Source organism: Paenibacillus lautus, assembly GCF_050482385.1.
GTDB classification, from domain to species: Bacteria; Bacillota; Bacilli; order Paenibacillales; family Paenibacillaceae; genus Paenibacillus_AQ; species Paenibacillus_AQ lautus_B.
In genome coordinates, this window is record NZ_JBCNHV010000004.1 from 1 (window position 1) to 57671 (window position 57671).

Below are 57671 nucleotides of genomic sequence, written 5' to 3' on the forward strand. Positions count from 1 at the left end.
TCAAAGATCAACTTCTTCGTTACCGGCGAATCTCGTTCGCACCAGCAACTCTTATAATATATCACACTCTCAATTATTTAGCAAGCTTTTTTTGAAAACTTTTATTTCATTGAAAGCTGCGATATATATCCGCTCAGAAGCGGCAAGAAATAATATATCACAGCATTCCTATGTAGGTCAACCCTTTTTTGAAAATCAATAAATGACTTCTTCTATATAGAGTTGGCGCTGCTGCATCAAGTTAATGATCTCCCCCTGAACGGAAACCATCGGTCTCGTTGGATGCTGGGCGTCCGTAAATACGATTTCTCCCGAAGTGCCATTGCTCAACCGCACTCGAGTACCTGAATGCAAGGCGGTTACCTTTTGGATGAAAGTCCGAACGATCTTTGGATCCAGCTTGCCAAAGGCCTCCAGTTGGATTTGTTCCAACACAACATAAGGCGATTGGGCATTTCGATAGAACTTATCCAGTGTCATCGCATGAAAGATATCGGTAACAGCAACGATCTTGGCATAGATATGAATCTTGTTCCCCTCCAGCCGCAGTGGATACCCCGAGCCATCTACTTTCTCATGATGCTGGAGAGCTGCGAGCCGAACTCCTTCATTCACCGCCGCAACATTCTTGAGAATCTGATAACCGTAAGTCGTGTGCTGACGTACTTCTTCGTTCTCTTCGTCGGTTAGTTTGGAAGGCTTGTTCAACACAATCGGATCAATCTTAGCATTTCCGATATCATGCAGCAGTCCTGCAAAGGCTACCTGCATCCAATCTTTCTGCGGGAGCCCCACCCATTGTGCCAGCTTATAGGAGGAAAGGGCACACAGTACTGCACTGTGATAGCGATAATCATGGCGATTGGTCATGCGTGGAATAAATTTAAGAATATGATACTCATGTTGGTGTTTTAATAAGTTGTCCATTTGATTACGAACTTCATACATTCGCAGCTCGCCCGTTATGGCGGATTGGTAACAGTTTTTGACCAGGGTCATGGTCTTGTCGTATTCCTCATGCAAGGCCAAGTCTTTTCGGACAGGTGCATCTTCGTTCCCGCTGCCCTGTTGACTTCCCGTAAAAATCAGCGACGGCTTCTGTCCGGCGGATTTTACGGTCGGTATTCTAGTGCTGTCTGCTTCAACGGATTCCACAATAACATGATCCACCATGAAAGCTTTCAAAACCTCTAGATCCCGAGGAAGCAAGACCTTCCCTTTTTGAAGCAAAAGGCCTCCCAGAGGCGTATACACATCTTTGGCCAGCTTTACTCCAGCCACCACTTCATTCACGGCTTTGATCGTCATGATCAACCTCTCCATCTATTAAGCTGCGTCATAGCAGCAAACTTCACCTTATATTATACATATTATAGTTCGTCTTTCGCGGCCTGTACAATACCAATTCCCTGAATTTGTAATCCGATAAGACAAAAAAGAGCATGAATGCAAATCTGCATCCATGCCCGATACTTTCGTTTATTCTTCCGTCGGCTCAAGCGGCTCCGTGCCATCTTGACCTTCTTCTTCCTCTTCGTCCGCTTCAGGCTCGTCGCTCTTATCCGCACGGCACACGGTACCTACGGAATCATCCTCACGGATGTTGATCAACTTCACGCCCTGAGCATAACGGCCCATGGTAGAGATGCCCTCCATGCTCGTACGGATGATGGTGCCGCTAGACGTAATAATCATGAGATCCTCTTCCGATTTCACGACCTTAAGTGCCACAACCGGTCCATTTTTCTCCGTAATATTGATGGTCTTGATCCCTTTACCGCCACGGGTCTGGCTGCGGTAGTCGCTTGCAGGCGTCCGTTTGCCGTAACCTTTGGTCGTTACAATAAGGATATCAAGTTCCTGGTCCACCACATCCATGCCAATGACTTCATCATGGTCATCCAGGGTAATTCCTTTAACCCCCGTCGCGCTTCTTCCCATCGAGCGAACATCGCTCTCCTTGAAGCGGATGGACATTCCCTGTGCCGTACCCATGATGATCTCCTGCTGACCGTCTGTCAGCTTAACCTCGATCAGGGAATCATCCTCGCGCAGGTTGATCGCAATCAGACCGCCCTTGCGGATATTGACATAATCCTCAAGTGGGGTTTTCTTAACGACACCCTGGCGCGTTGCAAAGAACAGGAAATTATCGCTATCAAAGTTCTCCACCGGGATCACGGCATTGATCGACTCGCCCTGTTCAATCTGAATCAGGTTGATGATCGGCGTTCCGCGGGCGGTACGGCTAAGCTCTGGGATCTCATAAGCTTTCAACCGGTACGCCTTCCCTTTGTCCGTGAAGAACATCAGATAGTGGTGGGAATTCGTGACGAAGAGATGCTCGACAAAGTCCTCACTCTTCGTATCCATCCCCACAACACCGCGGCCGCCCCGCTTCTGGCTGCGATAGGTGTTCGCAGGCAGACGCTTGATGTAACCGGTATGCGTAATGGTGATGATCACTTCTTCCCGTGGAATCAGATCCTCATCCAGGATGCTGTCTTCCCCGACCGTAATTTCGGTACGGCGTTCATCAGAGAAGCGCTCCTTAATCTCTTGGAGCTCATCATTGATAATCTGAAGTACAAGATGCTCATTAGCCAAGATCTCGCGCAGTTCCGCGATTCTGGCCAGCAATTCTTGGTACTCGTTCTCAATCTTCTCGCGTTCGAGTCCAGTCAGGCGCTGCAAACGCATATCCAGAATAGCCTGCGCCTGCTCATGACTGAGACCAAAACGCTCCATCAAGCCTTCGCGAGCAGCCTCTGTGGTCTGCGACGCGCGAATGAGGGCAATAACCTCATCCAGATGATCCAGCGCAATCCGCAAACCTTCGAGAATATGAGCGCGAGCTTCCGCCTTCCTCAGTTCAAACTCGGTCCGGCGACGGATAACGATGACCTGATGCTCCAAATAGTAGAACAGGACGTCACGAAGGTTCAAAATTTTCGGCTCATTGTTTACGATGGCCAGCATGTTAATACCGAAATTAGACTGCATGGCCGTATGCTTATACAGGTTATTCAAAACGACATTCGGGTTGACGTCCCGGCGCAGCTCAATAACAATCCGCATGCCGTTACGATCAGACTCGTCGCGGAGATCGGTAATCCCGTCAATCCGCTTATCGCGAACCAATTCCGCAATCTTCTCAACCAGACGAGCCTTGTTCACCTGATACGGAATCTCGTGAACGACAATGCGCGCCTTGTTGTTATTCTCTTCAATGGTCGCCTTCGCCCGCATCGTAACGGACCCTCGACCCGTGCGGTAGGCTTGACGAATTCCTTCACGTCCCAGAATATATCCCGCAGTCGGGAAATCCGGTCCTTGAATATATTCCATCAGCTCCATCGGCGTGATGTCAGGGTTTCGAATCATCGCCTGAACGCCATCGATCACTTCACCAAGATTATGAGGCGGAATATTGGTAGCCATACCTACTGCGATCCCCGATACGCCGTTGACCAGCAAGTTAGGATAACGCGCAGGAAGAACGACCGGCTCCTGTTCCTCACCATCATAGTTAGGAGCAAAGTCTATCGTCTCTTTATTAATATCACGCAGCATTTCCATAGCAATTTTCGATAAACGAGCCTCGGTATAACGCATAGCCGCTGCCATATCACCGTCAATGGAACCGAAGTTTCCGTGTCCATCAACGAGCATATAACGCATGGAGAAGTCCTGCGCCATCCGAACCATGGATTCATAAACTGCGGAATCACCATGAGGATGGTACTTACCGATAACCTCGCCAACAATTCTTGCCGATTTCTTATGCGGTTTATCCGGGGCCATTCCGAGTTCAGACATCGCATATAAAATACGACGGTGTACTGGCTTCATTCCGTCCCGTACATCCGGCAAAGCCCGGCTGACAATGATGCTCATCGCGTAATCCATAAAGGACTCGCGCATCTCGGTACCAATGTCCCGATCTTTGATTTGGGAGAAATTCTCTTCCGCCATGCTGGACCTCCTTCATTTTCCTATCAACCATGCCTTGATCTATGTGAAAAAAGCAGAATAGTGATCAGAAACCTAGAAACGCACTAACCTTTATTATATTACTTTCACAAACCGTGCACAATTAAACACGGGATGGATCAAGTGAAAGAATGATTTTTGCCCGAAAACCGGGATATACGCCCTGTCCTCCGTTCCCCTCTTCACATACAATGCATTGCAAAGCACTTTACGAATCATCACATCTTTATATTATACCACTGATTGTCATACTTGTCCTATGTTTTCCGGGCGCACCTCTCTTGCTGGGAGACACCCTGATTCTTTCAAATCGACTCGGAGCGCATGACTTTTGCCACAGGACAGGTGTAATGCTGTCACACACATCATATGGCTGGAAAGGATGAAGATGGTTGACTATACAACGCGTTGCAAGCAAATGGGCGAAAACGAAAATACTGTTGCAAAATAAAGGTCTCGCCTCTTATGTTCCCTCTACCCGCCAATATTCTTTGGAGGCTCTTGAAGACATGCTGGGTACACATAAACTTGTGTATATTAAGCCTGATCGGGGGACCTACGGCATCGGCGTCATGTCAGTTGAGCAGCTCAATTCCCAAAATGCTGATGCTAACGCAGACACGACTGCTTCCTACAAACTTCGCTATGAACAGAAGAACGAAATGTTTAGCTCCCTTGAGAGTCTGCATAAAACGCTGAGCACTCTGTTTCAGGGCCAGGAGTATCTGATTCAGCAAGGCATCCATCTGCTTCGCCATGAGGGCCGGCCCTTTGATCTTCGAGTACTTACTCAGAAGAGTCCCTCGGGTCAGTGGGTTAGCACAGGAATAATTGGCCGGGTGGCGGCCAAAAATAAAATCATTACCAACCACCACAGCGGCGGCGTGGTCAACCACTATAAACCGCTGATGACCGAGCATATGACGGCAGAAGAGGCAGAGAACATCCGAAAAGAGCTGAAAGTGCTTGGGACGAATGTCGCAGCCCAACTGCAGAAATCCTATCCCAACCTGAAAGAAATCGGCCTGGATGTTGCCATTGATGGTCGCTGGAACATATGGATCTTGGAGGTAAATACCAAACCTGCTCTGTTCCCGTTCAAGAAATATTTCAAAAATCCGAGCATCTATAAACAGGTTAAAAAATATGCCGCCGCTTATGGGCGTAAATTATCCAGCAAGAAAAAAGCCAAAAAGACTGGTTAGCATACGATATATGAATTAATCCCCCAAATTTAGGTTATATGGCGATTAGGTTATTTGACGAGCACCCACATCCACATCCATCGTAAAAATAAAGGGGCAACCCTGAGGCCTTCACAGACCTTGGGATGCCCCTTTTTGAAATTAAAATCTTATACGTCCAAATTACGGACCGACTTCGCATGCTCCTGAATGAAATCCCGTCGCGGTTCAACATTATCGCCCATCAGGGTATCAAACAACGTATCGGCCAGGATCGCATCTTCGATGGTCACCTGAAGCATGGTACGGCTCTCCGGATCCATCGTCGTCTCCCACAGCTGTCCGGCGTTCATCTCGCCGAGACCTTTGTAGCGCTGTACGTTAATTTTGACGTTCTCACCGAATTCCTTAATGATCTGGTCGCGTTCTTTCTCACTGCCGGCATAACGGATCACCTTATTGCGCTCGATCTTGAAGAGCGGCGGTTGGGCGATATAGATATATCCCGCTTCTACCAGCTTACGCATGTAACGGTAGAAGAACGTCAGCAGCAAGGTACGAATATGCGCACCGTCGACGTCGGCATCGGTCATAATAATGATTTTGTGGTAACGAGCCTTGGACAGATCGAAATCTTCCGCAATCCCTGTGCCCAGCGCCGTAATGATCGCCCGGATCTCCGCATTGGAGAGGATACGGTCAAGCCGCGCCTTTTCCACGTTGAGAATTTTACCCCGAAGCGGCAAAATGGCTTGGAAATGTCGATCACGTCCCTGCTTGGCGGATCCGCCGGCAGAGTCACCTTCGACGATGTACAGCTCACTGATGGAGGCATCCTTGGAAGAGCAGTCTGCCAGTTTACCTGGCAATGCGCTGACTTCAAGCGCACTCTTACGGCGGGTCATCTCGCGGGCTTTACGCGCCGCTTCACGAGCACGTGATGCCTGGAGCGCCTTCTCCAAGATCCGACGGGAAACCGACGGATTCTCCTGCAGGAACTCCTGCAGCTTCTCAGCAAACAAGGATTCCACAATACCGCGCACTTCACTGTTGCCGAGCTTGGTTTTGGTTTGCCCTTCGAACTGCGGCTCCGGCACTTTGACCGAGATGATTGCCGTCAATCCTTCACGCACATCGTCACCCGACAGGTTGTTGGTGTTATCTTTGATCAATCCCGTTTTGCGGGCATAGTCATTGATGATTCGCGTGAGCGCACTCTTAAAGCCGGATTCATGCGTTCCGCCTTCGTGCGTGTTGATATTATTTGCAAAAGAATAAATATTCTCGGTATAGCTGTCGTTATACTGAAGCGATACTTCGACCTGAATATTATCCCGTGAGCCCTCAACATAGATAGGGTCTTCGTGCAGCGCTTCCTTCTTCTCATTCAGGAACTTGACGTATTCAATGATGCCGCCTTCGTATTTGAAATAGTCGGAGGCACCCGTACGTTCGTCCGTCAGCGTAAGCGCAATGCCCTTGTTCAGGAACGCCAACTCACGAATCCGTGTCAGCAGCGTGTTGTAATCATATTCCGTTGTTTCCGTAAAAATCTCGGAATCCGGCAGGAAGGTCACGGTTGTCCCGTGATCGTCGGAATCCCCGATGACCTTGATATCATATTGAGGAACGCCGCGATGATACTCCTGTTGGTAGATATGCCCGTCACGTTTGACCTGAACCACGACTTTCGAAGACAGTGCATTCACAACTGAGACACCAACACCATGCAGACCGCCGGATACTTTATATCCGCCGCCGCCGAATTTACCGCCGGCATGAAGGACGGTCATAACGACTTCCAGCGTGGACTTCTTCAGTTTGGCGTTCTCGCCGACCGGAATCCCGCGCCCGTTATCGACAACGGTAACACTGTTATCCTCATGGACAATGATTTCGATATGGTCGCATATTCCCGCCATCGCTTCGTCAATACTATTGTCCACAACTTCCCATACCAAATGATGCAAACCCTTGGCACTGGTAGACCCGATGTACATCCCCGGACGTTTACGAACGGCTTCCAATCCTTCCAGTACCTGAATCTGATTCTCATCATATGTCGGTTGATTCATAGACATGCCTTCACCTACTTCTACAGATTCTGTTATGCCTGAGCTACAAAATGATTGGCTCTCTTCTTAAGCGTTGCAGAGGAGATCGGAGAGTAATAGACGATCGATTTCGTCACCACAATGGATTTCGGATCTTCTTCGCCAATCATCTCCACGACTTTATGCTGCTGGGCATGCGTGACGAACTGCTTGGAGATTTTTGAAGATTTCTCTATCGAGATATCAAAAATTCCAACCAGCTCCGACGAACGGATGATCTTCTCTCCGCCCAAATGAATATACATATGGAATCACTCCTTAAGAGCCCACCTGTCCGTCATGGACATGAAAAATGCTGGCACCCTTCAATTTGTCGGTATTCAAACTCTCAATGCCCGTCGCCGTGATGAATGTCTGCACTTTGCTCTGGAATGTCTCGATCAATTGTGTCTGCCGGTACGGATCCAATTCAGAAAGCACATCATCCAGAAGCAGCACCGGATATTCACCGATCTCTTCCTGTATCAGCTCGATTTCAGCCAGTTTCAAAGATAGCGCCGTCGTCCGCTGCTGACCTTGAGATCCATACGTTTGGACTTCTTTGCCATTAATATAAAAAGCCAGATCATCTCGATGAGGACCTGCCAATGTCATACCACGCCGTATTTCTTGCTCTTTCATTTGTGATAATTTTATCATAAATGTCTCAAATAAGACAGCTTCATCTTCTTCCTCCGCGTCAGCAAAGGACGGAAGGTAGTGTAAAGAGAGCTCTTCCAGGCCGTTTGTGATCCCCTGATGGATGCTTTCAGCCCACTTTTGCAGCTTTTTTATAAATTGTTTCCTCTTCTTGACGATTTTAACACCATGTTCCGCCAATTGGCTGTTCCAAATGTCCAGCATCGCTTGCTCGGCGCTGCCCTTTCCCCATAATTGCTTCAGCAGATTGTTGCGCTGCACGAGCACCTTCTGGTATTGCTGCAGATGAAACAAGTAGCTTGGTGCCACCTGGCCGATCTCCATGTCAAGAAACCGGCGGCGAACCCCCGGCGTGCCTTTGACAATCTCCAGATCCTCGGGTGCAAACATCACGACATTGAGCGAGCCGATAAAATCGCTAAGCTTTCGCTGCTCAAGTCCATTGATTTTTGCTTTCTTCCCCTGCTGGGATAAGCTCAGCTCCAGCTTCAAAGCTCCGTACTTGCGGTCAATCTCGGCTGATATATGGGCACTGGATTGCTCGAATCCAATCAATTCGCGATCCTTGGAGGTACGGTGGCTCTTCGTTAAAGCAAGCACAAAGAGCGCCTCCATCAAATTCGTCTTTCCCTGAGCATTGCGTCCGATAATCAAATTAACGTCACCAAACGCCTCAAGCTGCAGCTTCTCGTAGTTTCGATAATGCTGCAGGCTGACATTTTTGACAAACAAGCTTATCCTCTCCCTCGTCTTCCGCGCTTAGCGCCAAAGCGGCTGCGGGAGGCTGTCTATTGTGCTGCCACCTGAAACGTTCCGCAATCCTCCACCTTGACGATGTCGCCAGGAACCAGTTTGCGTCCGCGCCGCTCTTCCTTTTCGTCGTTGACCAGAACTGCTCCTTCCTGCAGCAGTGCCTTCGCCATCCCACCTGTGGATACGCAATCTGAAAGCTTCAAGAACTGATCCAGCTTGATATATTTACTGTGGATAAATATTTGTTTCATGACTTCGTCCTTTCATCCCTATCAACATGGGGATAACTTTAATTGGCCGTACGGTACGGCAGAATAATATATTGGCTCTTGCTGTCGTCGAGCGGTTTAAGAATGATCGGGCTCATAACCCCCATGAAAGCGATCATCAGCTGTTCACTTTCAACCACCTTTAGCACGTCCAGCATATATTTGGAGTTGAACGAGATGCGCAGCGGCTCCCCTTTGAAATCGACCAGATCCAATTCTTCACGCACTTTACCAAGCTCGGAGGAGCTGGAAGAGATCTCGATGCCGCCATGTTCCATCGTTTGCAAGAGAACAATGTTCGTTTTCTCCTCTTTGGAGAGCAGGTAAGCGCGGTCGATCGACTCACTTAATTTTTTTGTGTCCAAAACGAGTTCTGTTTTATGCGATGTTGGAATAATTCTAGAAGTATCGGGATAAATGCCGTCCAGTATACGGGAATAGAACAGAACACGGTCAATTTTAAATAATACCTGATTATCGGCCACAACGATATCCACTAGCGTATTTTGGTCCGGAATGATTTTGCTCAGCTCATTCAGCGTCTTACCCGCAATAACGACATTGTTGAACGAAATGTCCTGCACATTATCCAGCTGTGCGGAGCGAGTTGCCAATCTGTGACGGTCTGTAGCGGTAAATTTCAGCTCATTGTCGTTCAGACTCCATAATACCCCAGTCAAAATAGGCGTTGTTTCATGGGTGGAAATGGAGAATACCGTTTGCTTGATCATATTTTTCAGCAGATCTCCAGGCAAAGAAACGGTTTGGCTGCCTTCAATGTTGGGTAATACCGGGAATTCTTCCGGGTCCAAGCCCACCATCTGAATTTCCGTAGCTCCCGAAGAAATAAAGGTGTGGAAGTTCTCTTTTACCTCCATCTGGATTTCTTGGGAAGGGAGTTTCTTGATGATTTCAACAAAAAATTTGGCTGGCAGCACAACACTACCAGGCTGCTCTACCTGGACGATGGTATGCTTCTCATCTTCCGCAGGAATAAACGATTGAATGGAAATATCAGTATCGCTAGCAGTTAGTGTGACACCTGAATAGGTGACGTCCAGTTTAATGCCGCTGAGGATCGGAATCGTGGTTCGGCTGGAAATCGCCTTGGATACGTGTTGAATGGATTCGTTTAATACATTTTTTAATATGCTGATTTTCATCAATTTCACTCCTTACGGAAAAATGAGAGGGGTTTTTTCACTTGGCGAATGCCAAGAGGATTCCCCTCTTTATGGTTAAATTATTTATTAATTATTATTAGTAATAGTAATAGGGGCACTGAATATGTGGATAAGCCCCAGAAAAGGCATAAAATTAAGCCTATCCACATGTGTATAGATTGTGCATAGGCTTTGAACTTGTTCAGGTTGGATTTTTGATTTTCTCCGTAATATTATTGACCACTTTGAACAGCTCTTGGTCATTTTTCAGAGATTGGGTAATCTTCTCATGGGCATGTATGACAGTGGTATGATCCCGGCCTCCGAATGCTTCTCCGATCTTGGGAAGGGAATAGTCGGTTAATTCGCGGGACAGGTACATGGCAATTTGCCGCGGAAATGCGACGGCTTTGGTACGTTTGCGGGCTTTGAAGTCCTCCAGCCTCAGGTTGTAATACTCGCCGACCTTTTGCTGGATGTCCTGAATCGTAATCATTCGCGGCCGACTGGACGGAATAATATCCTTCAGGGCTTCGGCTGCCAGATGCGTGGTTACGTCCTGATTGGTTAGGGAGGAATAGGCAACGACACGGATCAGGGCACCTTCGAGCTCACGAATGTTCGTATCGATCTGATTGGCGATATACATCATGGCTTCGTTCGGAATATCCAGATTCTCGGCCTTCGCTTTCTTGCGAAGAATAGCGATCCGTGTCTCCAGATCCGGTGGTTGAATATCGGTGATCAATCCCCATTCGAACCGGGAACGGAGCCGTTCTTCCAGCGTCGGTATCTCCTTAGGCGGACGGTCACTGGATATGATAATCTGCTTCCGCTCTTCGTGCAGGGCGTTAAACGTGTGGAAAAATTCCTCCTGCGTCGATTCTTTACCTGCCAAGAACTGAATATCGTCAATGAGCAGAATATCGACGCTACGGTACTTGTTGCGGAAGCTTTCAGCGCGGTTGTCCCGAATGGAGTTGATGAACTCGTTGGTGAATTTCTCGGAGGAAATATACACGACTCTACTGCTGGGATTGTGTTCCAAAATATAGTGGCCGATGGCATGCATCAAGTGCGTTTTTCCAAGACCAACTCCACCATATAGGAATAATGGGTTATACGCCTTAGCCGGAGCTTCGGCAACAGCGAGCGAGGCAGCATGCGCGAACCGGTTGCCAGAACCGATGACAAAGGTATCAAACGTATACTTCGGATTCAGCATATGAGACTGAATTTCTTCTCCGGATATTTCAAGCGGCGGCGAGGGCTGCTGCGGCACAGGTTCGTGTCCTTTAGCCTCTTCAATGACAAAGCGGACATCCACCTGTTTGCCCACCACCTCCAGTACGGTTGCACTAACCAGCTTGGTGTATCGGCTCTCCAGCCATTCCACAGCAAACGTTGTCGGTGCTGAAATGACGACGGAGTGATCGTTAATGGTCAATGCCTTGGTCGCTTTAAACCAAGTGTCAAAACTCGGTTTACTCAGCTTGGTTTGTATGATCGATAATATTTCTTGCCATAATTCGGAAGTATGGCTTTCCAAAACTGTCACTCCTTTAAATCTTCCAAATGTGGCTAGAGCCATGTGTGGAATTGTCGAAAGAAAATGAATGATGTCTAATTATCCCCAGAACTAACTCCTGTGGAAACAAAAAAATATGGATAAATTGAAATTGTTCACAACTTTATCCACAGCCTGTTGATAATATTATAGCTTCATTCACATATTCACAACCAAAAGTAATATCATCATAGCAAAAGAAGGCCTTATTTTCAATGTATGTCGCTAATTTATCCACAAATTCAATACGTTGTGCATAATTTTTATTCACACCACTATATATTGTTTATAATTTGTTTAGCCTTCGACATCATTGGCCTAAATGCGAAAAAAATTATTCACAGGTTGTCCGATTCGCAAGCAGAATTTTCTTCTCTCACCATCTGTTCATAACTTATGGTTGAATGTTCTAGCAGCCAATAAATCGACCAAGGGTGAAAAATGACTGTGGATAGTCTTCAAATGGAATCGATAGATTTCCATTTGAGGGCTTTTTTTTATAGAAATATCGTGCTTAATCTGTAACCGTGAGCCTTTGAAGGGCCCCTTATCTAAGGTTTAAAGCGCGATGGGTGTCGTATAACGGCGGTTAATCTGAGGGACTCAAGTTGGAAATAGACAGACAACACGTTCGCTTTGCAACCTTTTTGCGCTGGGACCGTATGATTTAGAAAAAATCGGAACGGAGGTCCAGGATGCGGACGGAAGGGAAGGCCTTGAATTGGAGAAAAATAGGGTTTCTACTCGCTCTGGCGGCCGCACTGGTTCTAATTACCGTGTGGGCCCAGGGCTATTATTCGAAGAAAGTGTTTCATATGGAAGGACTAAAGTACGCCAAATATACCGATTTGGGAAGCGGGAGCATCGAATATAGGGCTTCATTTGGCCGCGGCGAGCCGATTTATGTTCATACTTATGTAGAAGATAAACGGGTTGAGATTGCGGGCGAGGTATATGAAATCCGGAAATATGGAAAGGAATCCGGCCATTCTGCGTCATATAAAGTGAGTTATCCTGACGGTAAGACCTACCTCGTGAAACCTTTTGGAGACCGGAGCTTTCTTGCTTACAACGAGAAAGGGGAGATGGTGGTACCCGGCATCAGGTTCAGCGATGGAACGGGGCAAGTACACCGATCCGATCCGGAAGAGCCTCGCTACTTTCCCTCAGAGCTTGTTAAGGCTTCCGACGAGCGATATCATGACCCCAATGGCAGCGTAGGATTCTTCATATTGGCGCTCGTGATGCTGATCTATGCCTGGTGCGGATTCCGTTATGAAGCCTTTCAACGCTTTATGTTTCATATGTCGCCCTCGAATTGGATGATAGATAATCCGGAGCCTAGCGATTTCTACTTCTTTATGTGTAAGGCAGGGGGAATTTTCGGTATGGGATTCGCGTTGTGGATATTTTTCACACAGGCATTATGACAAAAAAGCCCGTTTTCGCCATGGATCGGATCCATCGAAAACGGGCTTTTACTTCATATATCAGAAAGTATAAACTTCGAAACATGGCCTACCTGATATCGCAAGAAAAACAAGGTCTAATAGCGGTCTGTTTTCTCGAGAATGTACGTAGATAGACGTTTTCCTTACTATAGTAAGCTTACGATTGCTCGAATCGGCGCTGAAATTGGCTAATGGCTTCATAATCTTCTTCCAGCTTCCGCGAAATGCGGATAAAGATTGGCAGCAGAGCCTTATAAACATCAGAACTTTCCTTCACAGGCTGGTGTTCATAGGTGCCGCCAACCATCGTCTCTACAATGTCGAGTGAATCCGCTCTTCCTGTAGCGTATAGCCCAAGGACTACGGCGCCAAGGCAAGAGCTCTCGTAGCTCTCCGGTACGATCACCTGCTGATCAAAAATATCCGCCATCATCTGCCGCCAGATGGGTGAACGGGCGAAACCGCCGGTGGCATGGATTTTGGCCGGCCGGCCGATTTGTTCCTCCATCGCCAGCAGAACGGTATACATATTAAAGATCACGCCCTCCAGCACGGAGCGGATCATATGCTCTTTTTTATGATTCAGGGTTAATCCAAAGAACGATCCACGGGCATTCGGATCCCATAGCGGCGCACGTTCTCCGGTCAGGTACGGGTGGAATAGCAGTCCGTTCGAGCCTGGCGGAATACGGTCCGCGATTTTGGTTAGAACATCATACGAATTGATGCCGAGCCGCTTGGCCGTTTCGACCTCGGAGGCAGCAAATTCATCGCGGACCCAGCGGAAAATCATGCCGCCGTTGTTAACCGCGCCGCCGATGACCCAGTGCTTCTCCGTTAATGCGTAGCAGAAAATACGACCCTTCGGATCAGTCATCGGCTTGTCGACAACCGTACGGATTGCACCGCTCGTACCGATGGTAGCGGCAACGACTCCCGGTTTGATGGCATTCACGCCGAGGTTCGACAGCACGCCGTCGGCAGCTCCAAGCACGAAGGGGGTGGAAGTGGAGAGCCCCATGGCTGCGGCATACTCGCTTTTCAGACCTTCTATGATATGTGTCGTCGGTACTATCGTAGATAAATGGTCTTCCGTGATGCCAGCGAGCTCGAGCGCCTGCTGGTCCCATGCCAGTGCCTCAAGGTTCATCATTCCGGTACTGGAGGCAATGGAGTGGTCTACAATATATTGGCCGAATAGTTTGAAATAAACGTATTCTTTAATCGAAATGAATTTGGCTGTTTGATGAAAGATGGAGGGCAGCTCATGGCGCATCCACATCAGCTTGGTCACAGGTGACATCGGATGAATCGGAGTCCCGGTTCTAAGATACAGCTCCATCCCGCCGAGTTCTTTTTTGAGCTTTGCAGACCAGGCTGCACTGCGGTTGTCGGCCCAGGTAATGCAGCGAGTCAACGGGATGCCTTGGCTATCTATGGCAATGACGCTGTGCATGGCCGCGCTGAAAGATACGAACAGAACTTGATCCGGATGAATCCCGCTCTGCGTCATGACCCCTTGGACAGAGGAAATGACGGTCTGAAAGATTTGCTCCGGATCTTGTTCCGCCGTAGAGGGAGTAGGGGTAAGCAGCGGATATTCGCCGCCGGCTTTGGCTACAACCTCACCATTCTCCTCGAAAAGCACAGCCTTGGTGCTGGTTGTTCCGATATCGACACCGATCATATAGTTCTGAGTACTCATGAGACATACCTTCTTTCTACGTAAGGGCACCCGGTTCGCTGTTAAGATATCAGCATTCCGGGAGCCCCCATGTGTCTTATTGCTTCATTATACAATTACATTGAGAACCAGAGCCAACACCAGTCCGGTCAGGGACAGGATTGTCTCCATCACGGTCCAGGATTTCAGCGTCTGAGCTACCGTCATGTTAAAGAATTCTTTTACCATCCAGAAGCCGGCATCGTTCACGTGAGACAGTACGATGGAGCCTGCCCCGGTAGCGAGCACCACAAGCTCTACGTTAGCCCCAGGCGTCATGGCAAGCACAGGAGCGACAATCCCGGCGGCAGTCGTCATGGCTACAGTGGCGGAACCGGTTGCAACTCGAATGAGTGCGGCCACAAGCCACGCGAACAGGATGACATTGATATTTGCACCGGTTGCAATTTCGGCAATGGCATTGCCGACGCCGCTGTTGATCAGAACCTGCTTGAATGCACCGCCCGCACCGATGATCAGAATGATCGTAGCGATCGGAGCAAGACATTCGCTGGTGAAGCGGGACAGATCATGTTTATTAAAGCCGCGTGCGAATCCCAGCGAGAAGAAGGAGAAGACCGCAGCGATGAGCAGTGCAATGATTTCATGACCGATAAATTTGCAGAACACGGCTATAAAGCTGGTGGACTCCGGATCGATAATATCGGCTGCGGAACCGATAAGCATCAGAATGACCGGCAGCAAGATTGTAAACAATGTGATGCCGAAGCCGGGTAATCCGCGTTCAGCTTTGCTTGAAAACTGCTCGGCAAGTTCCTCGGGTGGTTCGGTTCGGATCCGTTTGCCGATGAATTTGCCGAACACCGGGCCGGCCAGTATCGCTGCAGGGATCCCGATCAGGAGTGAGTAGAAAATCGTCATGCCAAGGTTCGCATCATAAGCTTCAATAGCAATCATTGGAGCAGGATGCGGAGGCACCAAACCGTGAACGGTGGACAATCCGGCGAGAATCGGAATGCCGATGTGCAGCAGAGACATTTTCGTTTTGCGTGCAACCGTGAAAACAATAGGAATCAACAGGATGACGCCCACCTCGAAAAATACGGGAATACCGACGATAAAGCCGACAATCATCATGGACCAGTGGACCCGCTTTTCGCCGAAGCGATCAACGAGGGTGGTCGCGATTTGCTCGGCGCCTCCGGATTCGGCCATCATTTTTCCGAGCATGGTACCAAGGGCGATAACGATGGCAATCGTTCCAAGCGTTCCCCCTAGGCCGCCGGTTATCGAAGTAATAACATCCGCAGGCTGCATGCCCGTCAATAGACCAAGGATCAGTGCGGAGATCAGTAGGGTCACGAAAGGGTTCCATTTATATTTGGAAATCAGCACGATCAGGAAGACGATCGTCAGCAGCGTCCAGATCAATAAGGTAGCATTATGACTGAGACCGAATAGTGAATTCATATTTTGCTTCCTCCTATAGATTACCCATTTTGAATTGGGAAATGGTTAATATCGAGCTGTTCTGCGGTAGTATACCCAAAACAAACGCGAATTCTATTGTATACTTGTCGACAACTTAGAGCGTGCATAGTGTTTCGTAAGGCGGAGGAAGGGAGGATTAAGCTAACCCTCCGGAAAACTAAGATGAAGCGTCTGACGGGAATCATCGAAGTAATGTTGAACCGCCGTTTGGATCCGTGCCGGATCCATGGATTCCATCTCTGCAATCAGCTGAAGATGCTTGTCCATGACATACCGAATCTTGGTGCCTCCGCCACCGAACACCTGACGGGTCGTAATTAACATGACGGTGATCACGATAGGGCGAATGCTCTTCCACAGATGAAGAATCCGTTTATGGTTCGCTTCCGTAATGATCCGTTCATGAAAAGCCAAATCCTGATAGGAGAATTCAACCGGGTCCTGATGTTTGGCGGCAAGCTCCATCCGATCAACGATTTGTTTTAAATGTTGGATTAATTCCGGCTGGGGATTCGCAAATACTTGGCCTTGAACAAAGCTTTCAATAAGAAAACGGACATCGTATAATTCCTCTACTTCCTTAATCGATAAGCCCATGACAACGGCTCCCATGCGCTCCAATTGTATCAATCCTTCGCTGGACAGCGTTTTCATTGCTTCCCGCACAGGAGATCGGCTGGTGCCGAATTCACCTGCAATCCGGTTCTCGGACAGGATTTCTCCGCGCTTGATGGTACCGCTAATAATCTGTAATCTCAGTTCACTGGCGATGGCCTCTCCGAGAGAAGCTCCTTGAAGCCACGTTGAGGGAAATTTCATAATACAATTCTCCAATCCGGTACTGATTCTAATTTTCTCTAGTGGTAATGATACCACATCGAAAGGAAAAGGGACCATGAAGAAGCTATGACATGATACCCTTAAGAAACAGCAGGTTATCAAAGAGAATCAATGTTATTCCGACTTCTCAACCGCATGGCCGCCGAATTCATTACGCAGCGCTGCAACGACTTTACCGTGGAACGTATCTTGGTCAAGGGAGCGATAGCGCATGAACAGCGACATGGCAATGACTGGAGCGCTGGCTTGAACCTCAAGTGCCGTTTCAACGGTCCATCTTCCTTCGCCGGATGATTTCATCACGCCTTTGATGCCATCCAGCTTCGGATCCTTGGAAAATGCGTTTTGCGTCAACTCCATAAGCCAGCTCCGAATGACGGAACCATTGGACCAAACCCGCGCGACATCCTCATAGTTGAAGTCGAATGCGCTTTTTTCCAACACTTCAAAGCCTTCCGCAATGGATTGCATCATGCCGTATTCGATTCCGTTATGGACCATTTTCAGAAAATGGCCGCTGCCGCTTTCCCCGGCATACAAGTAACCGTTCTCAACAGCCATATCCTTAAATAGGGGTTCAATGCTGTTGAATACGTCGCGATTGCCCCCAATCATAAAGCAGCCACCGTTATGAGCGCCTTCCATACCGCCTGAAGTGCCGGCATCAAAATAATGAATGCCTTGATCCGTCAGCCGCGCTGCACGGGCTTTGGAATCTTTATAATGTGAATTACCCCCGTCAATCAGAATATCACCGGACTCGAGGAGTGGGGTGAGGGAATCGATGACGGAATCCACGATATTTCCAGCCGGTACCATCATCCAAACGATGCGGGGTTTATCCAGTTTGGCAACGAGCAACTCAGTTGATGGTGCGGCCTCGGCACCACACTGGGCAGCTTGATCGACCAATTCCTTATTTAAGTCGTAAGCTACGACCTGATGCTGATGATGAATTAGATTCTGAACCAGATTGAGGCCCATTTTCCCCAGACCGATCATGCCTATTTTCATAAAACAAAGCAGCTCCTTTCTTAGGTGTATACTTGTATACAACTTGAATTCAATTATTTATACTACTCTTTTATAGCTCCTCTGTAAATAAGGGACATTTAAGGGATGAAAGGCGTTATATGGATCGAAAAATGACATCCACAACCTATTTAAAATAGGTTATCCCCATGTGGATAATTCAAAACTAGCAATAATGACTACTTGTGGAAAACTTAAGTGCTTGCTGAAGTTAACTTAGGTTTGACTTTTGGGCCTGAACGTGATTAAATGTATAAAGGCATTTTCTGTGAAGATGAGAACATTATCCGCTACCATTTAGCGGTCTGTTTACAAGAGATACGTCCATAGACGTCGGTTCAACAAATCGCGGTCTATTCTTCCGTGAAAGTGCGTCGATTGACGTTATGATCTTAAAATATGGGTACGACATATTCCTGTAAGGGGGTGCATTAATTCATGAGACCGACTTTCAAACCGAATGTAAGCAAACGTAAAAAGGTACACGGCTTCCGTAAAAGAATGAGCACGAAGAACGGACGCAAAGTATTGGCTAACCGCCGTCAAAAAGGCAGAAAAGTACTGAGCGCTTAATATTGTGCCACGAAGACCACCGAGGTGGTCTTTTTTTCGTAATATCTCCTGCAGTGTGAGGAGATTCCTTTTGAAACCGACAGAATATAGGCTATAGTGAGTCTTAAAGTATTCTAATGGAGTGTTTATCGCGGTTTTGGCATGACTATACTATTATAATAGAAGAGATGCCAAAGAAAAGCATGATTATTGAATTTGATTAACGGCAGGGCGGGAGAAACTTGTGCATAGAAAACTTCGTTTACGGAACCGCGCTGATTTCAGCCGGGTATATCGACACGGAAAGTCCTTCGCCAATCATCAATTTGTTGTATATTGGTCACGCAAAAAAGAGGTAGAGCAGTTTCGCGTTGGCGTTTCATGCAGCAAAAAGATCGGCAATGCGGTTGTCCGCAACCGGATGAGACGGCTGGTTAAAGAGATTGTCAGGCACCATCAGCATCAGATTATCGAGCATATTGACCTGATCTTTATCGTTCGAAAAGGAGCGCTCGATAAGTCATATCAGGAGCTGGAGAAAAGCGTGCTTCATGTATTGAGGAAATCGTCCCTTCTGAAAGCGAAGAGGGGCTGAACCATGTGTTTATTTGTCCATATAAATATGTTATGATTTACCGTGGAATGGAATGGCGAAGAGAGGGGTTTTGAAGTGTCGTTCATGAAGACAAGACGAGGGAAATGGTTCCTCCTCACCGCTGTAATACTTGCAGTGGCCGTTATATCAGGTTGTGCGCCTGGTGGAGCTGACCAAACGCGTACCATTGAAGATTTGAAAAATGGAGGCTTTTGGCAGAGCAACGTTGTTTATTACTTTACATGGGCACTTGATACGTTTGCTACATGGTTTAACGGTGAATACGGATTGTCCGTACTCGTGATGGTGCTTATCGTCCGTACTTTGATTTTACCGCTGACTCTGAAACAGGTCAGAAGCTCGAAGGCAATGCAGGCCATTCAGCCTGAAATTCAGAAAATTCGCGAGAAATATAAAGATCAACCTGAAAAAGTTCAAATGGAAACGATGAAGCTCTTCCAGGAGAATAAGGTTAATCCGATGGCGGGATGTTTGCCGCTGATCGTACAAATGCCAATATTTATCGCACTCTATCATTCGATTTACTATAACAATCTCCTTCGTGATCACGAATTCCTGTGGCTGCAATTAGGTCAACCGGACAAGCTATTTATTTTGCCGGTGCTTGCCGCTGCAACTACGTTTTTCCAAACGAAAATGATGATGAAGATGAACCCGTCTCAGCAAATGGGAATGATGCAGTTCATGCTGTTCGTTTATCCGATTCTGATCTTTGTAATGTCCTTCCAGTTCCCTTCGGCGCTTCCGTTGTACTGGTTCTACAGTAACCTCTACACGATCGTGCAGAACTACTTCTTGTACCGCAACAATGACAAGGCTGCTATCGTGGCAAGCGTTGCCAGCGCAACCGACGGTCAGAAGAGCAATAAGAGCGGTAACAAGGGCGGGAAAAAGAGTGGCAGCAAAGGCGGGAAAAAAGGTTCGAAGGGAGCCAAGAAGTCGAGATGAGTAAAATCGTCGCAACAGGAAAAACCATTGAAGATGCTGTCGCACAAGGGCTGGCCCGATGGGGTGTAAGTCAAGACCGTGTATCGGTTCAAGTATTGAGTCAGCCATCAAGAGGATTCCTGGGCCTGTTCGGGGTCAAGGAAGCGAAAGTCGAACTAACGCTCCTGCCTGACCGTGCTGGCGGCGAATCATCTGTGAAGGAAGTACCTCCTACGAACGCGCAAGCTGTTCCGGCCAAAGTGGTTCAGATCTCTAATACCTCTGTAATGACGCAGGAACCTGCTGTCAGCATGGATACAGAGAACCCTGACACAGCTTCGCTTGCAGGCAAGGATCCTTACCAGGAAGCCATCACCTTTCTGATTGAAACCGGACAAGCCATGGGGCTTGATATTTCGGTTGAGGTCGAGAAGGGGAAAGACTTTACCACGCTTCAAATTTCCGGCGCCGGACTTGGACTGATGATCGGGCGCAGAGGTCAGACTCTGGATGCCCTTCAGTATCTGGCGAATATCGTAGCTAACCGTTACTCCGACAGCTATCTTCGCATCGTACTGGATGCCGAGAACTTCCGTGACCGTCGCAAGAAGACGCTTGAGGATCTGGCGGAGCGGTTAGCGGGACGGGTTCTGAAGACCCGTAAAGAGATTGTGCTTGAGCCTATGCCTGCTGCTGAGCGGAAGGTGATTCACGCCAAACTCCAATCGAATGGAGCCGTGAAGACGTACAGCAAGGGCGAAGAGCCGAACCGGCGGGTTGTCATTACACCCAAGTCGTCCTAAATGAGTTGAAGAGTATATATAAACAATGACTCCTTAAGCTTCAAGAGGGAGTCATTGTTTTTTACAGAGACCTATACAGGAAGACTCCAGCAGGAGGTTTTCTTTAACGTTGATAGATGTAGCAGCCGGATTATATATGGTATGGCTGTATTTCTGATGTTTTTTACGAAAGAAAGAGGTGAAGGAAACGATGTTTAGTGATACGATTGCAGCTATTTCAACAGCTGTCGGTGAAGGCGGCATTGCGATTATTCGCGTTAGCGGGCCGGACTCCGTTCAGGAAGTGGAACGTATATTCAAAAGCAAAAACAAGTTAACGGAAGTGGACTCCCATACCGTTCATTACGGTCATATTGTAGATCCGAAAACAGGAGAAAACCTTGAAGAGGTGCTCGTGACCGTGATGCGTGCTCCTCGATCGTTCACGACCGAGGATGTCGTCGAGATCAGTGCTCATGGTGGGGTCATCTCCGTCAAGCGGGTGATGGATTTGCTGCTTCAATTAAACATCCGTTTGGCGGAACCTGGTGAATTTACGAAGCGGGCTTTCTTAAACGGGCGGATCGATCTATCCCAGGCGGAAGCCGTTATCGACCTGATTCGTTCGAAATCCGATCGCGCCTTTTCCGTTGCCCTCAAGCAGGTTGAAGGAACGTTATCCCGGAAGATCAACGAGCTGCGTCATACCTTGGTCGAAACGCTGGCCCATATCGAAGTGAATATCGATTATCCTGAGCATGACGTGGAGTCGCTTACTTCAGAATTCATTAAAGAGAAAAGCCAGCTTGTTATGGGTGAAATTGATAAGCTGCTGAAGACCGCGCAAGAAGGGAAAATCCTGCGTGAAGGGATTACGACAGCGATTATCGGTCGTCCTAATGTGGGCAAATCCTCGCTTCTGAACACGCTGGCCCAGGATAATCGGGCGATTGTCACGGATATACCCGGGACGACTCGCGATGTCATTGAGGAATTTGTGACCATTAACAATATTCCGTTGAAGCTGCTCGACACGGCGGGCATCCGGGAAACGATGGATGTGGTCGAGCAGATCGGCGTTGAACGATCCAAGCATGCGGTAAACGAAGCGGATCTCATTCTGCTCGTGCTGAATGCCAGTGAACCGCTGCATCAGGACGAATTGGAATTGATGGAACAAATACGCGGTAGACAATGTATTGTCATTATGAATAAAATGGACTTACCGTCTAATCTCGATCTGGACATTCTGCATCGGTACTATCCCGATGAATTGATTGTTCCGATGTCGATGAAGGCACAAGAGGGTATCGACCGGTTGGAAGAGGCCATATCCAACTTATTCTTCAGCGGCCAGATTGAAGGCGGAGATCTGACGTATGTGAGCAATGTGCGACATATCGCTTTGCTGAAGAAATCCAAGCAGTCGCTGCAGGATGCTTACGATGCGGCTGAACAGCTCATCCCGATCGATATGATCCAAATCGATGTGAGAATGGCTTGGGAACAGTTAAGTGAGATATTGGGCGAAGCGGTTGGCGATTCGCTCATTGATCAGATTTTTTCACAGTTTTGCTTGGGGAAATAAGCTCCAAGGATTATTATATATAGTAGGAACAACTCAGCAATTACAGGGATATTCGAGGTAGGATGCCCTTTGATTACGTATATAACACAATAAGAACAGGATGGTGAGCTATGAGCTATATGGGTGGCACTTATGACGTGATTGTAGTCGGTGCAGGACATGCCGGCTGCGAGGCTGCACTTGCATCTGCACGAATGGGTGCTGAAACGTTGATGGTTACCATCAACTTGGATATGGTTGCGTTTATGCCTTGTAACCCGTCCATTGGAGGGCCTGCCAAAGGCCATGTCGTTCGCGAAATCGACGCACTGGGCGGAGAAATGGGACGCAATATCGATAAAACTTTCATTCAAATGCGAATGTTGAATACAGGTAAAGGCCCGGCTGTTCATGCGCTGCGTGCTCAAGCCGATAAGTTTTCTTATCAGCATACCATGAAAGAGACGATGGAGAAGGAAGAGAAGCTTACCCTTCGTCAGGGTATGGTCGATCAGCTCATCGTAGAAGATGGCGTTTGCGTGGGGATCGTGACACAAACGGGTACGGAATATCGTGCGAAGGCGGTTGTGCTGACAACCGGTACGTATTTGCGCGGTAAAGTTATTATGGGTGAATTGATGTATGAGAGCGGTCCGAACAATCAACAACCGTCGGTAAAACTTGCGCATAACCTGCGCGAGCTTGGATTCGATCTTGTTCGCTTCAAGACAGGTACACCACCGCGGGTGCACAAGGATACGATTGATTTCTCCAAGACCGAAATTCAGCCTGGGGATGAGAAGCCTAAGTTCTTCTCTTATGAAACGAAATCCTCCGACAATGAGCAGCTTCCTTGCTGGTTGACGTATACGTCGGTGGATACGCATCAGATCATTAATGATAATCTTCACCGCGCCCCGATGTTCTCTGGCGTTATAGAAGGTACTGGTCCACGTTATTGCCCGTCTATCGAGGACAAGATCGTTCGTTTTGCCGACAAACCGAAACATCAAATTTTCCTTGAGCCTGAAGGTAAAAATACGAAAGAATACTACGTGCAAGGGCTATCCACCAGTATGCCGGAGGATGTTCAGCTTGCCGTTCTTCGCTCCATTCCCGGAATGGAGAAGGTAGAAATGATGCGTAACGGATATGCTATTGAGTATGATGCCATGGTGCCAACACAGCTGTGGCCGTCTCTGGAAACGAAAAAACTGCCGGGTCTGTTCACGGCCGGACAGATTAATGGAACCTCGGGCTATGAAGAGGCTGCAGGACAAGGCATTATGGCGGGAATCAATGCAGCACGTAAAGTGCAGGGCAAAGAGCCCGTTATACTGGATCGATCCCAAGGTTATATTGGAGTGCTGATCGATGACCTGGTGACCAAAGGGACGAATGAGCCTTATCGTTTGCTCACCTCCCGTGCAGAATACCGTCTGCTGCTTCGTCATGATAATGCCGATCTGCGTCTTACTGAAATCGGTCATGACATCGGCCTCATTTCAGAAGAGCGTTATGCTAAATTCATTCAGAAGAAGCAGCTGGTTGAGCAGGAGATCGAACGTCTTCGTCAAACGAAGGTGAAGCCGGTTGAAGTGAATGCGATGCTTGAAGCGGCCGGTTCTGCACCGATTGTGGATGGAAGCAATATGCTGACGATCCTGCGTCGTCCGGAAATCACGTTTGCGATGGTTGAGTCGCTCTCGCCGTCTCCTTACGAACTGGATGAGGAAATGAAGGAGCAAGTCGAAATTCAAATCAAATATGCGGGTTATATTGAGAAACAGCTGGGTCATGTGGAAAAGCTGCAGAAGATGGAGAAAAAACGCATTCCGGAGGATATCGTTTATGACGAGATCAACGGACTGGCTATGGAAGCTCGGCAGAAGCTGAACAAGATCCGCCCGATCTCCATCGGTCAGGCATCACGCATTGCAGGTGTAACGCCAGCGGATATTTCGATACTTCTCGTTTACCTGGAGCATTATAACCGGGTAACCGCAGCGAAAGGATAAGGAATGGACGACATTCAGAAAGCTTTTGTTGACCGGCTCGGTGAGCACGGGATTACAATCGATGAGAAACAGCTTCACCAGTTCGAGATGTATTACGAAATACTGGTGGAGTGGAACGAGAAAATGAATTTAACCGGGATTACGGAACGGGAGCAAGTCTATACGAAGCATTTTTACGACTCGATTACGCTCGCCTTTTACGTGGATATGACTCAAATCGGCAATCTGGCGGATATCGGATCAGGCGCTGGCTTCCCGGGTATTCCTCTGAAAATATGTTTCCCGCATGTGAAACTGACGATTGTGGATTCGCTTAACAAACGAATTAACTTTCTGAAGCATGTTGTGGATACGATTGGCCTTACTGGGGTTGAACTGATTCACGGACGGGCGGAAGAGGTTGCTCGTAAGCAGGGGTACCGTGACGGGTTCGACCTGGTCACCGCAAGAGCGGTTGCTCGCATGGCTGTGTTGAACGAGTTCTGTCTACCGTTCACCAAGGTAGGGGGACGATTCGCCGCCATGAAGGGCAGTGACCCTACGGAAGAGGTGAAGGAGGCGGCTCGCAGCTTGAAGGAGCTGAGAGGGGCTTTGAACAAGGTTCATTCGTTCTCCTTACCCGTAGAGGAATCTGGCCGACATATCGTAGTGATTGATAAAAAGGGAGCCACGCCTTCCAAGTACCCCCGCAAGGCGGGTACGGCCAGCAAAACACCGATTGTGTAAGTATCTTGCAACTTTGATCTAAGGCACTATCAATGACTCCGGTATCCTTTGCAGAAGCAAGCTCTGCAAGAAGAAAGTAAACTAATCAAAGAGAAGGACTCTATGGAGTTCTTCTCTTTTTTTGGCTGTGTAAGATTTGTCTTGAGTGGGCAGGTCGGTGATTAATACTTTTTTCTATTCACAAATGAAATATATAGAAACCGTTGTTTCATTGGTTAAGTCCATCAGTGCGTTTATCTATTCTATACATTGGGGCGGGGGTGAAATAAGAAAAAAATTGAGCTCGGATTGCCGAGCGGGAGGAAGTCTATACGGTAGCATCTTTAGGTTTTGATCACGCGCTCACCCTTTGCGCGAATTTTATTAATCAGAACCAAGGCTGACCTCTAAAGGGGGATTTTTCAGTTCAAGCTGAGCGTATGAATAAGAATGATATCAACGCTGTGGATATACCTGATAAACTTTGAATGTTTCACGTGAAACATTAGAAGTATGTTGGCGGATATAAATAGACATCCCTTTGGAAATATGATCGCTTGATTTCAATTTTACTATCTGACTTGGATATTGAAGGCTAGACCCCCTAGGAAAGGAAGTCTGCAGTGATCATAATCATGTGCCGGACAATGCCATGTGCGCACAGGGAGCAGTAACGCACGATGTTACTTCATTCGTTACATCATTCGTATTCATCTACTAGCTTATGAGATTCAGCTCGTCTTGGACTTGGATGTTATTGGTCGTTGGAGCGATCTAATCTATTGGCAAATCCCACAATTATTCTGAATGCTAGGCTCGTAAGAAAGGCTGCAGGATAGTTGAGGTGGGCTATTAACATGATATCGACACGAAAACTTTGGAACTGTGCACAAATCCTGTATATAGCAAGCGATAAATGAAGGAAAAAAGGTGATATTGGAGAATAGAGTTATAGGACAAAAAGTGGTAGAATAGAATCGTAGTATCCATTTGGACAGAAGGGCCGGTTTGCCCGTTCTTTAATAGGATGAAAGAGTATAAATCCTGGTTTGGTCACTTTTCCATCCTTGCTTCGTGCAGTCAACAACCTTGATCGTTGTGGCTGCTGTTTTTTGAAAAGTGCCGTGCGATCCCAAGGGGATCATGGCCTTATGCGAAGTGGAAAACATATATACCACTTGTGAGATATCGATTGATAGTAAGCATCATGATAAAACCTCCTGTTATATCTCTCAAGAAGAAACCGCTTCATGCAGCGGTTTGGATCAGAGTAATACGGCTATGATCACCACGGGCGTCTTTTCTCTGATCAGCATGAAATCTGTTTTTGCAGGGAAATGCCTGGCACCACAGTGGATTCTAGCGCCAATGGATGGTGGAATCATCTGAGTATGGCTCCATATTGTGGTTGTCCAATCGTTTAACCGATTCCGGGATATTCGGAGGCTTATCCGTGCTATCATGAAATTAGGTGGTAATATACGGAATGAAAGAACAATTTTCGAGATTGTTTGGCTTAGCGGCAGAGCGGAACCAAGGGGATGAAGTGAAACAAATCCCGGTAAACGAGATTGTCAGCAGCCCATACCAGCCACGGACGATTTTTGATGATGAGAAGATTGATGAACTGCTCCAGACGATTAAAACTCATGGAGTCATTCAACCTATCGTTGTTCGTGTCCGTAATGGCATGTATGAGATCATTGCAGGGGAACGCCGCTGGCGTGCGGTTAAGAAGCTGGGTCTGGACACGATTCCGGCCATTGTTCGGGAGTTCAACGATTCACAGGCGGCATCGATTGCGTTAATCGAAAATTTGCAGCGTGAAGGACTGACGTCCATTGAAGAGGCTGTTGCTTATCAGAAGCTGATTGATCTTCATCAACTGACACAAGAGAGCTTGGCACAGCGTTTAGGAAAAAGCCAGTCTACGATTGCAAACAAGATTCGCTTGCTGCAGCTACCGGAAGCAGTTAAAGTGGCTCTGATGGAACGTAAAGTGACAGAACGCCATGCCCGTGCGCTGCTCTCTTTGGATAATGAAGAAACCCAGCTTAAGGTGCTGGATGAGATCATTACCAAGGAACTGAATGTGAAGCAGACGGAGGCACGAATCGCCTTTTATAAAGAAGTAACAACGATGAAGAAGTCTAAGCGTATATCTTATAGTAAGGATGTTCGCCTGGCTTTGAACACGATTCGTCAATCAATTGATATGGTATCCGGTTCCGGGATGGCAATCAAGACAACAGAGAATGATCATGAAGATCACTATGAAATCGTTATAAAAATACCTAAACGTTAAGATATGGTGTGAAGCGGTATGCATCGTACCGCTTTTTCTGTTGATCAAGAGATAGTGCTCTGCACCAGGCTGTATCGATTAACGAAGGGGTTAGGTTTGTTGTAACAGATGAGAACCATGTAATTTATTACTCATTTTCATCGCCGCTATATCCTGGCATCCCGGAGTCACCGGGATCGTTCGCTTAATACATATACAGCCTATCGCTGTATATCATCTATGCGACTACTTAGAAGAGTCTTCCTACATTGAGGTGAAATGAGTGTCAAAGATAATTGCCATAGCAAATCAAAAGGGCGGTGTCGGCAAAACGACGACTTCCGTCAATCTGGGAGCTGGATTGGCTTCGCTAGGCAAACGGGTGCTTTTGGTGGATATAGACCCCCAAGGAAACACAACGAGTGGGGTTGGCATTAATAAAGCCGATGTTGCAAATTGCATATATGATATTATCATCAATGAAGTACACCCGAAGGACGCCATCTGTGGGACTAACATAGAAGGATTGGACATCATTCCGGCAACCATTCAATTGGCTGGTGCTGAGATTGAGCTTGTCCCTACGATTTCCCGTGAAGTACGGTTGAAGAAATCACTACAATTAATCAAGCCTCAGTACGATTATATTTTGATTGATTGTCCTCCATCGCTTGGTATTTTAACGATCAATTCATTGACCGCAGCCGATTCTGTAATCATCCCGATTCAATGTGAGTATTACGCACTGGAGGGTCTGAGTCAGCTGCTGAATACGGTTCGCCTAGTTCAGAAACATCTAAATACCTCTCTCAAAATTGAAGGCGTATTGCTGACGATGCTGGATGCGCGCACGAACCTGGGCATTCAGGTGATTGAAGAAGTGAAAAAGTATTTTCAGGAAAAAGTGTACAGAACGATTATTCCTAGAAACATTCGTTTGAGTGAGGCGCCTTCTCATGGACAGTCGATCATTACATATGATCCTCGTTCTAAGGGAGCGGAAGTATACTTGGAGCTGGCAAAGGAAGTGATCTCGTATGAGTAAACGATTGGGAAAAGGGCTGGATGCGCTTATTCCATCTTTGTCTATTCATGATGATGACAAGGTAGTGGAAATTCCGCTCAGTCAATTGCGAGCGAATCCGTATCAGCCGCGCAAGACATTTAACGATGAGGCAATCCAGGAATTGGCGGAATCGATCCGTCAGCATGGAGTTATACAACCGATTATCGTCCGCAGTGTGCTGAAAGGGTATGAGATTATTGCCGGGGAGCGCAGATTCCGGGCATCTCAATATTGCGGGAAAGCTACGATTCCGGCGGTGGTTCGATCTTTTAGCGATCAACAAGTTATGGAAATTGCCCTGATTGAGAACCTGCAGCGCGAGAACCTGAACGCCATGGAGATTGCTGTAGCTTATCAAGGTTTAATGGAACAATTTTCCTTAACCCAAGAAGAGCTTTCATTGAAGGTAGGTAAGTCTCGTTCCCACATCGCTAACTTTTTGCGGTTGCTTTCTCTACCAGAAGAAGTGAAGGACAATGTTTCACGTGGAACATTATCCATGGGACATGCGCGAGCGATCGTTGGAATTAAGGATCCGATTCTTGTTAAGCAGTTGGCAAAACAGTGTGTGGAGCAAGAGTGGAGTGTTCGTGAGCTAGAGGAAGCTGTTAAGAATCTGGATCGTAAACCAACGGATAAAGCGAAGCCTAAGGTTAAGAATAGAGATCCTTATATCGATCATCTGGAAGAGGATCTGAGAGAACGGTTTAAAACAACGGTCAAAATTAAGCACAATAAGGATAAAGGGAAGATTGAGCTTAATTACTATAGCAGACAGGACCTGGAACGGTTGTTGGAACTTCTTCAATAAAAGTGTCGTGGTTTTGTTGAAAAAGATGCTATTGTGAGTGACGGGTTGAACAACAAATGGTCGAACAGCAAATGAGTGCGATTAAAAACCAAAGACATGTCGACGTTCCTGTAAGGGAATGAGATATGTCTTTATTTAACTAGACGTGAAGCCATAGCCTTGATGCTGGGTTTGAAGAGGTTTGGGCATATCCTGTTAAGAGACACCAATACGGTAAAGATGAAGGGGAAACATCATGGACCCGATCGTTTATCTGGATCATGCAGCCACTTCGTGGCCAAAGCCTCCTGAAGTATTCGAGGCGATGAGAAAGGCGATGGAGGAGGCGGCTGCAAACCCGGGACGTGGGAGTCACCGGATGGCGGTGAAAGCTTCTCGTGTACTCTACGGAACACGAAAGGCGCTCGCAGATTTGTTTGGGGTGAAAAATCCTAATGATATTGCGCTGACATCGAATACAACAGAAGCGTTGAATTTAGCAATCAAAGGCTATTTGCGTGAAGGCGACCATGTGATTGCCACTATGATTGAACATAACTCAGTGCGAAGACCGCTAGAGTTTTTGAAACGTACCCGAGGGGTACAAGTGGACTATATTCCTATCGATGAGGAAGGTCAGCTTGATGTGCAACTAATGGAGGAAGCTTTTCGTTCTAATACTAGGCTTGTTGTATGTAGTCACAGTTCCAATCTTCTTGGTTCGATTATTCCTCTCGTTGAAATAGGAGAACTGGTGAAGAGGAAAGGGGCGGTGCTGCTCGTAGATGCTGCCCAGAGTGCCGGTATGCTGGATGTTCATGTGGAGGAGATGCATATAGGCATGTTGGCTTTTCCGGGGCATAAAGGGCTTCTGGGGCCACAGGGGACAGGCGGGTTGTATATCTCGCCTGATATTGATCTGGAACCATTACTGCACGGAGGCACAGGGAGTCAATCGGAGGCTATTGAACAACCAACGGTACGTCCGGATCGATATGAGGCAGGGACGCCTAACACGATTGGATATGCGGGATTGCAAGCAGGTGTGAAGAAGGTGCTTGAATGGACACCGCAGCATATTTACCGGCATGAATGGGAGTTAACGCAATATATGATAGAGGGTCTACAAGAGGTAGGAGGCCTTCGTATACTGGGTCCTGCTCTTGGGCAGGCGAGGACAGGTATTGTTGCTTTTGTGTCGGAGCGATACAGTGCGTCTGAATTGGCTTTTCGACTGGACCGGGAATATGGAATTGCCGTGCGTGCCGGTTATCATTGTACACCGCTTGCCCATATGGCATCAGGCACGGAACAGACGGGTGCAGTCAGAGCGAGCGTGGGGATATCTACTAGCCGTGACGAGGTAGAGTTCATGCGAAAAGCGATTGCAGAGATTCATAGTTAATCGAATAGATCAAGATGGAGAAGAGGAAGGAAGAAAGCATGTCTGAATTAAATGAATTGATCATGGAGCAGCTTCATTGGTTTGTCGTCGGAATGGTCATGATCATCTTGATCTTATGGGTAACTTTAATTGTACAGGGAACAAAATTGCGTAAAATGAAGCGTCGTTATGATGCGATGATGGCAGGCAGTGGGGTAGAAGACATCGAATCACTGTTGGTCCAATTGAAAATCCAAATGGATGAGATTGAAGACGGGCATGCCAATCATCAAAAAATGCTGGATACGATCAGCGGCAGTTTGAAAGGGATGAAGTCCAAGGTTGGTATCGTTCGATACAATGCGTTTGGCGAGCGGGGAAACGAAATGAGCTTCTCCCTGGCTATTCTCAGCGAACAAGAGGAAGGGATCGTGCTGACCGGTCTGCATAACCGGGAGAGCTCTTTTGTGTACGCTAAACCGCTGAAGGATGGGCAGTCCCAATATCCATTGTCTCCCGAAGAAAAAGAGGCCGTCACTCTTGCGCTGCAAGAAAAGTAGAACGGTTCCACTCTTTGATGCCTGCAAATAGGCAGGTTGCAATAATATCAGACAACCGCATGACCAAGCTTAAGCGAGTGTTTTGCAATACGAAGTATTCCATAAAGCCGCCGACATTGACGATACCTGTTACATGGATATCGCCGACCGGCGGTAATTCTTTATGTACGCCGGCTCCAGGCTTTAGTGGACCATCGGATATCTGAATAGAACCTACACTTGATGATTGCCCCAGGCAGGCGTCAATCCCGATCACAAAAGGGTTATCGAATTTCTCGTATATGGAGGTCAGCGTATCCTTCAGATTCATGGCGTGGACAGGCTCGTCCAGTGTGCCGTAGAGATGAAACAGCGGACTGTTGTAGCGGGCTAGTGAAGTGCCGACCAGTGGCCCCAAGCAATCACCGGTGGACCGGTCGGTACCGATGCAGACAATAACAAGCGGACGATGCTGAATACGGGCGTCAGAGAGATGGAAGAGCAAGCGATGTATAATAGCAGAATGGATATTAGGGTCTGTGTGTGGTATTTTTAAGCTAGAAGCCTCCGGGCGAGACGTGATTTTAGATAGACGGTTCATAGAATCTTCCTTTCGTCTGCATTTGGTAGTATCAGTATATGGATGAAAGACTGTTTTTATACTTTGCGATTTGCTAAAAATGTGATTTATATTCAACTCGGACAGAAGGATATTCTTTGGAATAGCATATGTAACTGGGCTGCATGAGTTATATGAATAGGTTGCTCTATGAAAAGGTTTATATAAAACTCTCAATCATTGGGAATGATGATGAGTAGAACATACATAGAAATGATAGGCACGATGGAGGGGGACGGGGAAGTGGAAGGCGCAATGTTGATTGCATTCGATTCCACCCAGCAGGCGCTGCGTGCGGAAATGCTGTTGGAGTACGCGGATATCGAAATTGATCTTTTTCCTACACCAAAAGAGATTACAGCAGGCTGTGCATTATCGATTCAATTCCCACCTGATGCGTTAAAAGATGTTCAAGAGATTATCCGGCAGGAGCATGTGGAAGTCCGGGGCATCTTTGCGCTGGATAACAACGAGAGGTATATCAACATCGAAGAGTAAGGGGAGGACATCAGGATGAGGGGCTTTGGTTTCTTATCAGGAGATGCAGATGAGGTGGATTTAAAAACCATAGCTGAGGAGGCTGAGGGCTTGAAAGATAAAGTCTGGGGATGGTTAACGAATGAAGAGATGTGGATGCATATCCTGTCATCCGGCATTCGGGTTATCATCATTTTTATTTTGACGCGTATTGTGATACGGGTTGTGTATAAAATGATTGATCAGTTTCTTCTTAGGCAGGAGAAGAGCCGAATTCAAGTGAACTCAAGACGGTTTGTCACGGTCGGGGAGTTGTTAAAAAATGTAACCTCCGTTGTGTGCAACTTTGTTATGATTTTAATCATTCTTTCAGAGTTCAACTTCAAGTTAGGACCGCTGTTAGCCGGTGCTGGGGTACTTGGGCTTGCAATAGGTTTTGGTGCACAGAGTTTAGTGAAGGACGTTATCACCGGATTCTTTATTATATTCGAGGATCAGTTTGCAGTAGGCGACGTAATCAAGAGTGGTGAGTACCGGGGAACTGTCGAAATGATCGGGCTTCGCACATCGCGTGTAAAGGGATTGAATGGGGAGACCTATATTATTCCGAACGGGATGATTACCAGCGTCACGAACTACTCCCTTTCCAACTCATTAGCTATTGTAGATCTACCGGTAAAGAACGACCAGCAGGTGAAGGACACGGTTACACTGATTCAAGCGGCCCTCACGGGAATTATGGATCGCAGTCCCGAGGTACAGCGAGCACCGGATGTATTAGGAATCCAGTCATTGAATACTTCCGAGTATGTTGTTCGTATTGTGGCGGAATGCAATCCGAACGCAAGGGAAGATGTGGAGCGTCAGATTTTTACGGATATCAAACAGGCGATTGAAGCACGGGATTTGGAACAAGAACGCGTGCAGGGTTGATCTAATCGGTTATCCAATGATATATAATAGATAGAAGAAGTAATAGAAGTTAAAGGGAGCGGTAGCCATGGAACGCAAGGTATTTCAGTTAGGGGATATCGTTCAGATGAAGAAGCCGCATCCTTGTGGGAATAATGAGATGGAGATTATTCGCATGGGGATGGATATTCGGATCAAATGTACCAAGTGTCAGCATAGCGTGTTGATCCCCCGTTTAAAGTTTGAGAAGAATATGAAGAAGGTTTTGCGTTCGGCTCAGGAGACGGAAGGGGCAGGGGACACACCGTAAAAACTCCTCCCCGAAGCGTTCAAGCGATTACTGCAGACATATTAAATCGTAAGATAATCTGATTAAGGAGCGGGCTTCCGCATGCACGTGCGGGATCTATCCTCCTCCCAGGCGTTTGCAGTTCTTCAGTGTTTCATTCTCTGCCAATACACTAAGAAAGAATCTGAACAGGAAGGTAGATTCAAGCAGGTTTATGGGAATATCGAGCAGCAACAATCAAACTTTCAATACCAATATTGAGTTTAAGGCAAGCTATTGACCAGATAACGTTTCCATGATATAATCAATCTTGCTGTGGAAAGGTACCCAAGAGGCCCAAGGGGGCTGACTCGAAATCAGCTAGGCGTCGCAAGGCGTGCGTGGGTTCGAATCCCACCCTTTCCGCCACCAATCGTTTAAAGTTCCGCTGTTATGGTTATAAACGATGTTGATACATAAGTTAGGCGTTAAGCTGTAAAGCGTCTTTGAATAAAACACCCTCGTGCAGATACCTGCAGGGGGTGTTTTTCGTTGGAACAAGCTTGAGTTTTGGGTCTCGAGCATTTGCACGAAAAAGAAGGGCCCGATTGGGCCCTTCCTTCTGGGTAGGCGGTGCTGTGAATTGGAATCATTTTATCAGCACTTCTGCGAACCTTGTCAATAGCTTCACTTGTCCAAGAGGTCAAGCATTCGGCTCATTTCCTCAGCTTGCAATCCGTGCGACGATCAGAAACCTCATGCGTCGTTCTGCTGCAACGTTCAACGGAACCACACCTCTCTCATGCACCGCCTGATTATAATGTGCGCATAAAGGTAATTTTGTATACACACTAATTTCACCGGATAAAAATTCCAAGGTTAAATGATTAGAATGCCTGGTTTGGCCGACAGCCATTTGTAGTATCCCTGACTTCGTACCGTGCGCACAGGATGCTGTAGGCACGATGTACGAAGTTCCCGAGGAGCTGATTAGGCTGATCACTCAGGTGGTTACTTAGGCTGCACTCTGCGCTTGTTTAACCATACACGATCGTCATTTTGGGTTTCAGGGAACGTGTCACCCTTGTTCATTTGGATTTGACGAGGGTTTTCGATCCCCATGATATGGTCTCTGACGCCCACTTCCATATAAATGCCGTTGTTTGGGGCTTTGTCACCTGCACGAAATTCGGACTGTTCTCCCATTGTGGAATTCCTCCTCATTATGATGGATGGACTGCATGTATTATCATGCGCCATTGGACTCTAAATCATTGCAGGGAAAGTGAGAAAAGCGCGGTAATAAAGGGAAGAGAGCATATTCAGCATCGAAAAGAAACTTGCATCCGATCACCCGTTCTGATATAGTATTATGGTGCGAGTTAGACTCGCTCCTTGCTCTCAACAGAGATTGAGGGCCGAAGTCCATAAGGAGGTGAAACATATGCGCAAATATGAAGTGATGTACATTATTCGTCCTGACATTGAACAAGAAGCTGTTCAAGCTGCAGTCGATAAATTCCAAGGCATCATCTCCAACGGCGGAGAAATTACAAAGCATGACGTAATGGGTAAACGCCGTCTTGCGTATGAGATCAAGAAATTCCGTGATGGCGTATTCGTTCTGGTAAACTTCAACGCAACACCTGAAGTTGTAGCTGAGCTTGAGCGTCTCATGAAGATTTCTGACGAAGTTATTCGTTATCTCATCACGAACGACGTTGCTTAATACGTAAAAAAACTTTGTAATTGATTTCGTTCTAAGGAGGGGATTGGATTGTTGAACCGTGTCATTTTGATTGGCCGACTGACTAAGGATCCCGAGCTGCGATATACTCCTTCAGGTGTTGCTGTAACGCAATTTACACTTGCTGTCGATCGTCCGTTTACTGGACAAGGCGGGGAGCGCGAAGCGGATTTCATTCCGGTCGTGACCTGGAGACAGCTTGCGGAGACTTGTGCAAACTATCTGCGTAAAGGCCGTCTGACGGCTGTAGAAGGGCGCATTCAAGTGCGGAATTACGAGAATAACGAAGGTAAGCGTGTATACGTCACCGAAGTCATTGCCGATAATGTTCGCTTCTTGGAGTCAAACCGTGAAACAAGCGGTGGCGGAGGAAATCGTGAGGAATCATCGTTTAGCGGAGGAAGCAACAGCACCAGCAATAGCAGTGGCGGAAACCGTGGGAACAATAACTACTCGCGAAACAACAATCAGGATCCTTTTTCCGATGAAGGAAAACCGATCGATATTTCGGATGATGATTTGCCATTTTAATACGGAAAGGACTGACAACACATGGCTTTTAAACAAAGAGAAGGCGGAGACAACGACAAAAGACCGGCACGCCGTGGCGGCCGCAACAAGCGTCGTAAAGTATGTTTCTTCACTGTGAACAAAATTACTCACATTGACTATAAAGATACAGACCTGCTCAAGAAATTCATCAGCGAGCGCGGAAAAATCTTGCCTCGTCGTGTAACAGGTACTAGCGCTAAATATCAGCGTGCCCTGACGATTGCGATCAAACGCTCCCGTCAAATCGCATTGCTTCCATACACAACTGAGTAATCATTTGTGTCAAAGCGGTCCAGCCTAACTTATAGGCTGGACCGCTTTTTTATTATGGAAGAGTACAAGCTGGTTTCGAGGAGGCATGTGATGAGAGTTTTTGTTAGACGAGAGTTTCACAATAACAATCCAAGCGTACCTCCCAGGTGTGAAAGCGCAGCAGTCCTGATGCGGAAATTATTCATTTTGGGATGAATCGGGGTTATCCAGATGTTGAGATATAGAATGTCTCCACAGAGGAACCGTGTCTCCCCAGAGTGTACACTAAGAAGGAAAAGCAGCTACCGACAAACACAAGCCTAGTGTAAAGCTTTCCAGTTTTAAAGCCCTGAAACCATGTCTGCTTAAAACGGACAGTGTCTATTGTAAGCAATACAATTTATAAGATAATGGAGTACTCTTGTAAGAAATAAAAATACGATTATGAAGGCGAAAAAAAGCAATCTGAAAAAATTCCTTCTATTATATATAGGTATGTATTGGCTCATCAAATGAGAGCTGGGATAATCACCACTTTGGAAATAAAGTACAATCGAAACGGCGCCTTAAAAAAGGAGAACGTTATAGGCAAATCTCATGCTTACTTGATTGAAGATGATGTCTATCGTATACAAACATGATATATGAACATTGGTACGACAGAGCGCTAAAGAAAATTTAATAATGTGATTACATAAAACTTGCAGAAACCTTTCAATTTTATGATGTCCACTCCAGGGATACAAGCGTACAAGTAGTGGAAGCTTCATGTTGTTAGTCTTATTATGCATATTCCGCCTCCATTATCCAAACGATAAAGGAAAAAGGAGGTAGTTGTATGTGCAGACGATTCTCGCTGTCCGCAGGGATCGATGAAGTAAATCAACGCTTTGGCATCAATCGGGTAATGTATTACTACAAGAGCCGGTACAACATTAGCCCTACCCAAACCATGCCGGTCATTCTACAGGAACAGGGAGAGCGAGTGCTGGATGAGTATCGATGGGGGCTGGTACCCTATTGGGGTAAAGATGCGGTCAATGCGGATATTACAACGGTTGACCAAAATCCCACTTACCGTAAAGCGATTGACACAAGACGCTGTGTGATCCCTTGTAACGGTTTATATTACTGGAGAACGGTTGGCAAACGGAGTTATGCGGTACGGACCATTATCGGAGATCATGAAATATTCGGCATGGCCGGACTATACGAGACATGGCGAGATGCCAGGGGAAACGAAATGAGAACATGTACGGTTCTAATGACAGAGGCCAATGAAGCGATTCGAGAGTTCGAAACACGAATGCCGGCGATTTTGTCAGAGGAAAATATGGCAAAATGGCTGGATCCGGAAATCCAAGGAAGACATGCTGTGCATCCGCTGCTTCAACCTTACCGTGGACAGATGCGAACGTATCCGGTGACGCCGTTAGTGGCTGACGATACGCATGATCATCAGCAGTGCATTGAAGAGATGGATTTAAAACTTGCTTGGGTAAAGAATCTGTAGTTCGCAAGTATGAAAGAGCAAGGTTGATTTATCTGACATGAAATTCAACGTGAAAGCAATCCGGATCACAGTCCCGGATTGCTTTTTTTAAGCGTTAACGCTGTAGGAGGCTAAACTATGAATAAGTAGAACCACAAACATACGTCATCTAATAACGAATTGAAGCATATCGTAAGGATAATATATTACATAAAAATGGTTTCTAGTTATAAACAAGCCAGACTAACTCAATAAACGTAAAATAATATAACATATAATTGACATTTTAGACCTTATCAATAAATATTCGGATAGATATTTGAATTTTGTGTAATTAAATATTACATGATCTCTTCAAAACCATAAGCGATTATAGTTATAAATTGTAAATATATCTTGATATTACATACATTTTCAGTAAACTAAGGATATACAACGGAGATAAACTTAATTATTAACCTCAAAAATGACGTTAAAAACATGATTTTTGAGAAAAATGAAAAAAAGTAATTGACATTACCTAAATTTACACGTATCATAACATTAATTTTATAGGCATGAAGATTTTGCTAGAGACTTTGGCACTAATTGACCAATGGTATATTTTCTGTAAAACTTTCAATTTATTTCACATCATGCTAATGACATGCTAGAGCGTTAAGAATTCTGTTCGAAATTATTTAAGGATGATTTCAATATTCGTCCTGATAATTTATAATGCAACAACATTTTTTAAGAGGAAGATTCGCATGAAGAAAAGAATGTCACTCCTGCTTGCCATCATGCTTTTGGCCATGACGGTATTGGCAGCATGTGCGGGCGGAGGAACAGCAGAACAGCCAAGTCAAGGGGAGCAAACAGAGCAACCACCAGCTGAAGGCGACAAAGATACTACAGAACCGCCTGCTGAAACTGGAGATGAAAGCCAAGGTTATTTCGAAGCTGAGGACCCATCTTTGAATCCTACAGCAGCTAAAAATCGTAAAGATACACTGATCGTTGGTATGACTTCACCAAAAGGTGTCTTCAACCCGTTCTTCTGGCAAACAGCATATGATAAATATGTTGTAGAAGCAATTTTCGATTCTTTCTTCACGTTGAACGGTGATGGAACGTATGCAAACCGTTTGGCAGAAAGCGTTGAAGTTTCCGAGGATAAATTAAAGTATACGTTTAAATTGAAACAGGGTGTAACTTATTCTGATGGCACACCTGTAACAGTAAAAGATTATGCATTTGCGATGAAAGTTCTTCATGATTCCAGCTATGACGGCCAATCTGATATTTTCTCGACACATGTAAAAGGTGGTCAAGAGTATCATGATGGTAAAGCAACTGACATCTCTGGTGTTAAAGTTATCGATGACCACACCATTGAGATTGAAGTAACTGAAGCAAACGCTATGACGAAGGATTCTCTAGGAGACATTTCTTTCGTACCAGAAGCATACTACGGCAAAGATTACAAACAAGGCAACCTGGAGTACATGAAGAACCTTCATACTAAACCAATCGGTAGCGGTCAGTATGTTCTGAAGAGCTTCGCTCCTGGTCAAGAGGTTGTATTGGAAGCTAACCCGAACTACTTCCTGGGAGCTCCGAAAATCAAAAACGTAATTTACAAAACAACTACTGATGAAACTAAATTGGCTATGTTCCAATCCGGTGAAATCGATATGGATATGGTTACCGTTAACGAAGATACCGTAGAAGAGTTGAAATCCATGGGCTTCTTGGATATCAACATCTTCCCAACCAATGGGTACGGTTACGTTGCCATGAACCATAAAAATCCTAAGTTCCAAGATCCGAAAGTTCGTCAAGCATTATTATACGGTTTGAACCGTGCAGAAATCGTTGAAATTATCTATGGTCCTTATGCTAACGTAATCAACATTCCACAGTCGAATGTATCATGGGCGTATACTACTGAAGGTATCGACACACATGATTTCGACATCGAGAAAGCGAAGCAGCTTCTTGATGAAGCAGGCTGGGTTCCAGGTGCTGACGGCATCCGCGAGAAAGACGGCAAGAAATTTGAGCTTCACTTCTCTGCAACAGCTGATAACCCGGTTGTAGATGCTTTGATTCCGGTAATGAATCAGAACTACCAAGAGCTTGGCATTAAGATCATTGCAGAAACATTAGACTTCAATGCGATCATGGATAAGAAGGATAAAGGCGATTTCGAAATGTTCTTTGCTGCATGGGGCTTGACTCCAGATCCAGAATCCACTGTATACCGTACAGATGGACAGCAAAATGATATCGGATACTCCAATCCTGCTTATGATGCAGCAATGGATAAAGGTCTGAAAGCCTTCGATCTTGAAGAGCGTAAAGCAGCATATGCAGAAGCATATCAAGTGCTGAATCAAGACGTTCCGGATCTCCCGATTCACCAAAGACGTGATATGTGGGGTATCAACAGCCGAGTTAAAGGTATGGAAATTACTCCATATAAAGACTTCGTACATGATCTTTACAAAGTCGAACTTGAACAATAACAGCAGGAAACATATGCTCAGCTCGCAAGAGCTGGGCATATCCACTTATAAGCCGGGAGGAATATTATGAAGCAGTACATTATCCGGAGGCTGCTGCAGATTATCCCGACATTGATCGGGATCTCGATTCTCATATTTGCAATATCAGCAATGGTACCAGGTGATTATATCACTGCAATGGATAACCCGACGATGACTGCTGAGAAAGCAGCTCAGCTTCGGGAAATTTATGGTTTGGATAAGCCGCCGGTGGAGCGTTACTTCACATGGGCTGGCAATATGTTAAAGGGTAATCTCGGAGATTCCCTTCAGCACAAACAACCGGTTACCACCGTTATGGGTAACTATGTATGGAACTCTGTTTTTATTGCTATTTTTTCGTTGATATTTAGCTGGATAATCGCTATCTTTGCAGGGGTATTCTCGGCTAAATTTCAGTATTCATTGTTTGATAAGATCGTAACGTTATTTATCTTTTTGTGTATGTCACTGCCTTCTTTCTTTATCGGACTCCTTCTCATCAAGATTTTTGCCTTGGATTTAGGATGGTTTCCGGTTGGTGGTATGAGAACTTCAGGCTTGAATGGAAACACATGGCAGCAACTGATTGACATTGCATGGCATATGTTCTTGCCAGTGACTGTACTTACAATGCTAAGCACAGGCAGCTTGACGCGGTATTTCCGTACAAGCATGCTGGAAGTTATCCGTCAGGATTATATCCGCACAGCCCGTGCAAAAGGATTGAAGGAACGTACGGTTATTTTCAAGCATGCTTTGCGTAATGCAATGCTTCCTGCGATCACTTTGATGGGCTTCGAGTTGCCAGGCTTATTTGGTGGAGCCATCATTTTGGAAAAGATATTCATTTGGCCTGGGGTTGGCCAGGTATATCTGGAATCGATCAATATGCGGGACTACCCGTTTATGCTCGGCTTCACGATATTTATTTCCGTACTGACATTGCTAGGTAACTTGTTATCTGATGTCCTGTATGGCGCCGCTGACCCAAGAATTCGCTTAAAGTAGGAGGAGATTCATTTGTCCGCAGAGGCTGCACCATTAAAAACGAATCTACCAGTATCGAAGAAGCAGCCGGATTCTCCATGGAGAATGGCCATTCGCCGTTTTTCCAGAAACCGTCTTGCTGTCATCGGACTTTTCATAATTGTATTTATGTTTTTGCTGTGTTTTATGGGCCCGGTATTTTCACCATATTCCCTATTTGATTACAGTGTGGCTGATAAGAATTTGCCTCCAAGCTCGAAGTATTGGTTAGGAACCGATAAACTGGGGCGTGATATTCTCCTGCGCATGATGCTTGCAGGCAGGATTTCCCTCACAGTAGGACTGGTAGCGACAGGTATTTCCATTATTATCGGTTCTACCCTTGGAGCATTGGCAGGGTTTTACCGTAAATGGGTAGATACGCTGATTATGCGTATGGCCGACATCTTTATGGCATTGCCCACGCTCCCAATTCTCATCATCTTGGGTGCGGTATTATCTGATTTGAAGGTAGATCCTTCCAAACGCATCTATTTCTTGATGCTTATCATTGGTATATTGGGTTGGAGCAGTATTTCCCGTCTCGTACGTGGTCAAATATTGGGGCTCCGTGAACAGGAATTTATGCAAGCAACGGAAGCCTTGGGACTTAAAGATCGTCGAAAAATCTTCCGTCATCTGCTTCCTAACACGATTCCAATCATCATTGTATCTGCAACGCTTGGTGTAGCGGGAGCTATCCTGTTTGAATCGGCATTGAGTTTCCTAGGGGTCGGGGTTGTTCCGCCAACACCATCGTGGGGGAATATGATTTCTGCCGCCAACAATCTCATCGACTTCCGCAAGCGACCATGGTTATGGATACCGCCAGGCATGTGTATTCTTGTTACCGTGGTTGCGATTAACTTGATCGGTGACGGGCTTCGCGACGCACTTGACCCGAAAATGAAGAAGTAGGAGATGCGAATATGGCAAAAGAATTAGTTGAATTCCGCAATTTAAAAACGCATTTTCAAACCTCCGCAGGCACCGTGAAAGCCGTCGACGATGTAAGCTTCAAAATCCGTGAAGGTGAAACACTGTGCGTGGTGGGCGAGTCGGGCTGTGGTAAAAGCGTAACAGCCATGTCTCTTATGCGTTTAATCGATACACCTCCAGTAGGAGGAGAAATTCTATATGAAGGCAAGGACTTGCTGAAGATGAGCAAGCGCGAGATGAGTTTGATTCGCGGCAACGATATCGCCATGATCTTCCAAGAGCCAATGACCTCACTGAACCCGGTATTAACGATCGGGGAGCAGATTGTAGAACCTATTGTGTTACACCAGCTCGTAAACCGTAAAGAGGCCAAAAACCGTGCCATCGAACTCATCAATCTGGTAGGAATACCGCGTGCGGAGAAGATTTTCGACTCCTATCCGCATGAGCTCAGCGGCGGTATGCGCCAGCGGATTATGATCGCGATTGCGCTTAGCTGTAATCCCAAGCTCCTGATTGCAGATGAGCCAACAACTGCGCTGGATGTTACGATTCAGGCCCAGATTTTGGATCTGATGCGCGACATCAAAGGGAAGCTGAATACATCCATTATGCTGATTACGCATGACCTGGGTGTCGTAGCGGAAATGGCAGATTATGTTGTTGTTATGTATGCGGGGAAAGTCATTGAAGAAGCGCCGGTTATTGAGCTCTTCAAGCAGCCGAAGCATCCGTATACCAAAGGACTTTTGAAAGCTAAGCCCATCATTAACCAGACCCAAGAACGTCTGTATTCGATTCCGGGACAGGTACCCAATCCGGTAGATCTTGGAGACAACTGTCATTTCCATGATCGCTGTGAATCATGCATGCAGATTTGTAGAGAGAAGACGCCTCCGCTCGGTACGGATCCTAACGGCCACAAGGTCGCCTGCTGGTTGTATGAAGAGGAGGGGAAAGCGTAATGAGTCAAGCATTGATTGAAATTGATGGTTTGAAAAAATACTTTCCCATCACCGGTGGCATATTGCAGCGGACGGTGGGTAATGTAAGAGCCGTTGACGGAGTCAGCTTTACCATCAATAAAGGTGAATCCTTCGGGCTTGTAGGTGAATCCGGCTGCGGCAAGAGCACCATTGGCCGAACCATTCTCCGTTTGCTGGAGAAAACGGAAGGTAAAGTTATCTTTAATGGTCAGGATATCCATACATTATCCAAAGAGAAGATGCGTGCCCTGCGTCCGAAGATGCAGATCGTGTTCCAGGATCCATTCAGCTCCCTGAACCCAAGAATCAAGGTTGGCGAAGCGATCGGCGAGGCACTCATTGACCACGGCTTAGTTAACCGTAGGGACCTTAAGGATCGCGTGATTGAAACGCTTGAGATTTGCGGCCTTGCTGCGTATCATTATGATCGTTATCCGCATGAATTCTCTGGTGGACAGCGTCAACGGATCGGGATTGCCCGCGCGTTGATTCTGAATCCAGACTTTATCGTAGCGGATGAGCCGGTATCTGCACTGGATGTATCGATTCAAGCGCAAATCATCAACTTGCTTAGCGACTTGCAGCGCGAGAAACAGTTGACCTACTTGTTCATTTCTCATGATCTCAGTGTTGTAGAGCATCTGTGCAACCGAATTGGGGTAATGTATCTGGGATCGATGGTAGAAATGGCTAGCAAGGAAGAGCTGTTCCGCAATCCTCTGCACCCTTACACGAAGGCATTGTTGTCGGCAGTTCCGGTACCGGATCCAACGCTGAAGCGCGATCGGATTGTACTGCAAGGCGACATTCCGAGCCCGGCGAACCCGCCATCCGGCTGCAAGTTCCATACTCGTTGTCCGCTGGCTTCAGAACTATGCAAGCAGGAGATTCCAGAATATCGTGATATGGGGAACAATCACTTCGTTGCTTGTCACTACGCTTAATATGACTCTTCATATTTAAGTTTTCTGACAGCAATCAGAACATGTATTAGAAATTAAACGGATTCATAGGGGGACTTCCTCCGTCTGCGGACGGAAGGAGGTCTTTTTTATTTTGAGTGACTAATCGACCCTATTTACAAAAATTTCAAAATAAAATTTCTGAAAAAAAGCAGACCAAATGCCCTTTTTATCCGTCTATTATTATGGAGGGCTAATTCGATGAAAAAACGGTGGCTTTGGTTGGTCATGATGTTGTTAATTATCGTCCCGATTGGGGCGTTTGTCATAGGAAATATAGAACGAGCGGGGTTTAAACCGAAGGTGGACGCGCGAGCGGTTGTCTTGATGGATTTAAATACGGGGCGTATTTTGCTCAGCAAAAATGGCGATATCCCCTTACCGCCTGCAAGCATGTCCAAGTTGATGACCGAGTTGGTGATTCTGGATGATATTAAGACCGGGAACAGATCCTGGGACGATGAAGTCATAATAAGCGATCTCGCAACGGACGTCAGAGGGGTTAAGATTGCCCTGAAATCGGGCGAAATTCTGACGGTGCGCGAATTGTTTCAGAGTATAACGGTTTATTCGGCGAATGATGCCGCCGTAGCACTTGCCGAGCATTTTGCAGGCTCCGAGGAAGCGTTTGTCCGAAAAATGAATGCCAAGGCAAAAGAGATTGGTTTATCCAGCGCGACACGATTCGTGAACGCGTCGGGAGTCGAGCGAGACACAACCAAAGATCAAGCCTGGTCGTCGGATGGAGAAACGGTGATGACCGCAGAGGATACGGCCAAACTGGCAGCGCATTTGATTCGAAGCCACCCCGATATACTCAGCACCTCCAGCAAGACTCAAACGAAAATAAGTGGACGGAATTTATATTTAAGCAACACCAACTGGATGCTGCCATCGGTAGGAGGCCCTTATTCCTATGAAGGCACGGACGGATTAAAGACAGGGTACACGGCGAATGCAGGATACTGCTTCACGGGTACTGCGGAGAAGCAAGGCAGTCGGCTTGTTGCCGTTGTCATGGGTACCGAATCTAAAGAAGCAAGATTTGAAGAGACACGCAAGCTATTTGACTACGGATTCGCTAAAACGTTAACATGGAGAGAGCGGCTGGATGACTGGTTTCAATATTCGGGAGTCTCTGCCGCTCTTACGCATGATAAGAGACCCGTTTAACGGATTGATGAAGATTTGGTAGATTTATAGAACTGCCCGTGAAGGGTTCACATTTGACAATAATCTGGTTTACAATAGATGATGTGTTGAAACTGGCCTGCTGATATGAAGTGAGTCAACGGGAAGAGTTCCCGTTTAATAAGGAGAGGAGGGTGAGCCAAGTAGCTTGGGGTGCAAGCAAGGACCTTTAACGATCTGACTTATCCATTAAATTATTTTATAATAAAGAAGGAATTGAACTCATGAAGAGGAAATCAATATATATTACTCTCGCTTTGGTCATACTGCTGGGCTCCACCGCGTTTCTGTTTAGAACGCAGCTTGCGGTTGTAGCATTTGATCTGTTTATGGCAAAGGATGTAGAGGAATCATTGCAGAAATCGTATAAACCGCTCCAGAGCGACAAGACACCTGAACCTGTAGTACTCCAGAGCGAACCGTTCTCCGTTATGCTGCTCGGAAGTGACCAGCGGGAGGATGAACCTGCGCGTTCGGATACGTTGATCTATGCGGTTGTACGTCCCATGGAGTCCAAAGTGCTTTTAATATCGGTTCCAAGGGATACGTATGTCGATATTATCGGTAAGGACAAGAAAGATAAGATTAACCACGCGTTTGCATTTGGCGGTCATCAAATGGCCAAAGATACGATGGAGGCATTTTTCGAGGAAGAACTTAATTATTATGCTTCCATTAATTTCAAGGGCTTGAAGAATGTTGTTGATGCCATTGGGGGCGTGGACCTGCCGATCGGCAAGGATATCGTCAATAAAGGCAGAGACCATGAGAAATTCACGATTGAAGCCAACAAACCGATTTATAACGGCGAGGAAGCTTTGAATTATGTCCGATATCGGGAAGATAGCGACTTTAATCGTGCGAAGAGACAGCAAGTGTTTTTGGACGTAGCGGCCAAGCGGGTGATGAAGCTTGATCAGATCGGCAAGGTGCCCGAACTGATTGAGATCATGGGAGATAATTTCCAGACCGATATGCAGCCTAAATTCATTATTGACCTGGCGAAGCAGATGCTGACCGGGGGCAAAGTGGATATGACCAGCTTTACAATCATGGGGGAAGGCATGAAAATTGGCGGCGTCTATTACAACGAGCCCGACATGGATGATGTGCAGGAAGCCCGGGATTTAATTGACAATTGGATGAACCCGGATACACCGGCTGACCAACTGCTGCAGCCCAAAGATGCTGAGAAGCAAAAGTTGAAATAAATATACACCGGTATACCCGGATGAATGTCATAGTACGTTGCTTCACCTCAATCAGCAGTCGGATGGCTGCTGATTTTGTGCCCTAAACAAGGAATCAGAACGACGAAGTTAACGTATGTATGAGTATGGATAGGGGAAGGAGTAACCTGCATATCTAGGCTTAAATCAGGAAGGTTACTTAACATGACTTCAGAGGTTGAAGTCATAAGGAGGATAATGCATTATGAATATCGCTTTTTTTCTATTACCGAAGCAGGAAGTGATCTGTTTAACACTGGATTCTACGCTCAGGCAGACGCTGGAACGGATGGAGTTTCACCGATATACGGCTGTGCCCGTACTGGATAAGAACGGACAGTACGCAGGGACTGTAACGGAAGGTGATCTGTTGTGGCATATGAGAAATTCGGATGGCAAAATCACTTTTGAGAACGCTTCGAAATTTTTATTGAAGGATGTTCCTTTTCGTATGGATATTAAACCGGTGTCGATTGACGCCCGGATGGAGGATCTGATTAATCTGGCCAAGGTGCAGAACTTTGTGCCTGTGGTGGACGATATGAACCGCTTTATTGGCATTGTACGCAGAAGCCTCATCATTGAATACTGTGAACGGTTTGTCTCCAAGGAGACGATGGAGTCCCACGGGGCATCATAATCAAGTAGATTTGTGAATAAACCAGGGCGTGGGACCACGATGGCAATGTGGGTAACACGTCCTGTTTTTATAGAAGCGAGGCAGCAGCGAAAGAGCGGGGAGGAATAACCGGGGCCCGATTGGAGTACAAAGAGAAGGTAGGTTATCTCTATCCCACTGGTACTAAGGATGGGCAGGGTGCATGGGCCTTTGTGTGGGCGGCTTTTTTTTATGCTATAATGGAGAATAAAGCTGTTTTCAGGGAGAGATGGATATGCCAAATATGCCGAAGGACTTGGATGTAGCTAAACGCGCCAAAGTGATTGAATGGCTCAAAACCGAAGTAATTGACAATGTATCCCGGTTATTCAAAGCTCTATGGGAAGGCAGCACTACAAAGGTTGGAGACAGTTTGGTAAGCCTGATGATGAGCTCATACATACTGGGCCGAAGGCTCGGCTTGACCTATCGGGATTTGGACGATCTCTTATTAGAGAAATTGAAAAAGCATAAGCAGGAAGGACATCAACTGGAAGATTGGTACCAGGATATTTCCGCGCTCGAAGAACATTTGCGTAAGAGGTGAACATATTGAAACTGCGCTGGACTACGGCGGTATGGAGCGTTATTTATTTGCTTCTGCTGCTATCACTACTCACACCCTTTTCGATCGTAACGGCTTTCTTATTAGTTCTGCCGGTTGCGATTCTGTTTACGGCTTTGAATACAAAATCATTTATCATGCATGTGGTGCCCGTGTGGCTGATTGCGCTTCTGATACATCCCATATATGTGTTATTCGCGATCTACTTTGCCATTCCGGGGATCGTCATGGGGTATTTGTACCGGAAGCGGAAGGCAGCCATGCAGGTATTGAAGTATGGCATGGCTGTCATGCTGGTGGAAATGCTCGTTCTGCTCATGATCAGCACGGCCTTCTTCCAATTAAATCTGTCGGAGTATGTGGATGAGATTGTGAAGATGACGACGGCTCCGCTCACTGAGATGGGTGTAGAAGGCGGCCTGGGTGGACAGTTCCTTGGCACCGAACTCGATACACAGTTCATTAAAGATCAAACGATGCGCTTGGTTCCATTTGCGATGATTATCAGCTCGTTCCTCATGACGGTGGTAACCCATGCTTTGGCTCGTCCTACACTGGGCAGCATGGGCTTGTCCGTGCCACGGCTGAAGCCGGCTAGAGAATGGATGCTGCCGCGTTCCCTGATCTGGTACTACTTGCTCATTTTCTTCATCAACATAGCAACCGTCGATTCGGACAATACCTTCATGAAGATGATTGTGGCTAACGCTACACCTTTGCTGCAGATCTGCTTCATGATCCAAGCGCTGGGGTTCTTCTACTATCTCGCTCACGAACGGAAGTGGCATCCGATTGTACCGCTTTTGACGGCTATACCGATTGTGCTGTTCCCGCCGGCTATGATTATCGGAATCCTGGACTTGGCGTTCCCACTTCGTCAGGCGTTTAGTAAAACCAAAAGATAGGGTGATGAGTCATGCCTAAATTTCTGCAGAAGCGCTGGCACGGCTATCATACCGTCTGGGCGTTTGCGCTGGTGCTTCTGCTTGTTATTTTTCTGTCGTTCTACAATACCATTCTGGGGCTGGTCGGGCTGCTGCTTGCGGTGGTAGGCGGCTATGCGATGCTGAAGACGGAGATGAAATTCCGCCGCGAGCTGGTGGATTATATTGGGGATCTGTCATTTCGGATTCAACGGGTCGAGGGCGAAGCGGTCAGCGTACTGCCATTTGGCATTGTGCTGTACAGCGAAGACAAGACAGTGGAGTGGCATAACCAATTCGTAGTCAATATGTTTCCGCATCAATCGTTGGTCGGGGTATCCTTACAGGAGTTGTTTCCTCAGCTGGTTAACGCGATGAAGGAAGCCCAAGAGAAGAAGGATAACAAGGAGAAGCTGCCGAAAGAAATTCGTCTGGAGATCTCTCACGAGGATAAGTTCTATGGAGCAACGGTCATTCCGGATGAGCGACTCATTTATCTGGATGAGATTACCGAGCTGGTCGTCCTAAGGCAGCGGTATGAGGATGAGCGATTGGCTTTAGGCATTATCATGATGGATAACATCGATGAGGCCTCGCAGGGGATGGATGATCAACAACGTACGGCATTGATTGCGAAGGTAACCAGTGAGATCACCGATTGGGCGCGTGAATTTAACGTCTATTTGCGGAGACTTTCCTCGGATCGCTATTTGATGATGCTCAACCACAGGTCGCTCGATGCGCTGGAGAACAGCCGTTTTCTCATCTTGGATGAAGTCCGGGAGATGACGGCCGATCTGAAGGTACCGCTGACGCTAAGCGTTGGTCTTGCCTTCGGTTCAGACGACATTACGGAGCTGGGGCAGTTGGCACAATCCAGTTTGGATATGGCACTGGGCCGCGGCGGAGATCAAGCTGCCGTCAAAGCGGGTCAAAGGCTCTCCTTCTATGGCGGTAAATCCAATGCAGTGGAGAAACGGACGCGCGTAAGGGCACGTGTCATCTCGCATGCGCTGCGTGATTTGATGCAGGAGAGCGACAAAGTGATCATCATGGGCCATAAGCTGCCCGATATGGACGTGGTCGGCGCTGCAATCGGCATACTGAAAGCAGCCCAGATGTATAAAGTGGAGGCTTATATCGTGATGGAGGGAATGAATCCGTCGATTTCGAGGCTTATGGAAGAGGTCCGCAAGGACGAGGCCTTGATGAACCGATTCGTCTCCACCGAACAAGCGATGCAGATGATGACAGAGCATACACTGCTCGTTGTTGTTGATACGCATAAAGCCTCCATGACGATGGAGCCGCGGCTGGTTCATCGGGCAAGCCGGGTCGTGGTGATGGATCATCACCGGCGCGGAGAAGAGTTTATTAATGACGCTGTGCTGATTTATCTTGAACCGTATGCCTCCTCGACCTGTGAGCTGGTTACCGAGGTACTGCAATATATTCACGAGCGGGTATCCCTTACTCCAGTTGAGGCGACAGCCTTATTGGCGGGGATCACGGTGGATACCAAGCATTTTGCTCTCCACACGGGATCAAGAACGTTCGAGGCTGCTGGTTTCCTGCGGCGTCACGGAGCCGATACGATGATGATCCAGCGGGTGCTCAAGGAAGATCTGACAGAATTTATAGCGAAGGCAGAAATCGTGAAACATGCTAAAATGGTATATGACCATATCGCCATTGCGGTATCGAAGAGCGGGGAGCCTATGCCGCAGCTGCTGATCGCTCAAGTAGCGGATATGCTGCTGAATATGACGGATGTGCAGGCATCGTTTGTCATTAGCGAACGCACAGACGGCAAGATTGGCATTAGCGCCCGCTCCATGGGCAAGATGAATGTTCAGATGATTATGGAACGTCTCGGGGGAGGCGGACATTTAACGAACGCCGCAGTACAACTGGATACGACGCCTGAGGAAGCCGAGGAGAAGTTGATGGAAGTACTGAAGGACATCGAAGCGAGAGAGGGGTTATTTGAATGAAAGTCATTTTCATAAAAGATATGAAGGGTCAAGGCAAGAAGGGTGAAGTGAAGGAAGTTTCGGAAGGATACGCAACGAACTTCCTGATTCCGCGGGGAGTCGCTCGTCCGGCAACTGATGGCAACATGAAAACGCTGGAGCAGCAGCAGGCTTCCGAGGAGAAGCGTAAAGCCCAGGAGAAGGAAGAGGCGCAGGCGCTCGGCAAGAAGCTGGAAGAGATGACGGTTGTCTTGAAAGCTAAAGCTGGAGAGGGCGGCCGTTTGTTCGGCGCCATTACCAGCAAACAAATTGCTGAAGCTCTGGCAGGACAGAAGATCAAAATCGACAAACGCAAAATTGAACTTAGCGATCCGATCCGCAGTCTGGGTGTTACCCAGATTCCGGTGAAGCTGCACCCTGACGTCAAGGCGACGCTCAAGGTTCAAATTACGGAGGAGTAATATGGGAGGAGAACTCTATTTCGATCGGGTCCCCCCGCAGAACCTTGAGGCAGAGCAGGCGGTGCTGGGTGCCATTCTGCTGCAAAGTGAAGCGCTGATCACAGCGATGGAGCGGGTGCAGGCCGAGGACTTCTACGACAAAACGCATCAGATGATCTATGAAGTTATGGTGCAGCTCGGGGAAGGCAATCAACCGATCGATCTGGTGACCCTTACATCTCTCCTGCAAGATAAAGGGCAGCTGGAAGAGGTCGGAGGCGTCAGTTATTTAGCAAAGCTGGCTCATGCGGTCCCGACGGCTGCAAACGTGGATTATTACGCACAGATCATCGAAGAGAAATCGATGCTGCGGCGGTTGATTCGAACTGCAACACAGATTGTCAGTGAAGGATATACCGGAGGAGAAGATGTATCCGGTATGCTCAGCGAGGCGGAGCGCCGCATTCTCGAGATTTCCAATCGTCGCACAGGCAGCGGATTTATTGCGATCCGCGATGTGCTGATGGAAGTATTTGAGAAGGTGGAGGTTCTCCATCAGAACCGGGGGAATACAACGGGCATTCCATCCGGCTTCGTGGACTTGGACAAAATGACAAGTGGATTCCAGCGCAACGACTTGATCATCGTAGCTGCCCGTCCTTCCGTAGGTAAAACCGCATTTGCCTTGAATATCGCCCAGAACGTGGCGATTCGAGCCAAAGAAACCGTCGCGATCTTCAGTCTGGAGATGTCAGCACCGCAACTCGTACAGCGTATGATCTGTGCGGAGGCTAACCTGGATGCCGGCGTCATGCGTAACGGCGATTTCAAAGGTGATGAGGATTGGTCCAAGCTTACGATGGGCATTGCAGCTCTGTCGGAAGCCGAGATCTACATTGATGATACACCGGGTGTAACGGTTGCCGATATACGTGCGAAGTGCCGTCGTCTGAAGAAAGAGAAGGGTCTCGGCATGATCCTGATTGATTACCTCCAGCTCATTCATGGTCGCGGCAAGGCCGGGGAGAACCGGCAGCAGGAGGTATCCGAGATCTCGCGTACGCTTAAACAAATCGCCCGTGAGCTCGAAGTGCCGGTTATTGCGCTGTCACAGCTCAGCCGGGGCGTGGAGCAGCGTCAGGATAAGCGTCCGATGATGAGTGACCTTCGGGAATCCGGTTCGATTGAGCAGGATGCCGATATCGTTGCGTTCTTGTACCGGGATGATTATTACAATCAGGAAACGGAGAAGAAGAACATCATTGAGATCATCATTGCCAAACAGCGTAACGGTCCTGTAGGTACGGTGGAACTGGTCTTCCTGAAGAACTTTAATAAATTCGTCAATTACGAGCGAACGCATGCCGATGCCTTCGCCGCCGGATAACGAAGGTATTCAACCTTAGTCTAGCCAGCAGATACCTGCCGCTGGCTGTAAGTTAGGGGCATTTCTTAAGATATCAAGTATAAACTTCGAAGCTAGGGCCTTCCTGATATCGCAAGAAAAACTTCCTCTAACCGCGGTCTGTCTTCTGAGAAAGTACGTCGACAGTCGTTTTTCTTATGGCGGTTCCCCGAATAATACGGAAATTATTATATAATCTTGTCCTAATTCCGAACAATCGTACACACTGATGTGCGATTGTTCGTTTTTGTATTTGACTTTAAAAATGGGGACTGTTACACTGGTATTGCTGCTTTAGTGCAGTGAGGTTGAATTTTAATCATCATGTAGAGGTTATTTCATCAGTGTTACGTGAAATATTAAGGGTGTAACAGCCCGGGCGGAGGAATGAATATGTCAACGGTAGTCGTTGTGGGAACACAATGGGGAGATGAAGGGAAAGGGAAAATCACGGATTATTTGGCGGAAAGCGCTGACGTGGTAGCCCGTTACCAAGGCGGCAACAATGCCGGCCACACCATTCTGATTGACGGTAAAAAATTCAAGCTTAGCTTGATTCCATCCGGAGTATTCTATAAAGATAAAACCTGTGTGATCGGAAACGGTATGGTCGTTAACCCGGCTGCACTTATTGAAGAGATTAATTATATTCATGATAACGGGTTTAGCACGGATAATCTGGTAATCAGTGATCGTGCTCATGTTATCATGCCTTATCATATGGTATTGGATGCTCTGGAAGAGGACCGCAAAGGTCCGAACAAAATCGGTACGACCCGCAAGGGAATCGGTCCGTGCTACATGGATAAAGCGGCACGTAACGGTATCCGGATCGCAGATCTGATGGATGCGGAAGAGTTCGAGCTGAAGCTTCGCCATCTGGTGAAGGAGAAGAATCAAGTCATTACCCAGGTGTATGGCGGGGAAGAACTCAATGTCGAAGAGATTCTGACGCAATACCTGGAATACGCCGAAATCATTCGTAAATATGTGCGTGATACTTCCGTCATCCTGAATGATGCGATCGATGCGAATCAAAAGGTATTGTTCGAAGGCGCGCAAGGCGTTATGCTGGACATCGACCAAGGCACGTACCCGTTCGTTACGTCTTCGAATCCTTCTGCCGGCGGTGTATGTATCGGCTCCGGTGTAGGACCATCGAAGATTCAACAGGTGATCGGTGTGGCTAAATCTTACACGACGCGTGTAGGGGATGGACCTTTCCCAACGGAGCTGGACAATGAGATCGGTGAGTACATCCGTGAAAAAGGACATGAATATGGCACGGTGACCGGACGTGCTCGCCGCGTAGGCTGGTTCGATAGCGTAGTTGTACGCCATGCCCGTCGTGTGAGCGGAATTACCGGCTTGTCCCTGAACTCGCTTGATGTGCTGAGTGGTCTTGAGACCGTTAAGATCTGTACTGCATATAAATTCCGCGGTGAAGAAATCACACACTATCCAGCAAGCCTGAAAATGCTTGCTGAATGCGAAGCAATCTATGAAGAGCTGCCGGGTTGGAGCGAAGACATTACCGGAGCAAAAACGCTGGAGGATCTGCCGGAGAACACCCGTCGCTATGTAGAGCGCGTATCCGAGCTGACCGGTATTCCGATTGCTATCTTCTCCGTTGGTCGCAACCGGGAGCAGACGAATCAAGTGCTTCCGATTTACGAGAAATAATCTAACGTTGGACCAAGAATAGATAGACTGGAAGTTCAACGATAAGATAGGTCTATGAACCTGCCGATGATATTGTCGGCGGGTTTTTCTTTTTGGTAAAGAAGGTGGAGATCAAAACGCATCGTGAGATAACATTGATACCCTAAAGGTGGAAGAATTTGTCCCTGCATTTGAATAATATTATCCCTTAGTCGGTTGTCCATCCCCCCTATAATGGAGAGAGACATAGAGGACAGCACGCTGATAATTTGGAATTGGGGCTAAAGGCAGCGGGTATATGCAGTCAGAACAATGTAGGGGGGACAGAAGCCATACGAATTCAATGAGGCGTGTGGCCTTCTTGAGAGCTGGACAAGGTACACGATCCAGCATAATAAAAACCGGATTCATCTACTAGGTTACTAGGGATGAATCCGGTTTTTTCATACTATAGCAGAGTGGGCGGTCGCTGTTCTGTTAACTTGCCGTCCTCGATATAGACGATTCGGTCACATAGATCGAGCATGCGCTTGTCATGCGTGACCATGACGGCGGCTTTCTGGCGCAACTTGACCTCATCGGCGAGCATCTGAACAACGGTTCGACCGCGCTCTGAATCCAGGCTTGCAGTCGGCTCGTCTGCCAGAATGAGCTCCGGATTGTTCATCCATGCCCGGGCAATGGCAACGCGCTGCCGTTCACCGCCGGATAAACTCTCAGGGTAATGAAACTTACGGTGCGATAAGCCCAGTCGATGAAGCAGATCATCCGCCCGCTGCTGCGGCTCCTGACCGTGCTGACCTGCCAGCTTGGCAATCAGGAGGAGCTGATCGCGAACAGTCAGATAAGGAATCAGATTGGAGGATTGAAAGACAAATCCGATATGGTTCAGCCGCAGCCGATTCAATTTTTTTGCAGATAGCCTTGTAACCTCCTGATCGCCCATCCATATCCGTCCCTGGGTAGGGGATAGCAGTGCCCCTGCAATGGAGAGAAAGGTACTTTTGCCGGAGCCGGAAGGCCCGACAACCGCAACAAATTCCCCGCTTTTGATGTCCAGTGATATGTTGTTAAGTACGTTAACCGTGGTATCCCCATCGCCGAATTCTTTGCTCACCTGATCCAATAACAGTTTGGATGATTTCATTATGCAGCCCTCCCGATAGCTTCGATTGCATCGATCTTGATGACGCGATACAGCGACAATAGCGATCCCATCAGGGATACCGCGAGGAATAGCAACGAACAGAGCAGGACGACCGAAGGGGGTAATGAAAACGGCACGATGCCGGACAACAGGAGCGATACTCCATAAGTCAGGCCAATGCTGATCGCAAGACTGACGATGGTAAGGGTCAGGACTTGAAAAATTAGATTCCTCACCAGATAGCTGGTTCCAGCTCCAATGGCCTTCAGGACGCCGAACTGATTCATTTTCTGAATCGTGATGACGTAAAAGAACACAGCCAGGACAAAAGCCGCGATCACAAACAAGAATACAATCATCATGATAAGAGAGCCTTGCTCCTCCTTAAATCCGGGGATGCCCTGCAGCGCTTCGCTTTTCGTTATAATCTCAATACCAGATATGTCCCGCGCTAGGGTTTCCTTTTGTTCCGGACTGCCATTCAAAGCAATTGCACTATAGATGGGTTCTTGCTTCGCACTCCTTGGCTGAAGAGCCTTCCACCCTTCAAAATTCATATGAATAACCGGAGCATGGCTGAAGGACTGTCCTTCAGTAAACGCCGCAATGGTATATGTGGCGCCTGTAGCCTGATCAACGATCCGGTCACCTAACTGGTATCCATCATCTTTCAAGGAGCGATCGGCCAAGACATGGTCCGAATCCGTATTGTTAATCATGGTACCTTCAACAACCTTGGGAGCCAACATGCTCTCCACGTCGATGGCAAAAAAAGCTGCATCGAATTTGGTTGTGGAGCCTTCCTTAGTGAGCGTGTTCATGTGTACCCCCAGCGGGGTGGCCTTGTTTCCACCTGGGTGGCTCCGTACTTCGGTCCAGAGCTCCTCGGTAAGAATGGAGCGATTGATCCGATGATCGGACTCTTCCTGAAGGACCAGATAGTCGGCTTTCATATTTTGTATGGAAGAGGCGTTATCGGAGGAGAGTCCCTGGGCCAATCCGGTCACGAACAGGACGAGCCAGGCAATCAGCACCATAATGAAGCCAATCAGCATATAGCGCAGCTTCGCATGTCGAAGTTCGCGCAGTGCAAGAAACATGTTTCTCATCTCCATTCCTGTAATTAAGCAGCACCTTATCCCTTCGTATCTATCTCTGCGGGATATGCCTCAAGTATAGGAATGGAATATGAACGGAGCATGAACTTAAGATAAGGCTGCATTACACGATGGAGAGGATGACGGTGAAGGTGGTTCCTTTTCCAGGCTCACTCGTTACTTCAATACGCCCGCCATGGAGCTCAACAATCTTCTGAGTAATGGATAAGCCCAATCCGCTGCTGCCCTCGGAACGATCCCGAGCCTGATCCACACGGTAGAACCTGTTAAAGATGTGAGGGAGATGTTCTTGCGGAATGCCAATGCCCGTATCCGAGATCTCGATGCTGCATTGATTGTTGTTTTGTTCGGTGACACGCAGCGAGATGACGCCCTCTGGAGCCGTAAATTTAATGCTGTTGGTGATGAGGTTGGTCCATACTTGATGCAGCAGGTGTTGATCACCATAGATATAGGTTGACGGTAGAGACATATCGATGGTCAAGTCCTTGCTGCGCCAGCTCCATTCGGTGTGAAACAATACCTGCCTGATTTGCTCGGCAACGTCGAAGGTGGATTTCTCCAGAATATTCTCTTCCTTATCCAAGGAAGCCAGCATAAGCAGCTGTTTGCTAAGTTGGGATATTCGGCGGCTCTCCGCTTCAATGATCGACAAGTAATGCTGCCGCTGTTCTTCGGACAAGCGCTTGGTTTGCAGCGTCTGCGAGAAGCCTTGAATGGAGGCAAGCGGTGACTGGATTTCATGCGATACATTGGATACAAACTCCTGACGCATCTGCTCCAGCTGCGCCAAACCTTTGGCCATCTGGGAAAAATGATTCGCGAGCTGTCCCAGCTCATCCCGCCGGGTGACATTCAGCTCAATGTTATATTGGCCCTGCGCCACGCTCTGGGTAGCCTCGGTTAACTTCACAATCGGTTTCACGATATATCGCGTAATGATGCCTACAAGCAGAATGCTCAGCAGGATGGCGATGGCCATTATGATCGAGAAGAAGATGCGCATTTCGCCGAACTGAACGGTAATATCGGGCCTGATGAAGAGCGCGTGAGGGCTGCCGTCTACCTGTAATGGAATGCCGATGGAATTGCTTAGGACATTGTCAAAAAAGCCGGTAATGAACAGCTCAGATGGGAACTCCGCGATGCCATGGTATACCTTACCGTCCAGCACCTGCTGCACCGTT

53 protein-coding genes and 1 tRNA gene (1 of these 54 running past the window's edge) are annotated in these 57671 nt (G+C 47.2%); 37 read left to right on the plus strand and 17 right to left on the minus strand.

Annotated elements, in window-relative coordinates; translation table 11 throughout:
• Positions 1-202, plus strand: a 202-nt coding sequence (locus ABEW73_RS07360; RefSeq protein WP_430206380.1) for a hypothetical protein, incomplete at its 5' end; no start/stop codon positions are given.
• On the opposite strand, the gene ABEW73_RS07365 is transcribed toward ABEW73_RS07360, so the two are convergent.
• Entirely contained in the window at positions 196-1308 is a 1113-nt protein-coding gene (locus tag ABEW73_RS07365) for an HD-GYP domain-containing protein (RefSeq protein WP_430173575.1), read from the minus strand. The genes ABEW73_RS07360 and ABEW73_RS07365 overlap by 7 nt on opposite strands.
• A gap of 171 nt (positions 1309-1479) precedes the next feature.
• On the minus strand, positions 1480-3975 hold the full coding sequence (gyrA, locus tag ABEW73_RS07370; RefSeq protein ID WP_430173577.1) for a DNA gyrase subunit A: 2496 nt from the start codon (positions 3973-3975) through the stop codon (positions 1480-1482).
• 410 nt (positions 3976-4385) lie between these two features.
• Here gyrA and ABEW73_RS07375 point away from each other — a divergent pair, with 410 nt between their 5' ends.
• The gene (locus ABEW73_RS07375) at positions 4386-5198 is read left to right on the plus strand and encodes a YheC/YheD family protein (protein ID WP_430173578.1); all 813 of its coding nucleotides are present in this window, start codon (positions 4386-4388) and stop codon (positions 5196-5198) included.
• Between the two features lie 149 nt (positions 5199-5347).
• Here the strand turns inward: ABEW73_RS07375 and gyrB are convergent, their stop codons facing one another.
• The 6 genes from gyrB to dnaA all read right to left on the minus strand — a co-directional run bounded on the left by gyrB (position 5348) and on the right by dnaA (position 11664).
• Positions 5348-7258 (minus strand): DNA topoisomerase (ATP-hydrolyzing) subunit B, encoded by a 1911-nt coding sequence (gyrB, locus tag ABEW73_RS07380; RefSeq protein WP_213647629.1) that lies wholly within the window; start codon positions 7256-7258, stop codon positions 5348-5350.
• 26 nt (positions 7259-7284) lie between these two features.
• Positions 7285-7536 (minus strand): extracellular matrix regulator RemB, encoded by a 252-nt coding sequence (remB, locus tag ABEW73_RS07385; protein ID WP_071219299.1) that lies wholly within the window; start codon positions 7534-7536, stop codon positions 7285-7287.
• A gap of 13 nt (positions 7537-7549) precedes the next feature.
• Positions 7550-8662: a DNA replication/repair protein RecF gene (recF, locus tag ABEW73_RS07390; protein WP_076326306.1), complete on the minus strand. Its 1113-nt coding sequence runs from the start codon at positions 8660-8662 to the stop codon at positions 7550-7552.
• A 56-nt stretch (positions 8663-8718) separates the two neighbouring features.
• Positions 8719-8934: a S4 domain-containing protein YaaA gene (gene yaaA, locus ABEW73_RS07395; protein ID WP_430173580.1), complete on the minus strand. Its 216-nt coding sequence runs from the start codon at positions 8932-8934 to the stop codon at positions 8719-8721.
• Between the two features lie 38 nt (positions 8935-8972).
• Positions 8973-10115 (minus strand): DNA polymerase III subunit beta, encoded by a 1143-nt coding sequence (gene dnaN, locus ABEW73_RS07400; RefSeq protein WP_430173582.1) that lies wholly within the window; start codon positions 10113-10115, stop codon positions 8973-8975.
• A gap of 202 nt (positions 10116-10317) precedes the next feature.
• Positions 10318-11664 (minus strand): chromosomal replication initiator protein DnaA, encoded by a 1347-nt coding sequence (dnaA, locus tag ABEW73_RS07405; RefSeq protein ID WP_076326303.1) that lies wholly within the window; start codon positions 11662-11664, stop codon positions 10318-10320.
• Between the two features lie 713 nt (positions 11665-12377).
• Between dnaA and ABEW73_RS07410 the strand changes: the two genes are divergently transcribed.
• Positions 12378-13112 carry a hypothetical protein gene (locus ABEW73_RS07410; protein WP_430173583.1) on the plus strand — a complete coding sequence of 245 codons (735 nt, stop codon included), beginning with the start codon at positions 12378-12380 and terminating at the stop codon, positions 13110-13112.
• Positions 13113-13290: 178 nt separating this feature from the next.
• Here ABEW73_RS07410 and gntK read toward each other — a convergent pair whose 3' ends face one another.
• The 4 genes from gntK to gnd all read right to left on the minus strand — a co-directional run bounded on the left by gntK (position 13291) and on the right by gnd (position 18162).
• A complete protein-coding gene (gene gntK / locus ABEW73_RS07415) occupies positions 13291-14838 on the minus strand; it encodes a gluconokinase (RefSeq protein ID WP_430173584.1) in 1548 nt (515 codons plus the stop codon).
• 87 nt (positions 14839-14925) lie between these two features.
• Complete coding sequence (locus ABEW73_RS07420; protein WP_430173586.1) at positions 14926-16287, minus strand: GntP family permease; 1362 nt, start codon at positions 16285-16287, stop codon at positions 14926-14928.
• Positions 16288-16449: 162 nt separating this feature from the next.
• Entirely contained in the window at positions 16450-17127 is a 678-nt protein-coding gene (locus tag ABEW73_RS07425; protein WP_430173588.1) for a GntR family transcriptional regulator, read from the minus strand.
• A 135-nt stretch (positions 17128-17262) separates the two neighbouring features.
• Positions 17263-18162, minus strand: a complete 900-nt coding sequence (gene gnd / locus ABEW73_RS07430) for a phosphogluconate dehydrogenase (NAD(+)-dependent, decarboxylating) (RefSeq protein ID WP_430173589.1) — start codon at positions 18160-18162, stop codon at positions 17263-17265.
• A gap of 456 nt (positions 18163-18618) precedes the next feature.
• Between gnd and rpmH the strand changes: the two genes are divergently transcribed.
• The 12 genes from rpmH (at position 18619) to ABEW73_RS07490 (ending at position 31431) form a co-directional block, all read left to right on the plus strand.
• Positions 18619-18753: a 50S ribosomal protein L34 gene (gene rpmH / locus ABEW73_RS07435; protein ID WP_006207379.1), complete on the plus strand. Its 135-nt coding sequence runs from the start codon at positions 18619-18621 to the stop codon at positions 18751-18753.
• 223 nt (positions 18754-18976) lie between these two features.
• Positions 18977-19327, plus strand: coding sequence for a ribonuclease P protein component (gene rnpA, locus ABEW73_RS07440; RefSeq protein WP_009591465.1), 351 nt, complete (start codon positions 18977-18979; stop codon positions 19325-19327).
• Between the two features lie 75 nt (positions 19328-19402).
• On the plus strand, positions 19403-20296 hold the full coding sequence (locus ABEW73_RS07445; protein WP_430173591.1) for a YidC/Oxa1 family membrane protein insertase: 894 nt from the start codon (positions 19403-19405) through the stop codon (positions 20294-20296).
• Positions 20293-21078, plus strand: a complete 786-nt coding sequence (gene jag, locus ABEW73_RS07450; RefSeq protein WP_430173593.1) for an RNA-binding cell elongation regulator Jag/EloR — start codon at positions 20293-20295, stop codon at positions 21076-21078. Before ABEW73_RS07445 ends, jag begins: the two co-directional genes overlap by 4 nt.
• A 190-nt stretch (positions 21079-21268) precedes the next feature.
• The gene (gene mnmE, locus ABEW73_RS07455; RefSeq protein WP_098749638.1) at positions 21269-22645 is read left to right on the plus strand and encodes a tRNA uridine-5-carboxymethylaminomethyl(34) synthesis GTPase MnmE; all 1377 of its coding nucleotides are present in this window, start codon (positions 21269-21271) and stop codon (positions 22643-22645) included.
• A gap of 110 nt (positions 22646-22755) precedes the next feature.
• On the plus strand, positions 22756-24642 hold the full coding sequence (mnmG, locus tag ABEW73_RS07460) for a tRNA uridine-5-carboxymethylaminomethyl(34) synthesis enzyme MnmG (protein ID WP_430173595.1): 1887 nt from the start codon (positions 22756-22758) through the stop codon (positions 24640-24642).
• Between the two features lie 3 nt (positions 24643-24645).
• On the plus strand, positions 24646-25368 hold the full coding sequence (rsmG, locus tag ABEW73_RS07465; protein WP_098749600.1) for a 16S rRNA (guanine(527)-N(7))-methyltransferase RsmG: 723 nt from the start codon (positions 24646-24648) through the stop codon (positions 25366-25368).
• Between the two features lie 1465 nt (positions 25369-26833).
• Positions 26834-27652 (plus strand): nucleoid occlusion protein, encoded by an 819-nt coding sequence (gene noc, locus ABEW73_RS07470; protein ID WP_076326293.1) that lies wholly within the window; start codon positions 26834-26836, stop codon positions 27650-27652.
• Between the two features lie 262 nt (positions 27653-27914).
• On the plus strand, positions 27915-28676 hold the full coding sequence (locus ABEW73_RS07475; RefSeq protein WP_076326292.1) for a ParA family protein: 762 nt from the start codon (positions 27915-27917) through the stop codon (positions 28674-28676).
• Positions 28669-29508 (plus strand): ParB/RepB/Spo0J family partition protein, encoded by an 840-nt coding sequence (locus tag ABEW73_RS07480; protein ID WP_076326291.1) that lies wholly within the window; start codon positions 28669-28671, stop codon positions 29506-29508. The genes ABEW73_RS07475 and ABEW73_RS07480 overlap by 8 nt, the downstream gene beginning before the upstream one ends.
• 235 nt (positions 29509-29743) lie before the next feature.
• Positions 29744-30892, plus strand: a complete 1149-nt coding sequence (locus ABEW73_RS07485) for an aminotransferase class V-fold PLP-dependent enzyme (protein ID WP_430173597.1) — start codon at positions 29744-29746, stop codon at positions 30890-30892.
• Positions 30893-30930: 38 nt separating this feature from the next.
• Positions 30931-31431 (plus strand): DUF4446 family protein, encoded by a 501-nt coding sequence (locus ABEW73_RS07490; protein ID WP_430173599.1) that lies wholly within the window; start codon positions 30931-30933, stop codon positions 31429-31431.
• Here ABEW73_RS07490 and yyaC read toward each other — a convergent pair.
• Positions 31406-32011 carry a spore protease YyaC gene (yyaC, locus tag ABEW73_RS07495; RefSeq protein ID WP_430173601.1) on the minus strand — a complete coding sequence of 202 codons (606 nt, stop codon included), beginning with the start codon at positions 32009-32011 and terminating at the stop codon, positions 31406-31408. The genes ABEW73_RS07490 and yyaC overlap by 26 nt on opposite strands.
• Before the next feature lie 261 nt (positions 32012-32272).
• Here yyaC and ABEW73_RS07500 point away from each other — a divergent pair, with 261 nt between their 5' ends.
• The 4 genes from ABEW73_RS07500 (at position 32273) to ABEW73_RS07515 (ending at position 34115) form a co-directional block, all read left to right on the plus strand.
• Entirely contained in the window at positions 32273-32527 is a 255-nt protein-coding gene (locus ABEW73_RS07500) for a DUF3343 domain-containing protein (RefSeq protein WP_430173603.1), read from the plus strand.
• Positions 32528-32617: 90 nt separating this feature from the next.
• Positions 32618-33439, plus strand: a complete 822-nt coding sequence (locus tag ABEW73_RS07505; protein WP_430173605.1) for a mechanosensitive ion channel family protein — start codon at positions 32618-32620, stop codon at positions 33437-33439.
• Between the two features lie 67 nt (positions 33440-33506).
• Entirely contained in the window at positions 33507-33728 is a 222-nt protein-coding gene (locus ABEW73_RS07510; RefSeq protein WP_076326286.1) for a DUF951 domain-containing protein, read from the plus strand.
• Positions 33729-34024: 296 nt separating this feature from the next.
• Positions 34025-34115 (plus strand) — tRNA-Ser (locus tag ABEW73_RS07515).
• 582 nt (positions 34116-34697) lie between these two features.
• Here the strand turns inward: ABEW73_RS07515 and ABEW73_RS07520 are convergent.
• The gene (locus ABEW73_RS07520) at positions 34698-34892 is read right to left on the minus strand and encodes a YjzC family protein (RefSeq protein ID WP_053490757.1); all 195 of its coding nucleotides are present in this window, start codon (positions 34890-34892) and stop codon (positions 34698-34700) included.
• A gap of 238 nt (positions 34893-35130) precedes the next feature.
• Between ABEW73_RS07520 and rpsF the strand changes: the two genes are divergently transcribed.
• From rpsF to ABEW73_RS07610, 18 genes are all read left to right on the plus strand, one after another.
• On the plus strand, positions 35131-35415 hold the full coding sequence (gene rpsF, locus ABEW73_RS07525; protein ID WP_036640509.1) for a 30S ribosomal protein S6: 285 nt from the start codon (positions 35131-35133) through the stop codon (positions 35413-35415).
• A gap of 48 nt (positions 35416-35463) precedes the next feature.
• The gene (gene ssb, locus ABEW73_RS07530) at positions 35464-35964 is read left to right on the plus strand and encodes a single-stranded DNA-binding protein (protein ID WP_326118479.1); all 501 of its coding nucleotides are present in this window, start codon (positions 35464-35466) and stop codon (positions 35962-35964) included.
• A 21-nt stretch (positions 35965-35985) separates the two neighbouring features.
• Positions 35986-36258 (plus strand): 30S ribosomal protein S18, encoded by a 273-nt coding sequence (gene rpsR, locus ABEW73_RS07535; RefSeq protein ID WP_006207333.1) that lies wholly within the window; start codon positions 35986-35988, stop codon positions 36256-36258.
• Positions 36259-37075: 817 nt separating this feature from the next.
• Positions 37076-37750 (plus strand): SOS response-associated peptidase, encoded by a 675-nt coding sequence (locus ABEW73_RS07540; protein WP_430173607.1) that lies wholly within the window; start codon positions 37076-37078, stop codon positions 37748-37750.
• A 728-nt stretch (positions 37751-38478) separates the two neighbouring features.
• Positions 38479-40239 carry an ABC transporter substrate-binding protein gene (locus ABEW73_RS07545; RefSeq protein WP_430173609.1) on the plus strand — a complete coding sequence of 587 codons (1761 nt, stop codon included), beginning with the start codon at positions 38479-38481 and terminating at the stop codon, positions 40237-40239.
• Between the two features lie 66 nt (positions 40240-40305).
• Positions 40306-41268 (plus strand): ABC transporter permease, encoded by a 963-nt coding sequence (locus ABEW73_RS07550; RefSeq protein ID WP_430173611.1) that lies wholly within the window; start codon positions 40306-40308, stop codon positions 41266-41268.
• A 12-nt stretch (positions 41269-41280) separates the two neighbouring features.
• A complete protein-coding gene (opp4C, locus tag ABEW73_RS07555; protein WP_430113282.1) occupies positions 41281-42204 on the plus strand; it encodes an oligopeptide ABC transporter permease in 924 nt (307 codons plus the stop codon).
• 11 nt (positions 42205-42215) lie between these two features.
• Complete coding sequence (locus tag ABEW73_RS07560; protein ID WP_430173614.1) at positions 42216-43190, plus strand: ABC transporter ATP-binding protein; 975 nt, start codon at positions 42216-42218, stop codon at positions 43188-43190.
• Complete coding sequence (locus ABEW73_RS07565) at positions 43190-44155, plus strand: ABC transporter ATP-binding protein (RefSeq protein ID WP_430173616.1); 966 nt, start codon at positions 43190-43192, stop codon at positions 44153-44155. The genes ABEW73_RS07560 and ABEW73_RS07565 overlap by 1 nt, the downstream gene beginning before the upstream one ends.
• Positions 44156-44374: 219 nt before the next feature.
• Positions 44375-45346: a D-alanyl-D-alanine carboxypeptidase family protein gene (locus ABEW73_RS07570; protein WP_430173618.1), complete on the plus strand. Its 972-nt coding sequence runs from the start codon at positions 44375-44377 to the stop codon at positions 45344-45346.
• 242 nt (positions 45347-45588) lie between these two features.
• Positions 45589-46575, plus strand: a complete 987-nt coding sequence (locus ABEW73_RS07575; protein WP_430173619.1) for an LCP family protein — start codon at positions 45589-45591, stop codon at positions 46573-46575.
• Positions 46576-46798: 223 nt separating this feature from the next.
• Entirely contained in the window at positions 46799-47233 is a 435-nt protein-coding gene (locus tag ABEW73_RS07580) for a CBS domain-containing protein (protein WP_430173621.1), read from the plus strand.
• Positions 47234-47495: 262 nt separating this feature from the next.
• On the plus strand, positions 47496-47798 hold the full coding sequence (locus ABEW73_RS07585) for a MazG-like family protein (protein ID WP_174819218.1): 303 nt from the start codon (positions 47496-47498) through the stop codon (positions 47796-47798).
• Positions 47795-48721, plus strand: a complete 927-nt coding sequence (locus ABEW73_RS07590; RefSeq protein WP_430128190.1) for a DUF2232 domain-containing protein — start codon at positions 47795-47797, stop codon at positions 48719-48721. The genes ABEW73_RS07585 and ABEW73_RS07590 overlap by 4 nt, the downstream gene beginning before the upstream one ends.
• A gap of 11 nt (positions 48722-48732) precedes the next feature.
• Positions 48733-50733 (plus strand): DHH family phosphoesterase, encoded by a 2001-nt coding sequence (locus tag ABEW73_RS07595; protein ID WP_430173622.1) that lies wholly within the window; start codon positions 48733-48735, stop codon positions 50731-50733.
• Positions 50730-51173 carry a 50S ribosomal protein L9 gene (gene rplI / locus ABEW73_RS07600; RefSeq protein WP_071219349.1) on the plus strand — a complete coding sequence of 148 codons (444 nt, stop codon included), beginning with the start codon at positions 50730-50732 and terminating at the stop codon, positions 51171-51173. Before ABEW73_RS07595 ends, rplI begins: the two co-directional genes overlap by 4 nt.
• A 1-nt stretch (position 51174) precedes the next feature.
• Positions 51175-52539, plus strand: a complete 1365-nt coding sequence (dnaB, locus tag ABEW73_RS07605; protein ID WP_071219350.1) for a replicative DNA helicase — start codon at positions 51175-51177, stop codon at positions 52537-52539.
• A 411-nt stretch (positions 52540-52950) separates the two neighbouring features.
• Complete coding sequence (locus ABEW73_RS07610) at positions 52951-54240, plus strand: adenylosuccinate synthase (RefSeq protein ID WP_215162892.1); 1290 nt, start codon at positions 52951-52953, stop codon at positions 54238-54240.
• Positions 54241-54667: 427 nt separating this feature from the next.
• Here the strand turns inward: ABEW73_RS07610 and ABEW73_RS07615 are convergent, their stop codons facing one another.
• From ABEW73_RS07615 to ABEW73_RS07625, 3 genes are all read right to left on the minus strand, one after another.
• Positions 54668-55366: an ABC transporter ATP-binding protein gene (locus ABEW73_RS07615; protein ID WP_430173624.1), complete on the minus strand. Its 699-nt coding sequence runs from the start codon at positions 55364-55366 to the stop codon at positions 54668-54670.
• The gene (locus ABEW73_RS07620; RefSeq protein WP_430173626.1) at positions 55366-56466 is read right to left on the minus strand and encodes an ABC transporter permease; all 1101 of its coding nucleotides are present in this window, start codon (positions 56464-56466) and stop codon (positions 55366-55368) included. Before ABEW73_RS07620 ends, ABEW73_RS07615 begins: the two co-directional genes overlap by 1 nt.
• Before the next feature lie 121 nt (positions 56467-56587).
• A protein-coding gene (locus ABEW73_RS07625) for a sensor histidine kinase (RefSeq protein ID WP_430173627.1) crosses the window boundary here: on the minus strand, positions 56588-57671 show its 3' portion. 299 nt of this gene lie beyond the right edge of the window; only the last 1084 of its 1383 coding nucleotides appear in the window; the start codon falls outside the window, past its right edge; its stop codon occupies positions 56588-56590.

Bases quoted from the DNA above. Each gene is read 5' to 3' on its own strand.
- ABEW73_RS07365 (WP_430173575.1), bottom strand. From the start codon at position 1,308: ATGACGATCAAAGCCGTGAATGAAGTGGTGGCTGGAGTAAAGCTGGCC.
- gyrA (WP_430173577.1), bottom strand. From the start codon at position 3,975: ATGGCGGAAGAGAATTTCTCCCAAATCAAAGATCGGGACATTGGTACC.
- gyrB (WP_213647629.1), bottom strand. From the start codon at position 7,258: ATGTCTATGAATCAACCGACATATGATGAGAATCAGATTCAGGTACTG.
- remB (WP_071219299.1), bottom strand. From the start codon at position 7,536: ATGTATATTCATTTGGGCGGAGAGAAGATCATCCGTTCGTCGGAGCTG.
- yaaA (WP_430173580.1), bottom strand. From the start codon at position 8,934: ATGAAACAAATATTTATCCACAGTAAATATATCAAGCTGGATCAGTTC.
- dnaN (WP_430173582.1), bottom strand. From the start codon at position 10,115: ATGAAAATCAGCATATTAAAAAATGTATTAAACGAATCCATTCAACAC.
- ABEW73_RS07410 (WP_430173583.1), top strand. From the start codon at position 12,378: ATGCGGACGGAAGGGAAGGCCTTGAATTGGAGAAAAATAGGGTTTCTA.
- gntK (WP_430173584.1), bottom strand. From the start codon at position 14,838: ATGAGTACTCAGAACTATATGATCGGTGTCGATATCGGAACAACCAGC.
- ABEW73_RS07420 (WP_430173586.1), bottom strand. From the start codon at position 16,287: ATGAATTCACTATTCGGTCTCAGTCATAATGCTACCTTATTGATCTGG.
- ABEW73_RS07425 (WP_430173588.1), bottom strand. From the start codon at position 17,127: ATGAAATTTCCCTCAACGTGGCTTCAAGGAGCTTCTCTCGGAGAGGCC.
- gnd (WP_430173589.1), bottom strand. From the start codon at position 18,162: ATGAAAATAGGCATGATCGGTCTGGGGAAAATGGGCCTCAATCTGGTT.
- rpmH (WP_006207379.1), top strand. From the start codon at position 18,619: ATGAGACCGACTTTCAAACCGAATGTAAGCAAACGTAAAAAGGTACAC.
- jag (WP_430173593.1), top strand. From the start codon at position 20,293: ATGAGTAAAATCGTCGCAACAGGAAAAACCATTGAAGATGCTGTCGCA.
- mnmE (WP_098749638.1), top strand. From the start codon at position 21,269: ATGTTTAGTGATACGATTGCAGCTATTTCAACAGCTGTCGGTGAAGGC.
- mnmG (WP_430173595.1), top strand. From the start codon at position 22,756: ATGAGCTATATGGGTGGCACTTATGACGTGATTGTAGTCGGTGCAGGA.
- rsmG (WP_098749600.1), top strand. From the start codon at position 24,646: ATGGACGACATTCAGAAAGCTTTTGTTGACCGGCTCGGTGAGCACGGG.
- noc (WP_076326293.1), top strand. From the start codon at position 26,834: ATGAAAGAACAATTTTCGAGATTGTTTGGCTTAGCGGCAGAGCGGAAC.
- ABEW73_RS07480 (WP_076326291.1), top strand. From the start codon at position 28,669: ATGAGTAAACGATTGGGAAAAGGGCTGGATGCGCTTATTCCATCTTTG.
- ABEW73_RS07485 (WP_430173597.1), top strand. From the start codon at position 29,744: ATGGACCCGATCGTTTATCTGGATCATGCAGCCACTTCGTGGCCAAAG.
- ABEW73_RS07490 (WP_430173599.1), top strand. From the start codon at position 30,931: ATGTCTGAATTAAATGAATTGATCATGGAGCAGCTTCATTGGTTTGTC.
- yyaC (WP_430173601.1), bottom strand. From the start codon at position 32,011: ATGAACCGTCTATCTAAAATCACGTCTCGCCCGGAGGCTTCTAGCTTA.
- ABEW73_RS07510 (WP_076326286.1), top strand. From the start codon at position 33,507: ATGGAACGCAAGGTATTTCAGTTAGGGGATATCGTTCAGATGAAGAAG.
- ABEW73_RS07520 (WP_053490757.1), bottom strand. From the start codon at position 34,892: ATGGGAGAACAGTCCGAATTTCGTGCAGGTGACAAAGCCCCAAACAAC.
- rpsF (WP_036640509.1), top strand. From the start codon at position 35,131: ATGCGCAAATATGAAGTGATGTACATTATTCGTCCTGACATTGAACAA.
- rpsR (WP_006207333.1), top strand. From the start codon at position 35,986: ATGGCTTTTAAACAAAGAGAAGGCGGAGACAACGACAAAAGACCGGCA.
- ABEW73_RS07540 (WP_430173607.1), top strand. From the start codon at position 37,076: ATGTGCAGACGATTCTCGCTGTCCGCAGGGATCGATGAAGTAAATCAA.
- ABEW73_RS07545 (WP_430173609.1), top strand. From the start codon at position 38,479: ATGAAGAAAAGAATGTCACTCCTGCTTGCCATCATGCTTTTGGCCATG.
- ABEW73_RS07550 (WP_430173611.1), top strand. From the start codon at position 40,306: ATGAAGCAGTACATTATCCGGAGGCTGCTGCAGATTATCCCGACATTG.
- ABEW73_RS07560 (WP_430173614.1), top strand. From the start codon at position 42,216: ATGGCAAAAGAATTAGTTGAATTCCGCAATTTAAAAACGCATTTTCAA.
- ABEW73_RS07565 (WP_430173616.1), top strand. From the start codon at position 43,190: ATGAGTCAAGCATTGATTGAAATTGATGGTTTGAAAAAATACTTTCCC.
- ABEW73_RS07570 (WP_430173618.1), top strand. From the start codon at position 44,375: ATGAAAAAACGGTGGCTTTGGTTGGTCATGATGTTGTTAATTATCGTC.
- ABEW73_RS07575 (WP_430173619.1), top strand. From the start codon at position 45,589: ATGAAGAGGAAATCAATATATATTACTCTCGCTTTGGTCATACTGCTG.
- ABEW73_RS07580 (WP_430173621.1), top strand. From the start codon at position 46,799: ATGAATATCGCTTTTTTTCTATTACCGAAGCAGGAAGTGATCTGTTTA.
- ABEW73_RS07585 (WP_174819218.1), top strand. From the start codon at position 47,496: ATGCCGAAGGACTTGGATGTAGCTAAACGCGCCAAAGTGATTGAATGG.
- ABEW73_RS07595 (WP_430173622.1), top strand. From the start codon at position 48,733: ATGCCTAAATTTCTGCAGAAGCGCTGGCACGGCTATCATACCGTCTGG.
- rplI (WP_071219349.1), top strand. From the start codon at position 50,730: ATGAAAGTCATTTTCATAAAAGATATGAAGGGTCAAGGCAAGAAGGGT.
- dnaB (WP_071219350.1), top strand. From the start codon at position 51,175: ATGGGAGGAGAACTCTATTTCGATCGGGTCCCCCCGCAGAACCTTGAG.
- ABEW73_RS07610 (WP_215162892.1), top strand. From the start codon at position 52,951: ATGTCAACGGTAGTCGTTGTGGGAACACAATGGGGAGATGAAGGGAAA.
- ABEW73_RS07615 (WP_430173624.1), bottom strand. From the start codon at position 55,366: ATGAAATCATCCAAACTGTTATTGGATCAGGTGAGCAAAGAATTCGGC.
- ABEW73_RS07620 (WP_430173626.1), bottom strand. From the start codon at position 56,466: ATGTTTCTTGCACTGCGCGAACTTCGACATGCGAAGCTGCGCTATATG.